The sequence below is a fragment of the Comamonas sp. CAH-2 genome (assembly GCF_009668305.1).
In the GTDB taxonomy this organism is placed as follows: domain Bacteria; phylum Pseudomonadota; class Gammaproteobacteria; order Burkholderiales; family Burkholderiaceae_C; genus Comamonas; species Comamonas aquatica.
On sequence record NZ_VSWF01000011.1, the window covers coordinates 57,102 to 102,356 of the forward strand.

The 45,255-nt window shown below is 66.5% G+C and carries 42 protein-coding genes and 1 other RNA gene (1 of these 43 cut by a window edge); 8 read left to right on the forward strand and 35 right to left on the reverse strand.

Features of this window, described 5'->3' with window-relative positions; genetic code table 11:
* The 4 genes in view from FYM52_RS08850 to mtgA are tightly spaced (at most 52 nt apart) and all read left to right on the forward strand, a layout consistent with a single transcriptional unit that may run on beyond the window.
* Positions 1 to 1,739, forward strand: the 3' portion of a protein-coding gene (locus FYM52_RS08850) for a ribonuclease catalytic domain-containing protein (RefSeq protein ID WP_154163811.1). It extends 337 nt beyond the left edge of the window; 1,739 of the gene's 2,076 nt are visible here — the last part of the coding sequence; its start codon lies off the left edge, out of view; the stop codon is at positions 1,737 to 1,739.
* Positions 1,736 to 2,596, forward strand: coding sequence for an energy transducer TonB (locus FYM52_RS08855; protein WP_162524682.1), 861 nt, complete (start codon positions 1,736 to 1,738; stop codon positions 2,594 to 2,596). The genes FYM52_RS08850 and FYM52_RS08855 overlap by 4 nt, the downstream gene beginning before the upstream one ends.
* A gap of 52 nt (positions 2,597 to 2,648) precedes the next feature.
* Positions 2,649 to 3,515, forward strand: a complete 867-nt coding sequence (gene aroE / locus FYM52_RS08860; protein ID WP_154163813.1) for a shikimate dehydrogenase — start codon at positions 2,649 to 2,651, stop codon at positions 3,513 to 3,515.
* Positions 3,512 to 4,237: a monofunctional biosynthetic peptidoglycan transglycosylase gene (gene mtgA, locus FYM52_RS08865; protein ID WP_043378946.1), complete on the forward strand. Its 726-nt coding sequence runs from the start codon at positions 3,512 to 3,514 to the stop codon at positions 4,235 to 4,237. Before aroE ends, mtgA begins: the two co-directional genes overlap by 4 nt.
* 98 nt (positions 4,238 to 4,335) lie before the next feature.
* On the opposite strand, the gene FYM52_RS08870 is transcribed toward mtgA, so the two are convergent.
* Together FYM52_RS08870 and FYM52_RS19050 are read right to left on the reverse strand one after the other, a co-directional pair.
* On the reverse strand, positions 4,336 to 4,983 hold the full coding sequence (locus tag FYM52_RS08870) for a hypothetical protein (RefSeq protein ID WP_154163814.1): 648 nt from the start codon (positions 4,981 to 4,983) through the stop codon (positions 4,336 to 4,338).
* A 3-nt stretch (positions 4,984 to 4,986) separates the two neighbouring features.
* The gene (locus FYM52_RS19050) at positions 4,987 to 5,115 is read right to left on the reverse strand and encodes a hypothetical protein (protein WP_255446785.1); all 129 of its coding nucleotides are present in this window, start codon (positions 5,113 to 5,115) and stop codon (positions 4,987 to 4,989) included.
* A 145-nt stretch (positions 5,116 to 5,260) separates the two neighbouring features.
* On the opposite strand from FYM52_RS19050, the gene ruvC reads away from it, so the two are divergent.
* Complete coding sequence (gene ruvC / locus FYM52_RS08875) at positions 5,261 to 5,818, forward strand: crossover junction endodeoxyribonuclease RuvC (RefSeq protein WP_043378941.1); 558 nt, start codon at positions 5,261 to 5,263, stop codon at positions 5,816 to 5,818.
* A 190-nt stretch (positions 5,819 to 6,008) separates the two neighbouring features.
* Here ruvC and FYM52_RS08880 read toward each other — a convergent pair whose 3' ends face one another.
* The 29 genes from FYM52_RS08880 to FYM52_RS09020 form a co-directional block, all read right to left on the reverse strand.
* The gene (locus FYM52_RS08880) at positions 6,009 to 6,449 is read right to left on the reverse strand and encodes an RcnB family protein (RefSeq protein ID WP_154163815.1); all 441 of its coding nucleotides are present in this window, start codon (positions 6,447 to 6,449) and stop codon (positions 6,009 to 6,011) included.
* 185 nt (positions 6,450 to 6,634) lie between these two features.
* Positions 6,635 to 6,817, reverse strand: coding sequence for a hypothetical protein (locus FYM52_RS08885; RefSeq protein WP_042411411.1), 183 nt, complete (start codon positions 6,815 to 6,817; stop codon positions 6,635 to 6,637).
* 33 nt (positions 6,818 to 6,850) lie between these two features.
* Positions 6,851 to 7,774, reverse strand: a complete 924-nt coding sequence (gene lpxC, locus FYM52_RS08890; protein ID WP_042411414.1) for a UDP-3-O-acyl-N-acetylglucosamine deacetylase — start codon at positions 7,772 to 7,774, stop codon at positions 6,851 to 6,853.
* A 169-nt stretch (positions 7,775 to 7,943) separates the two neighbouring features.
* Positions 7,944 to 9,197: a cell division protein FtsZ gene (gene ftsZ, locus FYM52_RS08895; protein ID WP_154163816.1), complete on the reverse strand. Its 1,254-nt coding sequence runs from the start codon at positions 9,195 to 9,197 to the stop codon at positions 7,944 to 7,946.
* Positions 9,198 to 9,318: 121 nt separating this feature from the next.
* Complete coding sequence (gene ftsA / locus FYM52_RS08900; RefSeq protein WP_042411421.1) at positions 9,319 to 10,548, reverse strand: cell division protein FtsA; 1,230 nt, start codon at positions 10,546 to 10,548, stop codon at positions 9,319 to 9,321.
* A 1-nt stretch (position 10,549) separates the two neighbouring features.
* On the reverse strand, positions 10,550 to 11,404 hold the full coding sequence (locus tag FYM52_RS08905) for a cell division protein FtsQ/DivIB (RefSeq protein WP_051519332.1): 855 nt from the start codon (positions 11,402 to 11,404) through the stop codon (positions 10,550 to 10,552).
* Positions 11,404 to 12,384: a D-alanine--D-alanine ligase gene (locus FYM52_RS08910; protein WP_043378929.1), complete on the reverse strand. Its 981-nt coding sequence runs from the start codon at positions 12,382 to 12,384 to the stop codon at positions 11,404 to 11,406. Before FYM52_RS08910 ends, FYM52_RS08905 begins: the two co-directional genes overlap by 1 nt.
* The gene (gene murC / locus FYM52_RS08915) at positions 12,381 to 13,814 is read right to left on the reverse strand and encodes a UDP-N-acetylmuramate--L-alanine ligase (protein ID WP_154163817.1); all 1,434 of its coding nucleotides are present in this window, start codon (positions 13,812 to 13,814) and stop codon (positions 12,381 to 12,383) included. The genes FYM52_RS08910 and murC overlap by 4 nt, the downstream gene beginning before the upstream one ends.
* Complete coding sequence (gene murG / locus FYM52_RS08920; protein WP_154163818.1) at positions 13,811 to 14,875, reverse strand: undecaprenyldiphospho-muramoylpentapeptide beta-N-acetylglucosaminyltransferase; 1,065 nt, start codon at positions 14,873 to 14,875, stop codon at positions 13,811 to 13,813. Before murG ends, murC begins: the two co-directional genes overlap by 4 nt.
* Positions 14,875 to 16,140, reverse strand: a complete 1,266-nt coding sequence (ftsW, locus tag FYM52_RS08925; protein WP_042411436.1) for a putative lipid II flippase FtsW — start codon at positions 16,138 to 16,140, stop codon at positions 14,875 to 14,877. Before ftsW ends, murG begins: the two co-directional genes overlap by 1 nt.
* Positions 16,137 to 18,038 (reverse strand): UDP-N-acetylmuramoyl-L-alanine--D-glutamate ligase, encoded by a 1,902-nt coding sequence (gene murD / locus FYM52_RS08930; RefSeq protein WP_154163819.1) that lies wholly within the window; start codon positions 18,036 to 18,038, stop codon positions 16,137 to 16,139. The genes ftsW and murD overlap by 4 nt, the downstream gene beginning before the upstream one ends.
* 5 nt (positions 18,039 to 18,043) lie before the next feature.
* Positions 18,044 to 19,222 (reverse strand): phospho-N-acetylmuramoyl-pentapeptide-transferase, encoded by a 1,179-nt coding sequence (gene mraY / locus FYM52_RS08935; protein ID WP_042411443.1) that lies wholly within the window; start codon positions 19,220 to 19,222, stop codon positions 18,044 to 18,046.
* On the reverse strand, positions 19,213 to 20,610 hold the full coding sequence (gene murF, locus FYM52_RS08940; protein WP_154163820.1) for a UDP-N-acetylmuramoyl-tripeptide--D-alanyl-D-alanine ligase: 1,398 nt from the start codon (positions 20,608 to 20,610) through the stop codon (positions 19,213 to 19,215). Before murF ends, mraY begins: the two co-directional genes overlap by 10 nt.
* Positions 20,607 to 22,106: a UDP-N-acetylmuramoyl-L-alanyl-D-glutamate--2,6-diaminopimelate ligase gene (locus FYM52_RS08945; RefSeq protein ID WP_162524683.1), complete on the reverse strand. Its 1,500-nt coding sequence runs from the start codon at positions 22,104 to 22,106 to the stop codon at positions 20,607 to 20,609. Before FYM52_RS08945 ends, murF begins: the two co-directional genes overlap by 4 nt.
* Positions 22,103 to 23,845, reverse strand: coding sequence for a penicillin-binding protein 2 (locus tag FYM52_RS08950; protein WP_042411449.1), 1,743 nt, complete (start codon positions 23,843 to 23,845; stop codon positions 22,103 to 22,105). The genes FYM52_RS08945 and FYM52_RS08950 overlap by 4 nt, the downstream gene beginning before the upstream one ends.
* Entirely contained in the window at positions 23,842 to 24,123 is a 282-nt protein-coding gene (gene ftsL, locus FYM52_RS08955; protein ID WP_042411451.1) for a cell division protein FtsL, read from the reverse strand. Before ftsL ends, FYM52_RS08950 begins: the two co-directional genes overlap by 4 nt.
* Positions 24,124 to 24,160: 37 nt before the next feature.
* Positions 24,161 to 25,087, reverse strand: coding sequence for a 16S rRNA (cytosine(1402)-N(4))-methyltransferase RsmH (rsmH, locus tag FYM52_RS08960; protein WP_154163821.1), 927 nt, complete (start codon positions 25,085 to 25,087; stop codon positions 24,161 to 24,163).
* Between the two features lie 12 nt (positions 25,088 to 25,099).
* Complete coding sequence (gene mraZ, locus FYM52_RS08965) at positions 25,100 to 25,528, reverse strand: division/cell wall cluster transcriptional repressor MraZ (protein WP_042411458.1); 429 nt, start codon at positions 25,526 to 25,528, stop codon at positions 25,100 to 25,102.
* A 60-nt stretch (positions 25,529 to 25,588) separates the two neighbouring features.
* Positions 25,589 to 25,732: a hypothetical protein gene (locus FYM52_RS08970; RefSeq protein WP_154163822.1), complete on the reverse strand. Its 144-nt coding sequence runs from the start codon at positions 25,730 to 25,732 to the stop codon at positions 25,589 to 25,591.
* 115 nt (positions 25,733 to 25,847) lie between these two features.
* On the reverse strand, positions 25,848 to 27,167 hold the full coding sequence (hslU, locus tag FYM52_RS08975) for an ATP-dependent protease ATPase subunit HslU (protein WP_154163823.1): 1,320 nt from the start codon (positions 27,165 to 27,167) through the stop codon (positions 25,848 to 25,850).
* Between the two features lie 132 nt (positions 27,168 to 27,299).
* On the reverse strand, positions 27,300 to 27,845 hold the full coding sequence (gene hslV / locus FYM52_RS08980; RefSeq protein ID WP_042411461.1) for an ATP-dependent protease subunit HslV: 546 nt from the start codon (positions 27,843 to 27,845) through the stop codon (positions 27,300 to 27,302).
* Between the two features lie 69 nt (positions 27,846 to 27,914).
* Entirely contained in the window at positions 27,915 to 29,603 is a 1,689-nt protein-coding gene (locus FYM52_RS08985; protein ID WP_162524684.1) for an STAS domain-containing protein, read from the reverse strand.
* 42 nt (positions 29,604 to 29,645) lie between these two features.
* The gene (dksA, locus tag FYM52_RS08990) at positions 29,646 to 30,362 is read right to left on the reverse strand and encodes an RNA polymerase-binding protein DksA (RefSeq protein ID WP_234687746.1); all 717 of its coding nucleotides are present in this window, start codon (positions 30,360 to 30,362) and stop codon (positions 29,646 to 29,648) included.
* A gap of 186 nt (positions 30,363 to 30,548) precedes the next feature.
* The gene (locus tag FYM52_RS08995; RefSeq protein ID WP_042411464.1) at positions 30,549 to 31,661 is read right to left on the reverse strand and encodes a GTP-binding protein; all 1,113 of its coding nucleotides are present in this window, start codon (positions 31,659 to 31,661) and stop codon (positions 30,549 to 30,551) included.
* 219 nt (positions 31,662 to 31,880) lie between these two features.
* Positions 31,881 to 34,283 (reverse strand): EAL domain-containing protein, encoded by a 2,403-nt coding sequence (locus tag FYM52_RS09000; protein WP_154163825.1) that lies wholly within the window; start codon positions 34,281 to 34,283, stop codon positions 31,881 to 31,883.
* 176 nt (positions 34,284 to 34,459) lie between these two features.
* Positions 34,460 to 35,401: a tyrosine recombinase XerC gene (locus tag FYM52_RS09005; protein ID WP_154163826.1), complete on the reverse strand. Its 942-nt coding sequence runs from the start codon at positions 35,399 to 35,401 to the stop codon at positions 34,460 to 34,462.
* 9 nt (positions 35,402 to 35,410) lie between these two features.
* Positions 35,411 to 36,115 (reverse strand): DUF484 family protein, encoded by a 705-nt coding sequence (locus FYM52_RS09010; RefSeq protein ID WP_154163827.1) that lies wholly within the window; start codon positions 36,113 to 36,115, stop codon positions 35,411 to 35,413.
* Positions 36,112 to 36,990 (reverse strand): diaminopimelate epimerase, encoded by an 879-nt coding sequence (gene dapF / locus FYM52_RS09015; RefSeq protein ID WP_154163828.1) that lies wholly within the window; start codon positions 36,988 to 36,990, stop codon positions 36,112 to 36,114. The genes FYM52_RS09010 and dapF overlap by 4 nt, the downstream gene beginning before the upstream one ends.
* A 201-nt stretch (positions 36,991 to 37,191) precedes the next feature.
* Entirely contained in the window at positions 37,192 to 37,782 is a 591-nt protein-coding gene (locus FYM52_RS09020) for a YSC84-related protein (protein ID WP_043380388.1), read from the reverse strand.
* Between the two features lie 278 nt (positions 37,783 to 38,060).
* On the opposite strand from FYM52_RS09020, the gene FYM52_RS09025 reads away from it, so the two are divergent.
* A complete protein-coding gene (locus tag FYM52_RS09025) occupies positions 38,061 to 38,450 on the forward strand; it encodes a DoxX family protein (protein ID WP_154163829.1) in 390 nt (129 codons plus the stop codon).
* A 65-nt stretch (positions 38,451 to 38,515) separates the two neighbouring features.
* Here the strand turns inward: FYM52_RS09025 and FYM52_RS09030 are convergent, their stop codons facing one another.
* The 4 genes from FYM52_RS09030 to FYM52_RS09045 all read right to left on the reverse strand — a co-directional run bounded on the left by FYM52_RS09030 (position 38,516) and on the right by FYM52_RS09045 (position 41,633).
* Positions 38,516 to 39,274: an RNA pseudouridine synthase gene (locus FYM52_RS09030; RefSeq protein ID WP_154163830.1), complete on the reverse strand. Its 759-nt coding sequence runs from the start codon at positions 39,272 to 39,274 to the stop codon at positions 38,516 to 38,518.
* Positions 39,261 to 40,940 carry an MBL fold metallo-hydrolase gene (locus FYM52_RS09035; protein ID WP_154163831.1) on the reverse strand — a complete coding sequence of 560 codons (1,680 nt, stop codon included), beginning with the start codon at positions 40,938 to 40,940 and terminating at the stop codon, positions 39,261 to 39,263. Before FYM52_RS09035 ends, FYM52_RS09030 begins: the two co-directional genes overlap by 14 nt.
* Before the next feature lie 150 nt (positions 40,941 to 41,090).
* Positions 41,091 to 41,428: RNase P RNA component class A (rnpB, locus tag FYM52_RS09040), an RNA gene on the reverse strand.
* Positions 41,429 to 41,462: 34 nt separating this feature from the next.
* Positions 41,463 to 41,633, reverse strand: a complete 171-nt coding sequence (locus FYM52_RS09045) for a hypothetical protein (protein ID WP_154163832.1) — start codon at positions 41,631 to 41,633, stop codon at positions 41,463 to 41,465.
* Between the two features lie 185 nt (positions 41,634 to 41,818).
* On the opposite strand from FYM52_RS09045, the gene cysK reads away from it, so the two are divergent.
* Complete coding sequence (cysK, locus tag FYM52_RS09050) at positions 41,819 to 42,739, forward strand: cysteine synthase A (protein ID WP_042411483.1); 921 nt, start codon at positions 41,819 to 41,821, stop codon at positions 42,737 to 42,739.
* A gap of 231 nt (positions 42,740 to 42,970) precedes the next feature.
* Complete coding sequence (locus FYM52_RS09055) at positions 42,971 to 44,815, forward strand: ABC transporter ATP-binding protein (RefSeq protein WP_154163833.1); 1,845 nt, start codon at positions 42,971 to 42,973, stop codon at positions 44,813 to 44,815.
* Positions 44,816 to 45,255 lie beyond the last annotated feature (440 nt).

Genomic DNA, 45,255 nt, shown 5'->3' on the forward strand with positions numbered 1-45,255 from the left:
GCGCCGGCAAGGGCCGCTTCAAGAAGGCGCCGGCCGAAATCCTGCAGCAGGCCCTGGCCGCCATCGAAAAGAAAAAGCAGCTGCAGGCGCAGATCGACGCCTGGGCGCAGGAGCTGGTCGCCGGCACCTGCCCGCCCGCCATCCGCGAGCAGCTGTACAAGATCCTGTTCAAGCCCGACAAGAACGCGCCCGAGTACAAGGCCGTGGTCGAGGCCAGCCGCAGCGCGCAGAAAGCCCCGCTGGAGCTGCTGCAGAACGCCGGCGCCATCGACTCGGCCTACCAGTTCCATTGGAAGCGTTTCCTGTTCGAGAACTTCCCCAAGGGCACGGCCTTCCCCGCCGTCACCGCCCCCCAGCCCCCGGCCGACCTGCCACTGGCCACGGTGCAGGCCTATTCCATCGACGACTCCATGACCACGGAAATCGACGATGCCCTGTCCGTGCAAGGCCTGGGCACCGGCACCGTCACCGTGGGCATCCACATTGCCGCGCCCGGCCTGGCGATCACGCCCGGCTCCGACCTAGACAAGCTGGGCCGCGCCCGCCTGTCCACCGTCTACATGCCCGGCTACAAGATCACCATGCTGCCCGACGAGGTGGTGCAGATATACACCCTGGACGAAGGCCGCGCCAACCCCGCCGTGTCGCTGTACGTGACCTATGACGAGGCCACGCTGGAGGTCAAGGACAAGGTCACCAAGCTGGAACGCGTGCCCGTGGCGGTCAACTTCCGCCACGACAAGCTGGACCACATCGTCACCGAAGCCTGGCTGCAAGACCCCAGCATTCAGGTCGAAAACACGCCCCAGCCCTTGCTTGACAAGCGCGAAGAGCTATCGTTCCTGCACCGCCTGGCCCAGCACCTGAAGGCCGGCCGCGAACAGGTGCGCGGCAAGCCCGAAAACTTCTCGCGCCCCGACTACACCTTTCGCCTGGACGGCAACGGCGACAACGAACCCCAGGGCCACGAAACCGTCAGCATCACCGTACGCAAGCGCGGCGCGCCGCTGGACCTGATCGTGGCCGAGGCCGCCATCGTGGCCAACAGCACCTGGGGCCTGATGCTGGCCGAATACGGCGTGCCCGGCATCTACCGCAGCCAGGCCAGCCTGGCCCCGGGCGTCAAGGTGCGCATGTCCACCAAGGCCCTGCCGCACGCCGGCATCGGCGTGAAAGCCTATTCCTGGGCCACCTCGCCGCTGCGCCGCTACACCGATCTGGTCAACCAGTGGCAGATCATTGCCTGCGCCCGCCACGGCGCCACGGCAGCCCTGGCCGCGCCGTTCAAGCCCAAGGATGCCGAGCTGTTCGGCATCATCAGCAGCTTCGATGGTGCCTACAGCGCCTACAACGGCTACCAGGCCAGCATGGAGCGCTTCTGGACGCTGAAGTACCTGGAGCAGAACGCCATCACCGAGCTGGACGGCGCCGTGATCAAGGACAACGGCCCCAACGGCGTGCTGGTGCGTGCCGACAGCCTGCCGCTGGTCATCAGTGTGGCCGGCGCCCAGGCCCTGCCGCGCGGCGCCCGCGTGCGCGTGAAGCTGGGCGAGATCGACGAGATCACCCTGGACATCCACGGCACCGTGACCGAGCGACTGGACGACCCGCAAGATCCCAGCGATGATGCGCCCCTGGACGACAGCGCCGACGACGAAGAGGACGTGGCCGGCCCCATCGCAATTGCGGTGGACGTCAACGAGTCCGACAGCCCCAGCGCCGATAATTCCAACCCGTGAAACTGCCCGCCGCGCTCCGCTCCATGTCCACCCTCAGCCTGACGCTGGGGGTGTCGATCGCCATTCACGCAGCCCTGCTGACGGTGCGCTTTGTCGCCCCCGAGCAGTTCAACCGGGTGTTCCAGGACACGCCGCTGGAAGTGATCCTGGTGAACGCGCAGACGCAGGAGCGGCCGGAAAAGGCCCAGGCCATCGCCCAGGCGGCCCTGGCCGGCGGCGGCGATGCTGCCCGGGGCCGGGCCACCAGCCCGCTGCCCTACTCGGCCCTGACCGCCATCGGCGACGACTTCGAGGAGCGCCAGAAGAAGCTGGACGCCATGCAGGAGCAGCAGGCCGTGATGCTGACCCAGCTGCGCAAGCAGCTGTCGTCGATGCCGCAGTTCGACCCGCGCGAGCAGTCCCAGCAGCAGGACCGCGAGCAGCAGGAGCAAAAGCGCAAGCAGCTGATCAAGCTGCTGGCAGAGATCGAAAAGCGCATCAACGAAGAGAACGCCCGCCCCAAGAAACGCTACATCAGCCCCGCCACGCGCGAGGAGGTGTATGCCGTCTACTACGACGGCCTGCGCCGCAAGGTGGAAGACAAGGGCACGGAGAACTTCCCCGAACACAAGGGCAAGAAGCTGTATGGCGAGCTGGTCATGGTGCTGACCGTGAACCACGACGGCCGCGTGCTGGACACCGAGATCGTGCAGGGCTCGGGCATCCCGCAGCTGGACACCCGGGCCCAGGCGATTGCGCGCGCCGCGGGGCCGTTCGGCCACTTCGGCCCGGCCATGCGCGCCAAGGCCGACCAGATTGCCGTGGTCTCGCGCTTCAAGTTCACGCGCGAGCAGACGCTGGAAACCAATGTCCGCTGACGGTGCCCGCGCGCCCGTCCACCCCCTGTCCGTTTTTTTGCCGTTGCACTGAATGACCACCACCGATGTGTACTGCGTTGTGGGCCACCCCGTGGCGCACAGCCGCTCGCCCTGGATCCACACGCGCTTTGCCCAGCTGACCGGCCAGGCCCTGCGCTATGAGCGCCGCCTGGCGCCCCTGGAGGGCTTTGCCGCCGACCTGCAGGCCTTCATCCAAGCCGGCGGACGGGGCTGCAACATCACCGTGCCCTTCAAGCTGGACGCCGCCCAGGCCGCGCACAGCCACAGCCCGCGCGTGGCCCTGGCCGGCGCCGCCAACACCCTGGTGATCGCGGCCGATGGCCACATCCACGCCGACAACACCGACGGCCTGGGCCTGGTGGCCGACATCACGCGCAATGCCGGCATCCCCATCACCGGGCGTGATGTGCTGCTGCTGGGCGCGGGCGGCGCGGCCGCTGGGGTACTGGGCCCGCTGCTGGAGCAAAAGCCCCGCCGCCTCGTCGTGGTCAACCGCACGCATGCCAAAGCCCAAACGCTGGTCCAGCAGCACGCGGCCATTGCCACACTACATAAAGTAGAGCTGGTAGCACTTGAAAGACAAGTGCTTGAGACCGATTTGACCCAAAATTTCGACATCATCATCAATGCCACAGCCAGCAGCTTGGCCGGGGATGATGTGCCCGCGCCCGCCAGCGTGCTGCATGCACGCAGTCTGGCCTACGACATGATGTACGGCCCCGCCGCTCAGAATTTTCTGAATTGGGCCAGCAGCCACGGTGCACTCGCACGCGACGGCCTGGGCATGCTGGTGGAGCAGGCCGCCGAATCGTTTGCGCTGTGGCGCGGCGTGCGCCCGCCTTCGGCCCAGGTGCTGGACGAGCTGCGCAACGTCCTCGCGCGCGAAGCCGCGGCATGAAGGCGCTGGGCCGCTGGCTGGCCGTGCTGCTGTGCGCAGCCCTGGCGCTGCAGCTGTTCTTCATCGCCCGGATTGCGCTGGCCGCCTGGTGGGACCCGCAGTCCACCAGCTTCCAGCGCTCGGAGATGTGGCGCATCTGGCAGCAGTCGGCCCAGCAGCGCCACTGGCAGCAGCAGTGGGTGGATTACCCGCGCATCTCGCCCCACCTCAAGCGCGCCGTGCTGACCGCCGAGGACGATGGCTTTGTCGACCACGACGGCGTGCAGTGGGACGCCATCGAACGCGCCTGGGAGCGCAACCAGCAAGCGCTGGAGCGTGCCCAGCGCAGCCAGCGCCTGCGCGCCAAGCCGGTGCCGATCTACGGCGGCTCCACCATCACCCAGCAACTGGCCAAGAACCTGCTGCTGTCGGGCGAGCGCAGCTTCTTGCGCAAGGGCCAGGAGCTGGTGCTGGCGCATGCGCTGGAGCTGTTCCTGAGCAAGGAACGCATCCTGGAGATCTACCTGAACAACGTGGAATGGGGCCAGGGCATTTTTGGCGCCGAAGCCGCCGCGCGCCACTACTTCCGCAAGAGCGCCCAGCAGCTCAGCGCGGCCGAAAGTGCCCGCCTGGCCGTGATGCTGCCGCGCCCCCGCTATTACGAGCAGAACCCGCAATCGCGCTACCTGCAGTCGCGCACCAGCGCCATCCTGCGCCGCATGGCGGCCACGCCGCTGCCCTAGCGCTGCGCCACAAGCACGCCCTCGTCCAACCGCCGGCCACCGCTGCCCGCCAGCACCACCACGCGGCCACCCACCGGCATCAGGGCGGCCAACGGCGCTCAGCCGCCCATCTCGCCATACAGCAACAGCACCTGCAGCGCAGTCAGCGTTTCTTCGTGCAGTGCCGTCAGGGCAGCCACCCGAACCGGGTCCAGGATGGGCCGGCCCTGCCCATCCACCGCAAAAGGCCGGCCCAGAATCTCGGCCATGTCGATGGTGTAGTAGGACCGGTCGCCATACGGGCGCTTGCCGTCGATGGCAGGCATGGGCCACAGCGGCGCGGCCTCGGCGCTCTCGGCCAGCCATTCCTGCAAGGCCTCGCCCTCCACCTCGCGCCACATGGCCGCACGCAGCAGGACCAGGTGCTCGGGCCGCAGCTGGAACTGGCCGTGCTGCACACCGGGCAGCCAGGCGGCCATGTCGGCCGGCACGGCATAGCGCCCCGGCGCTAGGCGGGCCTGGGTCACAAACGGCCGCACCCAGCGGGCCACTTCGACCAGCCGCTGCGTGGCCAGGGTGGCGTCGTCGGTGGCCAGCAATTGCTGGGCGCGCTGCACGGCAGGAGTCTCACCGCGCAGGGGCTGGCCGGGGTCGACCCCGGGCGCACCGGATTCGACCGGCAGACACCACACCCGCAGCGCGCGCACCAGTTGCAGATGCTGCGGGGTGAACACCGGCAGGGGGGCCGCGCGGAACACCTGCTGCACCACCTAGGCATGGCGCGGTGGGGAGGCCGTGGCCAACACCACGATGCGCCAGCCCACCAGCACCAGCACGGCCGCCCCCAGGCCCAGCAGCAGGCGCAGCAACACACGCAACAGGCGGCGAAGGACAGGCACAGGCATCGACAAACACGGCAAGGGACACACAAGGGGCGCAGTGTACCCAGGGCAGGGCCAGTTCCACGGCGGCCGTGCGGGCATGCGGCACAATCGCAGGCAGGCGCAGCCTGCGCCGCCCTCCCCCTTGTTCCCAGCACTTTCCATGCGAATCCTTGGCATTGACCCCGGCCTGCAGACCACCGGCTTTGGCGTGATCGAACGCGACGGCCACCAGCTGCGCTATGTGGCCAGCGGCACCATCCGCACCACGCGCACCGAAGGCGTGGCGCTGGGCAATCTGCCGGGGCGCCTGAAGATCCTGTTCGAGGGGGTGAGCGAGGTGGTGGCGCGCTACCAGCCCGACACGGCGGCCATCGAGATCGTGTTTGTCAACGTGAACCCGCAGTCCACCCTGCTGCTGGGCCAGGCGCGCGGTGCGGCGCTGACCGCCCTGGTGACCCGGGACCTGCCCGTGGCCGAGTACACGGCGCTGCAGATGAAGAAGGCCATTACCGGCCACGGCCGGGCGGCCAAGGGGCAGATCCAGGAGATGGTCAAGCGCATGCTGCAGCTGCCCGGCCTGCCCGGCACCGATGCGGCCGACGCCCTGGGTCTGGCCATCACCCATGCCCACGCTGGCGCCATGCTGGACAAGCTGGCCCAGGACTCCGGCCTGCAGCGCCGGCAGCACGCCATGCTCAAGGCCGGCCGCGCCTACTGAACCGCTGTCGCCCGGCTCTGCCAAACGGCTACACGCCAAAACTGCCTGCAGCGCTTATCCCGTCAGCGCAGAGTGCTCTGCTTTTGATGCAATCGGTCATGACCCGCTGCTGGGCACAGCAGGCCATGGCAAAGGGCCATCACGGTGGGACGCCCGATGCGCAGCGGTGTGTCCCAGCGCCAAGCGCCCCTCAATACATGCTGTGGATGATGAGCTGCGAGATCACACCGGTCGCAATCGCCACCAGCATGTAGTCACCGCCGTAGCGCACCCAGTGGTAGCCGCGGGGCGGCTGGTGCAGGCGGTGGCCACGCCAGTCGTGCACCACGTAGCGCGTGGCACGGTACTGCGGTGGCAGGCGCGTGCCCTTGACCCAGTTGTGCTGCGGGCCCGCGCCGCGGTAGTAGCGGTGGCCGGGAGGCGGTGGCCGGTGGCCGGGGTGCGCCTGCGGACCATGGGGCCCGCGGTCGCGGTGCCAGCCGGTAGAAGACCCGGGCTTGTGGCGGTGCTGCTGAGCGTAGGGTGCGTCATGGTGGCGGCCGCCGTGCGGCTGGGCCTGGGCCACGGCGCTCACCCCCAGGGTCAGGGCCACGGCGGTGGCGATCGAAGCAGTGAAACGTTGCAGTTGCATGGTGCGTCCTTTCCGAGGCAGAAAGCAAGCAGCCGGAGCGGCTGCCACGACGCCATCATGCGAGAAAAAACGGGCCGCCCAGGCCGATGCAGCCCAGCTTTACGGAACTTTGCCCCTGCCCCGCACCGCTTTGCACAGGCTTTACAGATGCAAGCAAGTGCACACCTCTGCACGGAGCCATGCGCTCAGATCAGCAGGAAGCGCGACAGACCGAGCACGGCAAAAAAGGCCAGCCCGGCGATCACGGCCCACTTCAGAATCACCAGCCCCCAGCGGCGATAGTGCGGCCGACCCGTGCCCAGGTAGAAGACAAAGCACAGGGCCGAGGTGATCAACAAAGCAAAAAGCAGCCAGCGAAAAATCAGCATGGCTGCTTTATACCGTGATTCCCGGGGCGGGACTTACCAGGCCAGGGCGGTCTGGGCAAATCCGGCGGGGGCCTTGCGTTCGTTGTCGAAGGTGACGAATTCCCAGTTGGCGGCATCGGCCAGCACGGCACGGATCAGCTGGTTGTTCATGCCATGGCCCGAGCGGAAGGCACTGTAGGCGCCCAGGATGGGATGGCCGATGACGTACAGGTCGCCGATCGCGTCCAGGATCTTGTGCTTGACGAACTCGTCGTCGTAGCGCAGCCCGTCGCTGTTGAGCACCTTGTAGTCGTCCATGACGATGGCGTTGTCCAGCCCACCGCCCAGCGCCAAGCCGTTGGTGCGCAGCATTTCCACGTCTTTGGTAAAGCCAAAAGTGCGGGCGCGCGCAATGTCGCGCATGTAGTTGCCTTCACCCATGTCGAACTCGAACGACTGGCCGGTGGAGTCCACGGCGGGGTGCGAGAAATCGATATCGAACTTCAGCTTGAAGCCGTGGTAGGGATCAAAGCGCGCCCATTTGAGGTTTTTGCCTTCCCCTTCACGCACCTCCACGGTCTGCTTGATGCGGATGAACTTCTTGGGGGCGTTCTGCAGTTCGATGCCCGCGCTTTGCAGCAGGAACATGAACGAGGACGAGGAACCATCCAGGATGGGCACTTCCTCGGCCGTGATGTCGATGTACAGGTTGTCGATGCCCAGGCCGCACAGGGCGGACATCAGGTGCTCGATGGTGTGCACCTTGGCGCTGCCCACCCCGATGGTGGAGGCCATGCGCGTGTCCACCACCGCCTGGGCCGTGATGGGAATGTCGACCGGCTCCGGCAGGTCCACCCGGCGGAACACGATGCCCGTATCCGGCTGCGCAGGGCGCAACGTCATCTCGACACGCTGGCCGCTGTGCAGCCCCATGCCGACGGCACGGGTGAGGGTCTTGATGGTACGTTGCTGGAGCATGGGGCAATTTTAGCGGCGGAGGGCATTTTTCCGCCCCGCCAAGGACATGGAAATTTCTATAACGCCGATTGACGCCTGCCGTTGACCTCGGTGTGTTGGCCAACGTTACAAGCATAAAAAAACCGGGTTCAAGAACCCGGTTTGGGGACCGCGCTGGCTCGCTGTCGGATCAGTCTGCTTGCTTGCGCAGGAAGGCAGGGATTTCCAGATCGTCCATGCCCCCCGAGGACAAGGCATCCACACGGGCTGCGGCCTGGGTACGGTTGGTGCGCCAGACGCTGGGCACGCTCACATCGGCATAGCCACCGCCCACGCTGGCGGCACCACCCATGGCAGGCGCTGTGGCAGCGCCCATGCTCACGCCGCCCATGGAGGCCGTGGGAGCACCGGCGTAGGCGAAATCGCCGTCCGTGCCGGTGCGCAGGCCACCCTGGACCACGGACATGGCCTGGCGGCGGGCCGCAGGACGCGACAGGCCGGTGGCCACCACGGTCACGCGGATGTCGTCACCCAGCGAGTCGTCGTAGGCGGCGCCATAGATCACGTGCGCATCGGGCGAGGCGTAGGCGTTGATGGTGGACATGGCCAGGCGCGATTCGGCCAGCTTCAGGCTGCCTTTGGCGGCCGTCACCAGCACCAACACACCCTTGGCGCCGGACAGGTCAATGCCTTCCAGCAGCGGGCAGGCCACGGCCTGCTCGGCCGCGATGCGTGCACGGTCGGGACCGGAAGCGCGGGCCGTGCCCATCATGGCCTTGCCAGGCTCGCCCATCACGGTGCGCACGTCTTCGAAGTCGACGTTCACATGGCCGTACTCGTTGATGATTTCGGCGATACCACCCACGGCGTTCTTGAGCACGTCGTTGGCCTGCGCAAAGGCTTCTTCCTGGGTGATGTCATCGCCCAGCACTTCCAGCAGCTTTTCGTTCAGCACCACGATCAGCGAGTCGACATTGGCTTCCAGCTCGGTCAGACCGCCGTCGGCGTTCTGCATGCGGCGACCGCCCTCCCAGTCAAACGGCTTGGTCACCACGCCCACGGTCAGAATGCCCATCTCCTTGGCCACGCGCGCGATCACGGGTGCAGCACCGGTGCCAGTACCGCCGCCCATGCCGGCCGTGATGAACAGCATGTGCGCCCCTTCGATCGCAGCACGGATGTCTTCCACGGCGGCTTCTGCGGCTTCACGGCCCTTGTCGGGCTTGCTGCCAGCACCCAGGCCACTCAAGCCCAACTGGATGGTGCGGTGCGCGTTGCTGCGGATCAATGCTTGCGCATCGGTGTTGGCGCTGACGAATTCAACGCCTTGCACATTGCAAGCAATCATGTGCTCAACGGCGTTGCTGCCGCCGCCGCCCACACCGATCACCTTGATCTGCGTGCCTTGATTGAATGTTTCGGCTTCGATCATTTCGATGGTCATGTTGGTGCTCCTGGAGATTTTTGAAATGGGTTCAGTGGTGCTGTATAGGGGGCTTCTCTTCGTCGTCGGTATCGAAAATCCGTGGGAGGCCCGGTAATGCGCATACGTCGAGAGCACATAGTTAGAAGTTTCCCACAATGAAGTCTTTAAATCGACCAAAAGCGGTCTTCATGGACCCACTCTTTTGTGCCACCTTGAAACCGCGCAATCTTGCTTGTCGCGCTTCTTCCAGCAGCCCCATCACCGTCGCGGAGCGCGGCTGCGCCACCATGTCGGCCAATGCACTGGAATACTTGGGCACGCCGCGGCGCACGGGCTTGAGGAAAATGTCCTCGCCCAGCTCCACCATGCCCGGCATCACGGCACTGCCACCGGTGAGCACGATGCCGGAGGACAACACTTCCTCATAGCCGGACTCGCGGATGACCTGCTGTACCAAAGAGAAGATTTCTTCCACACGGGGTTCAATCACACCGGCCAGCGCCTGCTTGCTGATCATGCGGGGGCCGCGATCGCCCAGGCCAGGCACTTCCACCTGGCTGTCGGGATCGGCCAGCATCTGCTTGGCATAGCCGCTTTCCACCTTGATGTCTTCGGCATCCTTGGTGGGGGTGCGCAGCGCCATGGCGATGTCGCTGGTGATCAGGTCGCCGGCGATCGGAATCACGGCGGTATGGCGGATCGCACCGCCGGTGAAGATGGCGACGTCGGTGGTGCCGGCGCCGATGTCGACCAGGGCCACGCCCAGGTCGCGCTCATCGTCGGTCAGCACGGCCTGGCTGGCCGCCAGCGGGTTGAGCAGCAGCTGCTCCACCTCCAGGCCACAGCGACGCACGCACTTGATGATGTTTTCCGCCGCGCTTTGCGCGCCGGTCACGATGTGCACCTTGGCCTCCAGGCGGATGCCGCTCATGCCCACGGGTTCCTTGACGTCCTGGCCGTCGATCACGAACTCCTGGGGCTCCACCAGCAACAGGCGCTGGTCCGAGGAGATGCTCACCGCCTTGGCGGTTTCGATCACACGCGCCACATCGGTGGGCGTGACTTCCTTGTCCTTGATGGCCACCATGCCGCTCTGGTTCAAGCCGCGGATGTGGCTGCCGGTGATGCCGGTGTAGACACGCTGGATCTTGCAGTCGGCCATCAGCTCGGCCTCTTTGAGGGCCTGCTGGATGCTCTGGACCGTGGCTTCGATGTTTACCACCACGCCACGCTTGAGGCCGTTGCTCGGCGCCACGCCCAGCCCTGCCAGCTTGAGCTCGCCATTGGGCATGACCTCGGCGACCACGGCCATCACCTTGGCAGTGCCAATGTCCAAACCGACGACGACGTCTTTGTACTCTCTTGCCATATCAGTGCCTGCCCTCAGTAGGTCGTGTTTTTTTGCTATCTTTTTGTTGCTGTGCTGCTTGGCGTCTGGCCATTTCCAATGCCTTTTCTCGCGACACGGTGGTCACGCCACGCAAGCGCAGGGCGTAGCCATCGGGGTAGCGCAGATCTGCGTACTCCAAGGCCTCGGTCGTGCGCTGGTATTGCTGGGTAATTTGCGGCAGCGTCCGCACAAAACGCTGCGTGCGCTGCAAGACTTCTTCCGGCTTGCCGCTGCCCAGCTCGATGCTGGCGCCGTTGTCGAGCTGTACCAGCCAGCTGCCGCGGTCACGCCAGGTCAGCGCATCCACAGGCGCCCCAATGGCGGTGAAGACGGGGTCCAGGGCGTAGTACATGCGCAGCACCTCGACGGCCGAGCCCTCGGGGCCAGAAAGGCGAGGCAAGCCTTCACGCTCCACCTCGCCCACATTCGCCTCGAACACCTCACCCATGGTGTTGACCATCGCGGTCCCGGTCTCCGGCCCCCAGTACGCCTGGGGTTCGTGCTCGTGCAGGATGACGCGCAAGCTGTTCGGATACTCGCGCCGCACCTCGGCCTGGCGCACCCAGGGCACCTGTTCGAAGGCTTCGCGCGCGTCCTTCAGATCGATCGTGAAGAAATTGCCGGTCAGGTGCGGGGCCACATTCGCTCGCAGGGTCACAGCATTGTTGTGCAGCATCTCCCCTTCGACCACGATGCGCGCAATCGAGAAGGCCGGATGGCGCACCGCCCACCAGCTCACCACCGCCAGCATGAGGATGGCCACCCCACCGAACATGGCCGTTGCGGTCACGTTCATGAGTTTGACATCCAAAGGGGCTGGCATGGAGTAGCTCATCAGGCCGCACGCTCCTCTGACGACGTGCTGTCCAGCGAGGCCGAAGCCAGGATGGTCAGGCACAGTTGCTCATAGCTCATGCCGCGCGCACGCGCGGCCATGGGCACCAGCGAATGGCTGGTCATGCCGGGCGAGGTGTTGATCTCCAGCAGGAAGGGCTGGCGATCGCTCTGACGGATCATCACGTCGGCACGGCCCCAGCCGCGGCAGCCCAGGGTGCGGAAAGCCTTTTCCACGATCTGCTGGATGCGCGCTTCCTCGTCCGCCGGCAGGCCGCTGGGGCAGTGGTACTGCGTGACGTCGGTGAAGTACTTGTTCTGGTAGTCGTAGTTGCCGTCGGGCGCCACGATGCGGATCACGGGCAAGGCCGCAGCCGCTGCGCCTTCGCCCAGGACGGCGCAGGTGGTTTCCTCACCGGCGATGAACTGTTCGCACAGCACTTCGTCGTCGTACTTGGCGGCCAGGGCATAGGCTGCGGCGCACTGGCTGGCGTCCGTCACCTTGGTCAGGCCCATGCTGGAGCCATCGCGGGCGGGCTTGACGATCATGGGGGCGCCCAGGGCCGCCAGGGCTGCGGTGGTTGCCTCGGGGCTTGCCACCATGCGCCAGTCCGGCGTGGGCAGGCCTTCGAAGCGCCAGATGCGCTTGGTCATGATCTTGTCCATGGCCATGCTGGACGCCATCACGCCGGAGCCGGTGTACGGAATGCCCAGCAGCTCCAGCGCACCCTGCACCGTGCCGTCTTCACCGAAACGGCCATGCAAGGCGATGAAGCAGCGCGCAAAGCCTTGGGCTTTCAGCGCGCCCAGCTCCTGCTCGGCGGGATCGAAGGCGTGGGCATCCACCCCCTGGGCACGCAGGGCGTCGAGCACGCCCTGCCCCGACATCAGGGACACCTCGCGCTCGGACGAACGGCCGCCCATCAGCACGGCCACTTTGCCCAGGGCACGCGGATCGATTTTCTTCATGGAATTGCTCATAGCGCAGATCCTTTCTGCGCTTGCAGCTCTTTTTTCTCTAGCATTTCAACCAATTGCGCGGGGACCGCGCCAATCGACCCTGCGCCCATGCACAGCACCACATCCCCAGGCTGCGCATTGTCCGCAATTGCCTGGGGCAAATCCGCAATTGTCTCAATAAAAATGGGCTCCACACGCCCTGCAACGCGCACGGCACGTGCCAGCGCGCGCCCATCCGCGGCCACGATGGGGGCTTCGCCGGCGGCATAGACCTCATTGAGCAGCACCGCATCGGCGGCGCCCAGGACTTTGACGAAGTCTTCGAAGCAGTCGCGCGTGCGGGTGTAGCGGTGGGGCTGGAAGGCCAGCACCAGACGGCGCCCAGGGAAAGCCCCCCGCGCAGCGGCCAAGGTGGCGGCCATTTCCACGGGGTGGTGTCCGTAGTCGTCGATCACGGTGAACGTACCGCCCTGTGCGCAAGGCAGATCGCCATAGCGCTGAAAACGGCGACCAACGCCCTTGAAACCCTCCAGGGCGCGCAGCAAGGCGGCATCGGGCAGCTCCAGCTCCATGGCCACGGCCACGGCCGCCAGTGCGTTGAGCACGTTGTGCTCACCCGCCAAACTCAGGGTCACATCCAGCTCGGGATAGGTCTGGCCGTTCTGGCGCAGCACCTTGAAGCGCATCTGGCCATGCTCGGCGCGCACATCCACGGCCCGCACCTGCACATCGGGGGCGAAACCATAGGTGGTCACAGGCCGCGCCAGCGCGGGCAGGATGTCGCGCACCGCCGGGCTTTCGGCACAGACAATGGCACGCCCGTAAAACGGCATGCGGTGCAGGAAATCGACAAAGGCCTGCTTCAGCTTGCCGAAGTCGTGGCCATAGGTTTCCATGTGGTCGGCATCGATGTTCGTGACCACCGCCATCACCGGCAGCAGGTTCAAGAACGAGGCATCCGACTCGTCGGCCTCGACCACGATGTAGTCACCCTGGCCCAGCTTGGCATTCGCACCGGCGCTGTTGAGCTTGCCACCGATGACGAACGTGGGGTCCAGCCCGGCCTCGGCCAGCACACTGGTCACAAGGCTGGTGGTGGTGGTCTTGCCATGGGCGCCAGCGATCGCGATGCCCTGCTTGAAACGCATCAGCTCGGCCAGCATCAGGGCCCGGGGCACCACGGGAATCTTGCGCGCACGCGCTTCCAGCACCTCGGGGTTGTTGGCCTGCACGGCGGTAGAGGTCACGACCACATCGGCGGCCTGCACCTGGGACGCGGCATGGCCCACAAACGTCTGGATCCCCAGCGCCTGTAGGTGCTGCAGGGTGGCGCTTGGCGCCAGATCGGAGCCGGAGACGGTATAGCCGAGGTTGTGCAAAACCTCGGCGATCCCGCTCATGCCGGAGCCACCCAGACCCACGAAGTGGATGTTTTGAATGGCGTGTTTCATGCGGCGAGCTCCTCGCACGCAGCGACCACCTCGCGGGTGGCATGAATCTTCTGCATCGTTTTCGCTTTAAGGGCAACGTTCAAGAGTGTTGAACGCTGCATATTCTGTAGCATTTCTGCCAGTTTTTGTGCATTCAATGCAGGTTGTGGCATTAACCATCCACCCCCGGCATCCACCATGAAGTGCGCGTTCGTGGTCTGGTGGTCATCGACCGCGTGCGGGAAGGGCACATAAATCGCCGCCACACCAACGGCCGCCAGCTCGGTCACGGTGCTCGCACCGGCGCGGCAGATGACCAGGTCCGCGTCGGCAAAGGCCTGCGCCGTGTCTTCGATGAAGGGCGTCAGCTCGGCCTGCACCCCGGCGGCCGCATAGTTGGCACGCAGGGCATCGATCTGTTTGGCGCCGCTCTGGTGCACCACCTGCGGGCGTGCCTCGACCGGCAGCAGGGCCACGGCCTGGGGCACGATGTCGTTCAAGGCCTTGGCACCCAGGCTGCCGCCCACCACCAGCACCTTGAGTGGGCCGCTGCGGCCGGCAAAGCGCTCGGCCGGCTCCGGCTGCTGCAGGAAGGCCTGGCGCAAGGGGTTGCCCACCCACTGCGCCTTGGGCAGCGCATTCGGAAATGCTGCAAACACCTTGTCGGCGACGCTGGCCAGCACCTTGTTGGCCATGCCGGCCACGGAGTTCTGCTCGTGCAGGATCAACGGCTTGCCCGCCAGCACGGCCATCATGCCGCCGGGGAAGCTGATGTAGCCCCCAAGGCCGATCACCACGTCCGGCTTGACGCGGCGCACCACCGACAGCGCCTGCGCGAAGGCCTTGAGCAGGCGCAGCGGCAGCAGGGCCAGGGTGAGCAGGCCCTTGCCGCGCACTCCTGCAAAATCAATCGTCTCCAGCAGGAACCCCTGGGGCGGCACCAGCCGCTCTTCCATGCTGCCGGGCGCCCCCAGCCAGTGCACACGCCAGCCTTGCTCGCGCAGCGCGTGGGCCACGGCCAAGCCCGGGAAGATATGCCCCCCGGTGCCGCCTGCCATGACCAAAGCCACTTTCTCTTGCATCACTTCCTCACCTTTGGACTGATGAGCTTGTTCTCATAGTCAATCCGCAATACCACCGCCACCGCGACCAGGTTCATCAACACCGCCGAGCCACCGAAGCTCATCAGCGGCAACGTCAGCCCCTTGGTGGGCAAGGCCCCCAGGTTCACGCCCATGTTGATGAAGGCCTGAAAGCCAAACCACAGCGCCACCCCCTGGGCCACCAGACCGGAAAACACCTTGTCGTGGAAGATCGCCTCCCGGCCGATTTCGATGATGCGGCGGGTCAGCCAGACAAAGGCAACGATCAGGATCAGGATGCCGATGAAGCCGAACTCCTCGCCAATCACGGACAGCAGGAAGTCGGTGTGCGCCTCGGGCAGCCAGTGCAGCTTCTCCACACTGCGGCCCAGGCCCACGCCGAACAGCTCGCCCCGTCCGATGGCGATCAGGGCGTGCGAGAGCTGGTAGCCCTTGCCCAGCGCATGGTCCACCGAGAACGGGTCCAAGTAGGCAAAGATGCGCTCGCGCCGCCAGGGCGAGAAGGCGATCATCAGCACAAAGGCCCCGACCACCAGCGCCGCCATCAGAAAGAACATGCGCGCATTCACGCCGCCCAGGAACAGGATGCCCATCGAGATCACTACGATCACGAGGAAGGCCCCCATGTCGGGCTCGGCCAACAACAGCACGCCCACGACGAACACGGCCGCGGCCATGGGCAGCACGGCGCGGAAGAAGCGCTCCTTCACGTCCATGCGGCGCACCATGTAGTCGGCGGCATAGACCAGCACGGCGAACTTGGCCAGCTCCGAAGGCTGGAAATTCATCACCCCCAGCGGCAGCCAGCGCCGCGCGCCATTCACGACAAGGCCCACGCCGGGCACCAGCACCATCACCAGCAGCAGCAGGGCCAGCAGGAACATGGGCACGGCCAGCCGCTCCCAAGTTTTCATCGACACCTGGAAGGCCAGCAGCGCCGCCACAAAGCCCACGCCCAGGCTCATCGCATGCCGCAACAGGAAGTGGTAGTGCTCGATCTTGCCGAAGCGCGGGTTGTCCGGCATGGCGATCGAGGCCGAGTACACCATCACCAGCCCCCAGGCCAGCAAGGCAATCACCACCCAGATCAGGGCCTGGTCCAGCCCCAGGGCCGTGGGCGGCAGAGCCCGGGTGTTGCGGTACTCCGTGCCCCCCACGCGCACGGGCAGCACGTCGACAGGCTTGTCGGCCGCGCCGGCCAGCCAGCCTTGCAGGCGTTCGCGCACATGGGTCAGGGCGTTCATGCGTCGTACCCTCCGAGGATCTGTCCGGCCTCATCGGCCAGCTCCTGCACCGCCGCCACAAACACCTGGGCGCGGTGGGCATAGTCACGGAACATGTCCATGCTGGCGCAGGCGGGCGACATCAGCACGGCATCGCCCTCCCGGGCCTGGGCACTGGCCAGTTGCACGGCCTGCGCCATGTCGGCGGCCTCCAGCAGGGGCACGCCTTCGCCCTGCAGGGCTTGCTTGATCAACGGGGCATCGCGCCCGATCAGCACCACGGCGCGCACATAGCGCGCCACCGGGGCGGCCAGCGGGGTGAAATCCTGCCCCTTGCCCAGCCCGCCCAGGATCAGCACGATGCGCCGATCGGCCCCCAGGCCGGTCAAGGCAGCGACGGTGGCCCCCACGTTCGTGCCCTTGCTGTCGTCAAAATATTCCACGCCCTGCACGATGCCGATCGGCTCCACGCGGTGGGGCTCGCCACGGTATTCGCGCAGTCCGTACAGCATGGGGCCCAGCGCGGCACCGGCCGCCTGGGCCAGCGCCAGCGCGGCCAGGGCGTTGGTGGCGTTGTGGCGGCCGCGGATGCGCAGGGCATCGGCGGGCAGCAGTCGCTGCAGGTGCAGCTCTTCCTGCGGGTCGCGCGCGCGGCGACCCGCCTGGTCCACTTCCAGCGCGCGCACCAGCCAGGCCATGCCGGCCACCATCTCGATGCCATAGTCACCGGGGTTGCGCGGCAGATCGGCGCCAAAGCTGATGTGGGCGCGCTGCTGCGGCTTCTGCAGCTTGACCTTGACCGGCGCAGGCAGCATGTCCATGACGGTGCGGTCCTCGCGGTTCAGCACCATCAGGCCGTGCTCGCCGAAGATACGGGCCTTGGCGGCGGCATAGGCGTCCATGCTGCCGTGCCAGTCCAGGTGGTCCTGCGTGACGTTGAGCACCACGGCGGCGGTCGGCTCGAAGCCCTGCACACCATCGAGCTGGAAGCTGGACAGCTCCAGCACCCAGACCTGGGGCAGGTCCTGCGCGTCGATGCGCGCGCTCAGGGTGTCCAGCAAGGTGGGACCGATGTTGCCGGCCACCCCCACGCTCAGGCCGGCATGCTCCAGCAGCTTGCCGGTCAGCGAGGTCACCGTGGTCTTGCCATTGGTGCCGGTGATGGCCAGCAGCTTGGGCTGGTAGCCATGCGCCTGGGCCATGCCCTGCAGGGCCGCGGCGAACAAATCCAGTTCGCCACCGACAGGCAGGCCGATCGCACGCGCGGCGTCCGCCACGGGCGCGATCACGTCCGGCGCCAGGCCGGGGGAACGGTACACGGCGTTCAGGCTCTGACCGTCCACCAGGGCACTGGTCAACGGACCGCCCACAAACCGCGCCTGCGGCAGCTCGCTGTGCAACAGCGCCAGCTGGGGCGGGGCTTCGCGGGTGTCGGCCACGGTGACTTCGGCCCCGGCACGCACGCACCAGCGCGCCATGGACATACCCGAGGCGCCCAGGCCCAGGATCAGCACGCGCCGGCCCTGCAGGTGCTGCGCCTGGTCCTGCGGCCATTGCGCAGGCACGGGGGGCAGCGCCACCGCAGGGGCGGCATCCACGGGCACGGCCACGGCGGTGACGTCGGCATCGGCCGCATCCGACATGCTGGGGTCGGTGAAAATCTGCGCCACAAAGGCAGCCGCGTCCTTGGCGGCGCTCAGGCTGCTGACGTCGGGCACGGGTTCCGCCCAGGCAGGTAGCGCCTCTTTTTCAGGAGCAGCTGGCGCTTGCGATTCGGCCACTTCAGACACTTTTGCATCGCCATCCAAGGATGCATGCGCGCTGACTGCTCCTGAATTTTCCAGCTGTACCGCAGCGTCGACCGGCGCCACCGCAGTGTCGGGGTGGGGCTGGGCCGGTGTGAGGTCTTGGGTGTGCATGGAGCCTACCTCAGCTTCAGCGTGGACAGGCCGATCAGGCACAGCAGCATGGTGATGATCCAGAAGCGGATCACGACCTGCGTTTCCTTCCAGCCGCTCTTTTCAAAGTGGTGGTGCAGCGGCGCCATCTTCAGCAGACGACGGCCTTCGCCATAGCGCTTCTTGGTGTATTTGAACCACACCACCTGCAACATCACCGACAGGGCCTCGGCCACGAAGATGCCGCCCATGATGGCCAGCACGATCTCCTGGCGCACGATCACGGCGATGGTGCCCAGGGCGCCGCCCAGGGCCAGCGCGCCCACGTCGCCCATGAAGATCTGCGCGGGGTGGGCGTTGAACCACAGGAAGGCCAAACCGGCACCGGCCATGGCGCCGCAGAAGATCATCAGCTCGCCCGTGCCGGGGATGCTGGGGAAGTGCAGGTACTTGGCGTAGCTGACGTTGCCGGTCACATAGGCAAAGATGCCCAGCGCCGTACCAACCATGATCACCGGCATGATGGCCAGGCCATCCAGGCCATCGGTCAGGTTGACGGCATTGCTGGCGCCAACGATGACCAGGTAGGTCAGTATGACGAAGCCCAACACGCCCAGCGGGTAGCTGACTTCCTTGAAGAACGGCACCTGCAGCCCGGCCTGCGGCGGCAGGTCCATGGAGAAGCCCGACTGCACCCAGGTCACGAACAGCTCGAAAGCGCGGCTGTTGGTGTTTTCGGAAATGCTGAACACCAGGGCCACGGCGGCAATCAGGCCGATCACCGACTGCCAGAAATACTTCTCGCGCGAGCGCATGCCCTCGGGGTCCTTGTTGACCACCTTGCGCCAGTCATCGACCCAGCCGATGGCGCCAAAGCCCATGGTCACCACCAGCACGATCCAGACGAAGCGGTTGCTCAGGTCAAACCACAGCAGGGTGGACGCGGCGATGGCGAACAGGATCAGTACCCCGCCCATGGTGGGCGTGCCGTTCTTCACCAGGTGGGTCTGCATGGCATAGCCGCGCACGGGCTGGCCCACCTTCAGCGCGGTCAGCATGCGGATGGCCTTGGGGCCGATCCACAGACCGATCACCAGGGCGGTCAGCGCCGCCATCACGGCGCGGAAGGTGATGTACTGCACCACGCGCAGGAAACCGAAATCGGGCGACAAGGTCTGCAGCCACTCAGCCAAGATCAGCAGCATGCTGCGCCCTCCCCGCAAGCGCTTTCCAGGGCCTGCACCACGTGTTCCATCTTCATACTTCTCGAACCCTTGACCAGCACGCTGCCGGTCTCCCCCATGCGGGCCTGCACCGCTGCCACCAGCGCTGCCATCTCTTCAAAATGCGTAGCACCCTGCCCAAACGCAGCCACGGCGTGCTGCATTTGTGGCCCCAATGCCAGGAAAGTTTCAATGCCGGCCTGCCGGGCACTGGCGCCGACTTCCGCGTGGAAGGCCGGGCCCTGGTCGCCCACCTCGCCCATGTCCCCCAGCACCAGCAGGCGTGGCGCGGGCAGCTCGGCCAGCACGGCAATTGCGGCCTGGACGGAGTCGGGGTTGGCGTTGTAGGTGTCGTCCACCACGTCCACGCGCCGGCCCGCGCACACCACCGCGGTGGAGCGCGAACGGCCCTTGACCGGCTGGAAGGCGCTCAGCCCCTGGGCAATCGCCGCCAGGGGCACGCCCGCCGCCAGAGCACAGGCCGCAGCCGCCAGCGCATTGCGCACGTTGTGGCGGCCGGCGATGTGCAGCGCGCAGTCAAAGCGGCCGTGCGGGGTCTGCACCTGCACCTGCCACGCGCTGTCGGCCCAGGTGGCCTGCAGGCTGCGCACGTCGGCGTCCTCGCCCCCGAAAGTCAGCACCGGGCGCTGGCCCGCCAGGGCGCGCCACAGCGGAGTGAAAGCCTCGTCGGACGGGAACACGGCCACGCCATCGGCGGGCAGGTAGGCCAGCACGCTGCCGTTTTCCTCGGCCACGGCCTGCACGGTGTGCATGAATTCCTGGTGCTCGCGCTGGGCGTTGTTGACCAGGGCCACCGTGGGCTGGGCGATGCGCGCCAGCTCGGCAATCTCGCCGGGATGGTTCATACCCAGCTCCACCACGCCCAGTTGGTGCACGGCACTGAGGCGGAACAGGGTCAGCGGCACGCCAATCGCGTTGTTGAAGTTGCCCTGGGTCGCAAACGCCGCATCGCCGGCCTGGGCCTTCAGGATGCTGGCGATCATCTGCGTCACCGTGGTCTTGCCATTGCTGCCGGTGACGGCAATCAAGGGCAGGCCAAACATGCTGCGCCAGCCGGCCGCCAGGGCCCCCAGGGCCTGGGTGGTGTCCGGCACCTCGATGCCGGGCAGGCCCAGCGCCTCCAGGCCACCGTGCGCGATCGCCGCGGCGGCCAGGCCCTGCGCCCGCACCTGGGGCAGAAAGTCATGTGCATCCATGCGCTCACCCTGGAGCGCCACAAACAGATCGCCCGCCTGCAAGCTGCGGCTGTCCGTGTGCACACGCAGCAGGGGCGTGGCACCATCGCCCACCAGCCGCGCCTGCGGCTGGAAGGCCTGGATCCACTGCCATGCCTGTTGCAAAGTCATCATTGCTGCATTCCCTCTCGCCGGAGCAAGGCGGCACGCGCCTTGTCCATGTCGGAAAACGGGTGCTTCACACCCTGGATTTCCTGGTAGTCCTCATGGCCCTTGCCCGCCAGCAGCACCACATCCTGGGTGCTGGCCTGGGCAATGGCCTGTTCAATCGCCTGCGTGCGGTCCACCACCACCTGCACGCCATCCAGCCGCATGCCGGCCGTGATCTGCTGCACGATGGTCTGGGGGTCTTCGCCACGCGGGTTGTCGCTGGTCACCCACACCACGTCGGCCTGGCGCTGCGCAGCCTGGCCCATCAGGGGGCGCTTGCTGCTGTCGCGGTTGCCGCCACAGCCAAACACGCAGTGCAGCCGGCCGCCCCGCGCGCGCGCCACGGGCTGCAGGCCCTGCAAGGCTTGCTCCAGCGCATCGGGGGTGTGGGCATAGTCCACCACCACCAGGGGCAGATCAGCCTGGGCTATCTGCTGCATACGCCCAGGCACCGGTGCCAGCCCCTGGCACAAGGCCACGGCATCCGGCAGCGTCCAGCCCCAGCTGCGCAGCACAGCCAGCACGCCCAGCATGTTGCTGACGTTGTACTGGCCGATCATCTGGGTGGTCATGGTCACGGACTGCCCGTCTTCCTGTACCTCGAAGCACAGCCCCTGCAGTCCATGGCGCACGTCCGTGGCCCGCAAGCGTGCCGGGGCATTCACCGCCACGGTCCACAGATCCAGGCCTGCGCGCCCCTGCAGCTGCTGCGCCAGCAACTGCCCATGGGCATCGTCGACGTTGAGCACAGCCACCTGCAGGCCTGCCCAGGCAAACAGCTTGGCCTTGGCTTGCCAATAAGCCGCCATGCTGCCGTGGTAGTCCAGGTGGTCCTGCGTGAAATTGGTGAACACCGCGGTGTGGATGTGCGTGCCAGCCAGGCGGTGCTCCTCGATGCCGATGGACGAAGCTTCGATCGCGCACGCGGCCAGGCCCTGCTGCACGTAATCGGCAAACGCATACTGCAAGCAGACAGGATCGGGCGTGGTCATGCCTGTGCTGACCACCTGGGGCGGCACGCCGATGCCCAGCGTGCCCACCATGGCACAGCCCTGGCGCCCTTGCAGCTGGAACCCGGCCAGCGCATGCGCCAGCCACCAGGCCGTGGAAGTCTTGCCATTGGTGCCGGTGACGGCGACCACCCGCAACTGCTGCGAAGGGTGCTGGCACCATTGCGCCGCCAGCTCGGCCGTGGCGGCCTTCAAGCCGCGGTAGCTGGCCACCGCGCCGGGCAGGCTGAAGGCCTCGACGCCGTCGTGCTCGACCAGGCACGCGACCGCACCGCGCGCGATGGCCGAAGCCACATGCTGGCGCCCGTCGGTCACGCCACCGGGCCAGGCGATGAAGCCATCCCCGGGTTGCACCTGGCGGCTGTCGGTGCGCAGTTGGCCGGTGACTCGGGCGCGCAGCCAGGCCAGGGCCTGGGGCAGATCATGCAAAAACTCAGGGGCGCGACTCACAGCGATTCCTCCACGGGGTTGGCGACGATTTGCGGCTGTACCGCCATGTCGGGAGCCACCCCCAAGAGACGCAAGCTCTGCTGCACCACCGTGCTGAAGACGGGCGCCGCCACCGTGCCCCCGTAATAGGTGCCGTTGCTGGGCTCATCCACCATCACTGCCACAATCACGCGCGGATCTTCAATCGGCGCCATACCGGTAAACCAAGCGCGGTATTTTCCTTGTGCATAGCTTTTGCCCACTTGCTTGCGGGCGGTACCTGACTTGCCACCCACGGAATACCCGACCGTCTGCGCGCGCTGCCCCGTCCCGCCCGGGCCGGTGGCCAGGGCCAGCATCTTGCGCACCTGCTCGGCGGTCTTCTCGGAAAACACCGGCACGCCCACAGGGGGCCTGTCCAGTTTCAGCATGGTGGCGGGGATCACCTTGCCGCCGTTCGAGAACACGGTGTAGGAACGCGACATCTGCAGCAAGCTGGCCGACAGGCCATAGCCGTAGGACATGGTGGCCTGTTCCACCGGGCGCCAGGTCTTGTAGGGGCGCAGACGGCCACTGGCCGCGCCGGGGAAGGCAATCTGCGGCTTCTGGCCGAAGCCCACGGCCGAGAACGTCTCCCACATTTCCTGCGCAGTGAGCTGCTGGGAGATCTTGGTCGTGCCCACGTTGCTGGACTTCTGGATCACCCCTTCGACCGTCAGCACCCCGTAGTTGTGCGTGTCGGAAATGGTGGAGCCGGTCACATTGATACGGCCGGGCGTGGTGTCCACGATCGTCGAGGGCTTGAACTTGCCACTCTCCAGGGCGATGCCGACGGTAATCGGCTTCATGGTCGATCCCGGCTCGAACACGTCGGTGATGGCGCGGTTGCGCAGCTGCTCCCCGGTCAGGTGCTTGCGGTTCGACGGGTTGAAGCTGGGGTAGTTGGCCAGGGCCAGCAGTTCGCCGGTCTTGGCATCCATGACCACCACAGTACCGCCCACGGCCTTGTGGGCCAGCACCTGCTCCTTGAGCTTCTGGTAGGCAAAGAACTGGATCTTGCTGTCGACCGACAGCTGGATGTCGCGGCCATCGATCGGAGGCACCTCTTCGCCCACGCCATCGACGACCCGCCCCAGGCGGTCCTTGATCACACGGCGCGAGCCGGGCTTGCCCGCCAGGTCCTTTTCGAAGGCCAGCTCCATGCCTTCCTGGCCCTTGTCCTCGACGTTCGTGAAGCCCACGATGTGGGCCGCCGCCTCGCCTTCGGGGTATTGGCGCTTGTATTCGCGGGTCTGGTAGATGCCCTTGATGCCCAGGGCCTTGATCTGCAGACCCACATCCCAGTCCAGCTGGCGCTTGACCCAGACAAAGCTCTTGTCCTCGGCCAGCTTCTTCTTCAACTGGTCCAAGGGCATGTCCATCAGCTTGGCCAGCTTGGGCAGCTTGGCCAGGTCTTCCGGGGTGTTCTTCTCCACGTCCTCGGGGATCGACCAGATGCTGGCCGCTGGCACGCTGGAGGCCAAGATCAGTCCATTGCGGTCCAGGATGCGCCCGCGGTTGGCCGACAGCTCCAGGGTCCGGGCAAAGCGGACCTCACCTTGGCGCTGGAAGAAGTCGTTGTCGATCACCTGCACCCAGGCCGCACGCGCGGCCAGGCCCGTGAAGGCAAGCACGATGCAGCCCATCACGAACTTGCTGCGCCAGGCCGGCGTCTTGCTGGCCAGCAAAGGGCTGGAGGTGTAGGCCAGACTGCGTCTCACCGGGCACCTCCGGCCGGCTGTTCATCGCGCACATAGTGCGTGATGGCGGGCGATGCGCCCTGCAAACCCTGGGCCACGGCCAGGGACTCGATGCGCGAAGGCGAGGACTGCGCGCGCAGTTCCACCTGCAGGCGCTGGTACTCGGTCTCCAGGTTGCGGGCCTCGTTCGTCGCGCGGTGCAGCTCGGTGAACAGGCGGCGCGACTCGTACTGGGTCTCAACCAGGTACAGGCCGCTGAGCAGCACCGCCACCAGCAGCAAGAGGTTCAGGCGCAGCATGCTGCCCCCTGGATGCTGGGCCACTGTGGGCGGGTGGTCATGCTGGCACCTCGGTGCGTTCGGCCACGCGCATCACCGCACTGCGCGAGCGCGGATTGGCGTCCACCTCGGCCTTGCCAGGCTTGATGCGCTCCAGCGCCTTCAGGTGCATGGGCTTGGGTGCGGCAAACGGGGTGCGGCGGTCGTAGACCTCCTTGGCGTGTTCGGCAATGAACTGCTTGACGATGCGGTCTTCCAGCGAATGGAAGCTGATCACCGCCAGACGGCCACCCGGCTTGAGCACGCGCAGACTGGCCTGCAGCGCTTCTTCGAGCTCCACCAATTCGGCATTGATAAAAATCCGCAGGGCCTGGAAAGTGCGCGTGGCGGGGTTCTGTCCATCACGGCTTTTCACAATCTTGCCCACCAGATTCGACAGCTCCGTGGTGGTCTGCAGTGGGCCATGCGCTTCGCGGTGCGCCACGATGGCCTTGGCAATCGGGAACGCCATGCGCTCCTCACCATAGTCGCGGATCACATCGGTGATCTGCTGCACCTCGGCGTCGGCCAGCCACTCGGCCACACTCTGACCGCGCGTGGTGTCCATGCGCATGTCCAGCGGCCCCTCAAAGCGGAAGCTGAAGCCGCGGTCGGCCTGGTCGATCTGGGGCGAGCTCACACCCAGGTCCATCAGGATGCCATCGGCACTCGCCGGCGGCAGTTCGCCGATGTGGCGAAACCCTTCGTGCCGGATAGAAAAACGGGCGTCTTCGATACGCCCGGCTTCTGCAATCGCCAATGGGTCCTTGTCGAAGGCTATCAGCCGCCCCTGCGGGCTCAGCCGGGAGAGAATCAATCGCGAATGGCCGCCACGGCCAAAGGTTCCGTCCACATACATGCCATCGGCCGCGGACGGATCATCGCCCAGCAAGGCATCGACGGCCTCGTGGAGCAAAACTGTGATGTGTTGGAGGGGCTGGTTCAACGCTCGCCCTTTTCAGAAAGCAAAGTCTTGGAATACATCGGGCATGGGCGCCTGCATGGCTTGCGCCTCATGGGCTTCATAAGTGGCTTTATCCCAAAGCTCGAAGTGATTGCCCATGCCGAGCAGGATCACCTCTCTCTCAAGACCGACCGCCTGGCGCAGCTCTGGCGAGACCAGCACACGCCCGGTGCCATCCATGTCCACATCCATGGCGTTGCCCAGGAAGATGCGCTTCCACCACTGGGCCGACATCGGCAACTGGCCGATGCGGTCGCGGAACAGCAGCCACTCGGGACGGGGAAACAGCATCAGACAGCCATGGGGGTGCTTGGTGATGGTGAGCTGGCCTTGGGCCTGCGTGACCAGGGCGTCACGATGCCGGGTCGGCACTGAAAGCCGCCCCTTCGCATCGAGAGTCAGCGAAGACGCCCCTTGAAACACGATGGATCACCCCGTTTGCTTGGACCTTGAGCGCCCGCATGTGGGCGGTTAAGGGAATTCTCACCACTTAATTGCACTTTTTTGCACTGTAGCAGCAATTTGATCCGGCGCCACCCGGAAAAGCACATGCTTTTGCAATGAAATCAATGACTTAGAAATTGCAAACTTGTGAAAACTCGCAAAAAACCCATTGGATTCAATCACTTAGCCACTCATCGAAAAGCAGCACTCGTCCTACGCACCATTTACGTTCTTTATCAAAACAAATCCCCCCAGGCGCCATGGCAGCGCGCGGGGGGATGGGGAGGCTGTTTTTTAGTTACAGGATGTATCTGGACAGATCTTCGTCCTGGCTCAGCATCTGCAGGCGCGCGTCGACGTACGCGGCATCGATGGTGACCGTCTGGCCTGCCAGCTTGACGGCATCGAAGCTGACTTCGTCCAGCAGGCGCTCCATCACCGTGGACAGGCGGCGGGCCCCGATGTTCTCGGTGCGCTCGTTGACCGTGAAGGCCGTGTGGGCCAGGCGGGTGATGCCATCGGCGGTGAAGGCCAGGGTGACGCCTTCTGTCTCCAGCAGTGCCTGGTACTGCTTGACCAGGGACGCGTGGGTCTGCGTCAGGATGGCCTCGAAGTCCTGCACCGACAGAGAATCGAGTTCGACCCGGATCGGGAAGCGCCCCTGCAGTTCGGGAATCAGGTCGCTGGGGCGCGACAAGTGGAAGGCCCCGGAAGCGATGAACAGGATGTGGTCGGTCTTGACCATGCCGTACTTGGTGGACACGGTCGTGCCCTCCACCAGGGGCAGCAGGTCGCGTTGCACGCCCTGGCGCGAGACATCGGAGCCGCTGGTTTCCTGGCGCGTGGCCACCTTGTCGATCTCGTCGATGAAGACGATGCCGTTCTGCTCCAGGTTGGCCAGCGCGCGCGACTTGGTCTCTTCCTCGTTGACAAGCTTGGCCGCCTCCTCGTCGATCAGTTGCTTGAACGCCTCCTTGATCTTGAGCTTGCGCGTCTTGCGCTTCTCCTGGCCCATCTGGCTGAACAGGCCGCGCAGCTGCTCGGCCATCTCCTCCATGCCCTGGGGGCCCATGATCTCCAGTTGGGGCTTGCCCTCGGCCAGATCGATTTCGATCTCCTTGTCGTCCAGTTGGCCCTCGCGCAGCTTCTTGCGGAAGATCTGGCGCGTGCTGTTGTCGGCAGGCACGGCGTCGTGGGTGCGCGCCTGCGGCAGCAGCACATCGAGGATGCGCTCCTCGGCCGCATCTTCGGCGCGCATGCGCAGCTTCTTCACCTCGCCCTCGCGCGCCTGCTTGACGGCGATCTCGGCCAGGTCACGGATGATGGAGTCCACATCCTTTCCCACGTAGCCGACCTCGGTGAACTTGGTGGCTTCGACCTTGATGAAGGGCGCATCGGCCAGGCGCGCCAGGCGGCGCGCGATCTCGGTCTTGCCCACGCCCGTGGGGCCGATCATCAGGATGTTCTTGGGGGTGATTTCCTGGCGCAGGCCATCGGCGACCTGCTGGCGGCGCCAGCGGTTGCGCAGCGCGATGGCCACGGCGCGCTTGGCACCGGCCTGTCCCACGATGTGCTTGTCCAGCTCTGAGACGATTTCCTGGGGGGTCATGGAGGACATGGTCAAAATATCCATCAAATCCGGCTTTGACGCTTATGCAGCAAGCGCCAATAGCTATCAATTATTCAAAATCGCAGTCCAACTGTGTGCGGTCGAACCATGGCAGGCACACACCGGGCCAGCGGGCCGCGCTCACAGCGTCTCGATGGTGTGGTTCATGTTGGTGTAAATGCACAGCTCGCCGGCGATTTCCAGGGACTTCTTCACGATGTGCTCGGCCGACAGCTCGGTGTTGTTCAGCAGCGCCTTGGCCGCCGAATGGGCGTAGGCGCCGCCCGACCCGATCGCCACGATGCCCTGCTCGGGCTCCAGCACATCGCCGTTGCCGGTGATGATCAGCGAGGCCGTGTGATCGGCCACGGCCAGCATGGCTTCCAGCTTGCGCAGCACGCGGTCGGTGCGCCACTCCTTGGTCAGCTCGATAGCGGCGCGCGTCAAGTGGCCCTGGTGCTTTTCCAGCTTGGCCTCGAAACGCTCGAACAGCGTGAAGGCGTCGGCCGTGGCGCCAGCAAACCCGGCCAGCACTTTGCCGTGGTAGAGCTTGCGCACCTTGCGCGCCGTGCCCTTGACCACGATGTGGCCCAGGGTGACCTGGCCGTCGCCGCCGATCGCGACCTGGATGCCTTCGGGCGTCTGCCGACGCACGCTGATGATGGTGGTGCCGTGATACTGTTCCATAGCGATTGCAAATGGGGCCGGCACGCGGCTTTGCAAGCGCGCCGCTGCCACTTTTTACACATCCACCGATCAGGCGGCGACGGCCTGCACAGTGGCGTGCTCGTGGATACCGATGATGTGAAAAAACTCCGCCACCAGCTGGTGCAGCTGCGTGAAGCGCAGCTCATGGCCGTGGTTCTGCATCTCGGCCGCCCAGTTCAGCACGCTGCCAGCGGCCACAAAGTCCAGGCGGATGAGGTTGGCGCAGGAAATCTCCAGCACCTGCCCGCGGCGCGCCTGGGCACCCAAGGCATCCAGCCAGGGCTGGGCATCGCCTTCGATCACACCGGCCAGGCCCTGCCCCACCGGCATGGCCCCAGGGGTTTCACCTTCCTGCGGCAGCACCGCCCCCGCCTGCACCGACTGCAGGGAGGCCTCGTGCAGCACCGAGACATCGGCCTCGCCCTCTTCCTGGACGATGCAGTGGCACGCCGGCTCCACCCAGGACGGAGGCGACACCTCGTAGGTCACGCAATAGTCCAGCGCCACCTGCTCGTAGGCATCCATGCGGTGCACCAGGCGCAGCACCGCCATGCGCAGCAGCCACCAGGCTGCCGGACGGTGTGACTCGCCCACGGGGGTCTGTTGGTCCAGCAATTGCAGCAACTTGCCGGCATCGGACAGCACGAACTGGCCCTCGCTGTCGGCCCAGGCCGTGCACAGCCGGGTCAGCGGCAGCAGCGCGGCGTCGTCGATAGCCACCAGCCGCAGCCAGGACATGCACCAGGGCTGGGGCGCATCCTCCTGGGACGCGCGCAGGGCCGTGACCGCGCCCACCGTGAGCAACGCAGGGCTGGACCACAGGAACTGGCGCTTGCCGGGGTCCTTGCGCACCGCCCCCGCCAGGGCCGTCTGGCCCAGCCGGGCCGGCAGGGAGGACCACAGCGGCGCCGAACGACCAAAGTGCTCGGCATAGTCGATCGCCAGGGGCTCGAAGGTGTCCTCGTCCCCGGTGGCGCGGCACCAGTCGAGCATGGCATGCCACAGCCGGCACACCTTGTCCTCGTCCCGGGGCGTGGCACTGAGCGACTGCACCAGTTGCTCCAGCAAGCGGGTGCGGGCGCCTTCCAGGTCGCCATGGGCAAACAGGATGGCGGCTTCTTCCAGGTCCGGGTGGGGCTGGAACGCCCGCACCACGGTTGGGGGCACCACCACGGGGGCCGCGACCGCTGCTGTGGCAACCACGGGGGCCGCGGTGGGTATGGCTGGCGGTTCGGCCGGGACGGGGGTCGCCGCCTCCACGCTGGAGGCGGCCGGTTGCACCACACTGTCTTCGCCCAGCACCGGCAGGCGGCTCCAGCTGCGGGCCGGGCCACGCCGGCCGGCGGCATGCGGGGCCGCGGCCGCACCGGCCGCGGGCGGCTGGCGCCACCACTGGCCGGACATCTGGGCCTCGATCTCGTCGATTTTCTGCAGGGTGGCCGTGCTGCGCGTCTCCTGGCCCAGCAGCGAGGACAGGACCTCGGCCTCGCGCTCGGCCTCGGCATCGTGCACCTGGCCGATGGCCTGGCTGCGCTGGCGCAACTGCCGCAGCTGGGCAAACTCCTGCTGGCGGATGGCGTCGTTGCGGCGCTTGCGCGCCATGACCTCCTGCAGCGCCTCACGGGCCGTCAGACTATCGGGGTCGGGCGGAGCGTCAGCCTCCGTGGCGGAGGTTCCGCGCACGATGTGCATGACCTTACGAAAGAAACCGCCGGATTTGCCGCTGTCTGGTTGCATGGTGCTGCGCATGAAAAACCGTGCACTGGGCACGGTCCTGAATCAATCTCCGAACATCTTCTGCTTGAGTTCGCGCCGCTGTTGCGCTTCGAGCGACAGCGTGGCGGTCGGGCGGGCCAGCAGGCGGGGGACGCCGATGGGCTCGCCGGTCTCATCGCAGTAACCATAGTCGCCGGCGTCGATCCGGGCAATGGCCTGTTCGATCTTTTTGAGCAGCTTGCGCTCACGGTCGCGTGTGCGCAACTCCAGGGCGTGCTCTTCCTCGATCGTGGCGCGGTCGGCGGGATCGGGCACGACCACGGTGTCTTCGCGCAGGTTTTCTGCGGTTTCGCCGGCGTTCTGGTGCATGTCCTGCTTCAGCTTGACCAGCTTGGCGCGGAAATAGGCCAGCTGCACATCGTTCATGTACTCGTCATCGGACATGGCCACGATTTCAGCGTCGGTCAGTTCTTCGAGAGACTTGGTCTTCCAGTTGTTGGCGAGCTTGGGGTCGCGCTTGGTCACGATGGAAGTGGGCGCAGAAGTAGTCGTTGGCATGGTCTTGTTGGAAGCGGCCTTGGTGACTGCAGCAGGGGCTGCTGCAGTGGCCTTGGTTGGTTCATGGGTCACAGTGCGGGATGGGCTGCCCGCGGCGGTCTTGGCAGCAGCGGTGCTGGACTTGGCGGCCGTTTTCTTGGCCGCCGGCTTGTCCTTCTGCTCAGCGGTGGTGGCAGCCACTTTGGTGGTGGCTTTTTTCTTGCTCGTCTCGACTGCTGTCACTTCCTGTCTCCTCACAGTACTGGCACGGCCCCGTTGACGCCCCCTAGTGGCTGGAAGCTCCCGGGTTCTTCATTAGGGGCGCGATTGTATCGGTCAGATACTGCCATGCCCCTAAAGTTGCACATAACGCACAGACTTGTCTGGTTTAGCCCTGCCCTGCGCAGGGCAATGAGGGCCCGCGCGGGCCTAGACCAGGCACTGATCCAGGCCTTGGCGCAGGATGTCTTGCGGCAGGTCAATGCCGATGAAGACCATCTTGCTCTGTCGTTTTTCATCCGCGGCCCACTCGGGGCCCAGGTCGCTGCCCATCAGCTGGTGCACGCCCTGGAAGATCACCTTGCGGGTGGTGCCGCTCATGTGCAACACGCCTTTATAGCGCAGCATCTTGGGACCGTAGATGTTCACGATGGCGCCCAGGAAGTCCTCCAGCTTGGCTGGGTCGAAGGCCTTGTCCGCACGGTAGACGAAGCTCTTCACATCGTCGTCGTGGTGATGGTGGTGCGGGTGGTGGCAGTGCTCGCCATGCGCGTGGTCGTGGCCGCAGTCAGGGCCGTGGTCATGGTGGTCGTGCGCATGCCCGTGCTCGCAGTGGCCATGGTCGTGGTCGCAATGGCTGTGGTCGTGCGCATGGTCGTGGTCGTCTTCCTTGAGGAAGTCGGGATCGATGTCCAGCTTGGCGTTCAGGTTGAAGCCGCGCAGGTCGAACACCTCGTTCAGCGCCACATCGCCAAAGTGCACGGCCTTGATCGGCGCGCGGGGGTTCATGTGCTTGAGGCGGTGGATCAGCGCCTGCTTGTCGTCCTCGGTCACCAGGTCGGTCTTGGACAGGAAGATCTGGTCGGCAAAGCCCACCTGGCGGCGTGCCTCCTGGCGGTCGTCAAGCTGCTGGTTGGCGTGCTTGGCATCGACCAGGGTCAGGATGGAGTCGATCAGGTAGGTTTCCGCGATCTCGTCGTCCATGAAGAAGGTCTGGGCCACGGGGCCGGGATCGGCCAGGCCGGTGGTCTCGATCACGATGCGGTCAAAGTCCACCAGGCCCTGGCGGCGCTTGGCGGCCAGCAGCTGCAGCGCTTCGCGCAGGTCTTCGCGGATGGTGCAGCAGATGCAGCCGTTGCTCATCTGCAGGATCTGTTCCTTGGATTCGGTGCGCAGGATGTCGGTGTCGATGTTTTCTTCACCGAACTCGTTTTCGATCACGGCGATCTTCATGCCATGCGACTCGCTGAGCACGCGCTTGAGCAGCGTGGTTTTGCCCGAACCCAAAAAACCGGTGAGGATGCTGACGGGAATGAGTGCCATGGAAATACAACCTTGTCGCAATGCGCGCGCAACCGCGGCTGCGCTGCGCGGAAAGAGAAATCAAACCAGGGTGCCCAGACAGGGTGCCGGGCGCCGGAGGCGGAAAGTGTAGCCATGCCGCGAAGCACGTGGCGGCACCAGGGGCGTGTGCATTCTGAAGGTTTTTGGCAGTAGGCCCAGGCACAGCCAGCGCTGTCAGCTATGAATATTCATAGATCTTCACGCCGCCACCCGGTTTTCCAGCAGGCTGGCCATGGACGCCAGGTTCAAATCCCCCACCAGCACGCCAGTGAAGCGCCCCTGCGGCCCGTGGATGGGTACGGCAATCGTCAGGCAGAAGTCCTCGGTGGCGCTGGACAGGTAGATGGGTGAGACAAAGGGCTGGCCGCTGTCGCGCACATGCACGAAGTAGGACTGGCTGCCGCGCTGGGCGCCGGCGCCGCCACCGCGGATGCGGCCATACATGGCCGGGTTGATCCAGTTGGCGCAGATCTGCTGGCCGTCGGCGTCCAGCTCGAACAGCACCTCGAAGAAGGGGTAGGCCTTGAACACATGGTCCAGCGCATGCGCATCCAGCCCGCGCGGCTCCTGCAGCAGGCGCTGCAGGATGTCCAGCACCTGCACCTCCCAGCCGGACATGCTGGGGCTGCTGCTCTCGGGCTGGACCACCCGGGGGTGGGCCGCCTCCACCACGATGACGTTGCCGCCCGAGGTCTTGCCCACCTTCTTGAGCTTGGCGGCGCGCGCCGAAGCCTCCACGCTGTCCTGGGGCATGCCGGTGCTGCCGTTGACGCAGGACACGGACATGCTGGCCACGGGGTGGGCCTCGCCATCCTCGGTGACGAAATAGCCGCGCTGCAGGTCCTCGGTGTCGTACAGGTGCCGCGCCAGGGCATGGAACTGCGCCATGGCGCGCTGCAGCTGCGGAATCAGCAGGGCCACGGGGCGGTCGAACAGCACGATGAAGTCATCGCCGCCGATGTGGCCCAGGATGCAGTCCGGGCTGCTGGCGAACACGTGGCGCAGGATTTCGGCCAGCGTGCGGATCATGGCGTCGCCGCGCACAAAACCATAGCGGTCGTTGAAGGCCTTGAAATGGTCCAGATCGATGTAGACCAGCTCCAGCATGCCGTGCTTTCGCGCAATCCGCAGGTCGATGGCCTGGCGCAGCGTGGGCCCGGTCGGCAGCTGCGACAGCGGGTGCAGGCTGGCGCCGTGCTCTTGGCGCGCCAGCAGATGGGAGACCAGCATCATCGGCTCCAGCGTGCCGATGTAGCAGCCGCGCTCATCGACCACCGCCCAGGGGGCGGCATCCATGCGCTCCAGGTACAGCCGCCGGGACAGAGCCGTCAGCCCGATGTTGTAGGGCAGCATGCGCTGCAGCGGCTGTGCACCCTGGGCCACGGTGCGCAGCCCCGGCGACAGCGCCCTGCCGCGGTGCAAAACGCCCACGGGATGCCCAAAATCGGTCAACATGCACCAAGGCAGGTCGGGCGTGTCGCGGAACGCCTGGCGCACCAGCGTCAACGGGGTCTGGATGTCGAAGGACGGCGGGGTTTCGATCACGTCGGTGATGGAAAACCGGTCCAGGCGCGGCATGGCGACCGACTTGTCGGTCTTGGGCAGGGCCAGGCTGCCCCGCAACGGTGCATAGGCCGGCTTGGCAAACAGAAAACCCTGGACCAGGTGGATACCCAGCGAGCGGCAGAAAGCCACATCCTCCTGGCGCTCCAGGCCCTCGGCGACCACGATGGAGCCCAGGCGCTCGGCCATGGAGACCAGGGCCTCCAGCAGCACCGAGCGCACCCGGCTGCCGCGCGCCTGGTGCACCAGGCCCCGGTCCACCTTGATGAAGTCCGAGCGCACCATGGCCAGCACCGACAGGCAGTTGAAGCCGGCGCCCATGTCGTCCAGCGCAATCCGCAGCCCCTGGGAGCGCAGCGCGTCGCAGCGCTGGGCCAGGCCGGCGGGGTCGACCTGCTCGCTCTCGACCACCTCGATCACCACTTCGTGGTGCGGTATATCCAGGTCGTGCAGCCACTGCAGGAACTGGCTGGCCCAGGCCGGCTGCAGCAGGGTGGACGGCAGCACGTTCAGGAACAGGATGGCGCCGGGCTCCAGGTCGGCCACCTTGCGCTGCAGCGCCTTGTACTGCAGCGCCACATCCAGCGCGTCCAGCCGGCCCAGGTGGCGCGCCAGGGTGAAGGTTTCGTAGCCCGACAGCAGCTCGCCCTCGGGCGTGCGCAGCCGGCACAGGGCCTCGTGGGCATAGATGCGGCCGCTGTCGGCCAGATCGACGATGGGCTGGAAGTGGACCTCCACGTACTTGTCCATGCCCGCCTGCAGCCAGGGGTAGCGCAGCCGCGTCAGCAGCACCATGAAGGGCACGGCGTTGTCCAGCAGCAGGGCCGGGGACTGCTGGTCTGCCACGCGCACCACCGCCACCAGGGTCAGGGCCAGCACCTCGGCCTCGGTCTCCTGCGCCAGCTGGTCCATCACGCCCTGCAGCGCATCCGGGTGCGGCAGGCGGAACACCCAGACATTGCGCCCCATGCGCATGCCGTGCAGTCGGGACCAGACCCGGGGAATGTGGTGACCTTCGTATTTCAGGAGCAGTTCCATGACGCCATGCCGCAGATTTGTATAAATCTGTAAAAAGCAAAATTTGCACCACCTGTCGCTGGAAAAAATGTGAGCACACTGCGCTGATGGCAATGGATGATCCAGCGCAAAAGCACCTGAAAGTCATGAAGAATCAGCGCTGACAGCTCCTGTTCAAGGAGCATCCCCTCCGCACCTCAAGGCGATTTCTTGCGTGCCCGCGGGTGGGCCTGCTCATAGGCCTGGGCCAGGTGCTGGAAGTCCAGCCGCGTATAGACCTGGGTGGTGGTGATGTTGGCGTGGCCCAGCAGCTCCTGCACGGCGCGCAAATCACCGCTGGACTGCAGCACATGGCTGGCAAACGAATGGCGCAGCACGTGCGGATGCACGGCGGCCGCCAGCCCGGCCTGCTGGCTGCGCTGGCGCAGGCGCAGCCAGATGGTCTGCGGCGTGATGCGCGCGCCGCGCACGCCCAGGAACAGGGCCGGCGCATTCCAGCCGGCCGCAAAGCGCGTGGGACGGATCGCCAGCCAGCGCTGCACGGCGGCACGCGCCGGCGCCCCCACGGGCACGCTGCGGCGCTTGCCGCCCTTGCCGGTCACATGCACCAGGCCGGCCTGCAGGTCCAGCCAGCCCAGGCCGTCACCGGCCTGCACATCCAGGTTCGCCAGCTCGCTGACGCGCAGGCCGCTGCTGTACAGCAGCTCGGTCATGGCCGCGTCACGCGCTTCTTCCCAGGGATCGGCTTCCGGGCTGCGGTAGTCCGCCAGCTGCACGGCGGCGTCCACCCCCAGCGCCTTGGGCAGGGGCTTGGGCGTTTTCGGCGCGCGGATGCCCTCGACGGGGTTGCGCTCCACCCAGCCCTGCCAGGCCGCCCAGCGAAAAAAGCCGCGCCAGCACGACAGCCACAGCGCAATGCTGCGGCCATGCCGGCCCTTGGCGTGCAGGCTGGCCACGAAGCGGCGGATGTGCTGGGGCTGCAGCGCCAGCACCGCGGGCCCGGCCTCGGCCGCCAGGGCCTGCAGTTGCTGCAGGCCTTCGGTGTACAGGGCCACGGTGCGCGCGGCCAGCCGCCGCTCGCTGGCCACATGCTGCAAGTAGGCCTGCAGCTGCGGCGCGAGCGCGGCGGTGTTGGCCATGCGGGGGACTCAGTTGCCCGCGGGCATGACGCGCAGGCGCCCCAGGGCGGCGCTGGCCTGTTCGGCGATGCGCGAGAGGAATTCCGTGCCCATGGTGGCATCGAAACGCAGCGGATCGGTCGAGCCCAGCACCAGCAGGCCGAAGGCGGACGACTGGCTGTCGTTGGGGCCTTCGCGCAGCGTCAGCAGCGCCAGGGACTGCACCGCGTCGGGCTTGGGCAGCCAGGCGGTGGGCTCAAAGCCCAGGTTGGGGCCGCAGAACGGCATGGTCAGCGAGGTGGCGAAGGCCTTGGCGTCCTCGCTGACGCCCATGGTGAACATCGAGCCCAGGTAGGGACCGGCCACGCCCCAGACGCGGATACCCACCTGGGGCACGTCGAACTCCTTCTGGATGCCTTCGGCGATCGCGTGCGGCAGCTGGCGCACGTCGGACACCGCCGCCAGGGCACAGCTCCAGCGGTGGATCTTGTGCGCGATGGCCGAGTTCTCGCTGCTGTTGCGCACCATCTCCATGATGCGCTGCTCCAGCCCCTTGATCTTGTCGCGCAGCATCTCCGCCTGGCGCTCCTGCAGGCTCACGGCACGCTGGCCATGACCGCTGCTGAGCTGCACGCTGGCCAGCATTTCGGCATGGCGCTCAAAAAACTCGGGGTGCTGCAGCAAATAGTCGGCAATGCTGGCTTCATTCATGGCGGGTGTATCGATGCTGTTCATAGTTCGTCAGGAAGATGGATCTGGCCTTCAAACACGGTGGTGGCGGGGCCGGTCATCAGCACGGCATCCTGCGCGCCGCCGGCCCATTCGATGGTCAGCAGGCCGCCGCGAGTATGCACGTCCACGCGGTGATCCAGTTCACCCAGAAGGATACCGGCAACCACCGCCGCGCACGCCCCGGTGCCGCAGGCCAGCGTCTCGCCGGCCCCACGCTCGAACACGCGCAGCTTGACCGCCGTGCGCGACAGCACCTGCATGAAGCCGGCGTTGACACGCTGCGGAAATCGCACATGGGTTTCGACCTGCGGGCCGACCGTGGCCACCGGGGCGGTGTCCACGTCCGGCACCAGCTGCACAGCGTGGGGGTTGCCCATGGACACGGCCACCACCTGCACCTGGGACACCGGGGCCGGTGCCTGCAGGGCCAGCGGCCACACCAGGGCCTGGCCCTGGCGCTGCTCGGGCAGCCCGCTGGCATCGAACGGCACGCGCGCCGGCTCCAGCACGGGGGCACCCATGTTGACCGTGACGCGGCCATCGGCGGCCAGCGCCGGCGCGATCACACCAGCCAGGGTCTGCACCCGGATCACGGTCTTGGGGGTCAGGCCCTTGTCGTGCACGAAACGCGCAAAGCAGCGGGCACCGTTGCCGCATTGCTCCACCTCGCCGCCATCGGCGTTGTGGATCACGTATTCAAAATCCACCCCTTCGGTGGGCGCGGGGCGTACGGTCAGGATCTGGTCGGCCCCGACGCCGAAATGGCGGTCCGCCAGGAAGCGGTAATGGGCCGGCGTCAGCCCCAGGCGGCCCTGGGTTTCGTCGAGCACGACAAAGTCGTTGCCAGCGCCTTGCATTTTGGTGAAGCGGATGTGCATAGCAGTGCAGCGGTTGAGCAATGGTTTCAGCGCGGTCCGCGCGCACCTCGCCCACGGGGGACGCGCTGGACCCAAACCCCGGCATCCTACCCCCCAAAACCCGGCCCTGCAGGCACCCTGCCGGACAAAGCACGGCCCGCCCCCCGGTTCGGCATAAAAAAAGACCGGCAGGGCCGGTCTTGGGGGTGCCAGGCGGGATGCTTACATGCTGATCTTGCTGATCTTGCTGCCGTTGACCGACACGCCGGCTTCCAGCCCGGCGTTGTTCAGCACGTAACTGCTGACCGGTGCGTTGGCCGTGGTGGTGTCGATGCCGCCGTTGGCGCCGGCCTTGCCCACGGCCACATTGGCGTCAGCCCCGACGGACCAGCCATCGCTGCTCAGGAACTTGTTGTAGGCATCCTGGGCGCTGAACACGTAGATGACGGCCTTGGACTGGCCCCCCGCCTGCCAGCCAATCGAGGCCGCCGTGGTGCTGTAGTAGCCGCGCGTGGTGCCGTTGGAGCGCAGCACGCACTTGCCGTGCTCGGCACCGATCACGAAGCTGCCGCCGATCACGGCCGGGCACACCAACACGCCGCGCGACTTGGCCACCAGCTCGCGGGTGCCAGGCATGGCGCTGTACAGGCGGTTGAGCGCCGCCGTGGCCTGGGACTCCAGCTCGGCACGGCTGGAGGGCGCAGCCCCCTTGCCCTGGGTGTTGCCCGTGGTCGTACAGCCCACCATCGCCACGGTAGCCGCAGCCATGCCGGAAGCCAGCACCAGGGAACGCACAGAAAAAGACTTTTGCATAGGAAACCCCTCGACAGTGAAAACGTTGTGGAAACCTGCCCATCCCCCTTGCGGTATCCGTCTGGCCGACGTCCTGGGTGGTGGGCGGTGACAAGCATCGTAGGCGCTGCGCAACCGGCTGGCACGCACCCTGTCCAGTTCCCGCCGCTGGCCTACAGCCAGCCGGCAGCCTGTCTGCCATCGGTGCCGGAATGCGCGCACAAGTGCAGCAAGAAAGCCGTTTTTTCCCTGTTTTCCCGCAGACCATCCCCGCACCGCATGCTTTAGGCTGGGCAGCCATGAGCTTCTGGAAACATTTTCACCATCCCCTGGCCGCCATGGTGCTGTTGCGCGTCACCCTGGCTGTGCTCCTGCTGTTCCACGGCTGGGCCAAGATCACCGGCGGCATTGCCGGCATTGAAGCCCTGGTGGTCAAGGCCGGGCTGCCCGCCTTCCTTGCCTATGGCGTGTTCATCGGCGAAGTCATCGCCCCGCTGCTGCTGCTGGTTGGCCTGTGCGTGGTGCCGGCCGCGCTGCTGATCGCCGTCAACATGCTGGTGGCCCTGGTGCTGGTGCATGGCCCGCACTGGCTGCAGATCAGCAAGAGCGGCGGCTGGGCACTGGAGTTGCAGGCCTTCTTCCTGATCACCGCCCTGGTCGTGGCCATGAGCCACAGCCGCAGCAAATAACCCGCCAGGCACAAAAAAGCGCGCCCGGGGCGCGCGAGGGTGCGGGGTCTGTGTGCCGACCCGAATCAGAAACGCTCCCAGGGCATGGCATAGCGCCACTGCCCTTCGGCCAGCTTGGCCATGGAGATGCGCCCCATGCGCAGGCGCTTGAGGCCCAGCAGCTTCAAACCCACGCCGGCACACATGGCCTCAATCTCCTCGGGGTAGATGCCCTTGAGCGCAAAGCGCAGGTGGTGATCGCTTTGCCAGCTGACCTTGGTGCGCGGCAGGCGCTTGCCGGGGATGGCCGAGCCGTTGCACAGGCGCTCCAGCCCTTCGGCATCGAGCTGGCCCTGCACCTGGGCGATGCACTCCTGCTCCAGGTACAGCACGTCCTCGGTCAGCTTGCGCGCCACGCGCCGGTCCTGGGTGAAGACGGTCAAGCCGCTGGCGGGCACGGGCAGCGGCTCCAGGCACTCCAGGTGCTGGAAATGCTTGTGCAGCAGGCGGATGGGCGCCGGGGTATCACCCTGGTTCCAGCGCTCCGGCACCAGCAGGTCCAGTGCGCTGCGCGGGCCGCCTGCCTGCACCGAATAACCGGCGGGCTTGTGCAGCAGCAGGGTGACCGGGGGCACCGGTTCGGGCTTGGCTCCGGCGGTGACGGTCAGGACCTGCGCCGGGCCCACGCGGGCGCCGGCTTGCTCAACGGTCTGGCCGTCCACCTGCACGGCGCCAGCCTCGATGTACAGCTCTGCCTCGCTGCGCGAGCACTGCATTTGCTCCGCCAGTCGCTTGGACAGGCGCACGGTGTTGTCGTTGTTGTGGGGAAATTCAGTCGGTGACATGCAGCAAGCCTAAAGCACGAATGCGTTCCACGTGCGCCATCAGGCTTCTTTCGGCCAGCTTCCACAGCGTCGAGGGCGTGTCGGCATAGGCCTGGGCCACCCAGTCCTGGACCGAGCCCTCGGGCTGCTGGCGCATGGCGGCCAGCACCTTGGCCTCGCGCGCCAAGCGGTGGGCCTTGAGCCGGGCGATCACGCCCTGCGCATCACCCAGCACATAGCCATGGGCCGGCAGCACGAACTCCACGCCCTGCGCAGCGCACAGCGCGGCCAGCTTGTCCAGGCTGTCGAGGTAGTCGCGCATATTGCCGTCGGGAATGTCGATGACCGGCGTGGTGCCGTTCAGGATGTGGTCGCCGCTGAACAGCAGGGCGTCCTCCTCCAGCAGCAGGCACAGGTGGTTGGCCGCATGGCCCGGCGTGTGCACGGCGCGCAGCGTGTGGCGGATGTTGGAAGTCTTTTCGGCCTCCAGCCCAAGCGGGGCGAGCGTGATGCGCTCTCCATCTTGCAGCGCCACATCGGGCACGAACTGGCTGTTGGCACGCGCCGTCGGGGCCGAGGGCAGGCCATGGATCATGGGCTTGTCCCGCCCCTGCTGCACGCACAGCGCCTGCAGCAGGAAGGCGCCCGGGGAGTGGTCGGCGTGCGAGTGCGTGCAGACGATGTGGCGCACATCGCCCCCGGCGGCCTCCCACAGGCGCTGCACGTGGTCGGCATCGGCCGGGCCGGGATCGATGGCGATGAAGCCCGTGGCCGCCTCGCCGACCAGGTAGCTGTTGGTGCCCGGGCCGGTCATCACATTCGCGTTGGGAGCCGTCAGGCGCCACAGGTTCTTGCGCAGCGGCACGGCGCGCTCGCTCTGCCAGTCCAGCGGGTGCAGGATCTGCCCATCGGGGCAGACCATGGCCAGCTCACCGAACGGGGCTTCGTCTTCCATGCAGCGGTGCTGCTCGCCACGCAGCAGGCCGGAGCGCGGCGCGCTGGCCCACAGCGGCCCGGCGGCCACGGCGTCCAGCACCGCCTGCACGCTGGGGTAGCGCGCCAGACGCGCCAGGGTACGCAGCGTGGGAAAGATCATGGGCATCTGCCCGGCGGCATGGCGGTCCAGGGCCTGCTGCGGCTGGATCCAGACCGGCTCGAACTGCTCGGCCTCGTCGGCCACCGGGGTCTGCCCGGCGGGCATGCGCGCCACGAAGAAGGGAACGGCAAAGCGCTTGGGCAGGTTGCGGTCGGCCGTCCAGTGCGCCAGCTGCCAGACGCCGCGCACGTCCAGGCGCAGGCCGCGCTGCGCCAGCTGCGGCCACAGCGGGGCGTGGCGGTCCAGGGCATCGACATCGGCCTGGGTGGCGGGCCGTCCGTCGGCGTGTACGGCCAGCAGCAGGCCCATCTCCTCCAGGCTTTCACGCAGGGCGGCGATGGCGGCGGTCAGCGCCCCGGGGGCCATGCCATCGCGGTGCGCCACCTGGGCGTGGGCCTGGGCGTCCTGGGCCTCGATGCCGCCGCCCGGAAAGACGTAGGCACCGGGCACGAAGCTGGCCTTGTCGGAGCGGCGCGTCATCAGCACCTCCCAGCCCCCTTCGGGGCGGTCGCGCAGCAGCAGCAGGGTGGAAGCCTCCAGGGGCGTGACCGGCACGCGCTGGGGGTGGAGCAGTTGTTCGGGTCGCAGCATGGCGCCCATTATTGATGCGGACGCGGGCTGCGCGCTGTCGCCCGTGGGCACAACGCCAGGACCTTGTGCGGGTCTGCCGAAGGGCGGCACGGAGCCCCCAAAAAAGCACAGGGCCCGGTCGATGACCGGGCCCTGTGGGGTGTCTGCAAAGTGTGAAGTCCGCCGATAAGCCGGATTCTGTGCATGGGCTTGCGCCCATGTGACTGCCATTACTCTGGGCCGGGGGTCGCCCCACCGGCTCGATGCTACCTACCCGCACACTCCGGGGGCCCCGTCAACGTGTGCCTACTTGGTATTGCTGCGCGTAGAGATTGCCCGTTTCACCCGGGCCGGTTTACCTTGCGGTACGCCTGCCCGACTACGTCTCTGTTGCTCTGATCCTCACCTCACGGTGGACAGCCGTTAGCTGCTACGCCGCCCTATGCAGTCCGGACGTTCCTCCAGTGCCGTGTTTCCACGCTTGCACCAGCGGCAGTCTGGCGAACTTCACGGGTGCCATTATCGTCCATGGGCCCGGCGTTTTCAGGTGCTCGCCGAAATCACCCGGATGTCGTAGACGATCACCCCCATCAGGCCCAGCACCGCCAGCTGCATCAGCAGGATGCCCCAGCGGTTTTCACGGTAGGAAAAGCCCACCATCAGCGACACACAGACCACCGTCATGGCCACCATGTTGATGTGCAAAAGTGACATGGACAACGCCCTCCTTCTTTTTGGTGCTGCAAAAAGTATGCGCCATGGCCCCACAAAATCGAAGTGCGGCGCAAAGGCCGCCTGAAACACTGCGCTTATCCAGACCGGCATATGCATATCGCCGGAGGTATGAACAAGTGCGCCAGAATGTGCAGCCTGTGCCCTCATCCACCCAAGGAGATGCCATGAAATTCGACAACGTCCTGCAGACCATCGGCAACACCCCCATCATCCGCATGCACCGCGTGTTCGGCGCCGGCGCCAACGTCTGGATCAAGTCGGAGCGCGGCAACCCGGGCGGCTCCATCAAAGACCGCATCGCCCTGTCCATGGTCGAGGATGCGGAAAAGTCCGGCGCGCTCAAGCCCGGTGGCGTGATCATCGAGCCCACCAGCGGCAACACCGGCGTGGGCCTGGCCCTGGTCGCCGCCGTCAAGGGCTACAAGCTGATCCTGGTGATGCCCGAGAGCATGTCCATCGAGCGCCGCCGCCTGATGCTGGCCTACGGTGCCAGCTTCGACCTGACGCCCAAGGAAAAGGGCATGAAGGGCGCCATCGCCCGCGCCCAGGAACTGGCCGCGCAGACGCCCGGCGCCTGGATCCCGCAGCAGTTTGAAAACCCCGCCAACGTGGCCGTGCACGCCGCCACCACGGCCCAGGAAATCCTGGCCGACTTCCCCGAAGGCCTGGACGTGCTGATCACCGGCGTGGGCACCGGCGGCCACCTGAGCGGCGTGGCCCAGGTGCTCAAGGCCAAGTTCCCGCACCTGAAGGTGTTTGCCGTGGAGCCCGCGGCCTCGCCCGTGATCTCCGGCGGCAACCCCGCGCCCCACCCCATCCAGGGCATTGGCGCAGGCTTTGTGCCCAAGAACCTGGACACCAGCCTGCTGGACGGCGTGATCCAGGTCGAGGCCGAGCCGGCCCGCGAATACGGCCGCCGTGCCGCCCGCGAAGAAGGGCTGCTGGTCGGTATCTCCTCCGGCGCCACGCTGGCGGCGATTGCCCAGAAGCTGCCCGAGCTGCCCGCCGGCGCCAAGGTGCTGGGCTTTGCCTACGACACGGGCGAGCGCTACCTGTCGGTCGAAGGCTACCTGCCCACGGCCTGAAGCCCCCCTCGCGCAGCGGCCCGCAGCACGGCCGCCGCCCCCGACCACCACACCGGCGTGTGGTGGTTTATTTTATAGCTGCTGGCGCACACCCCTGGACCAAACCCCAGGCTTTCGCGCTGAATCGCTGGCTGGACAAGCGCCATCTGCTCTTACTTTTATTTTTCATTCTCCTTGCCCTGCCGAGGGCATGCCTGCCGCCTACCATCGAAGGCACAAGGAGAAGTCATCTTGTTCGGATATTTTGAAAAACGGGTGCCGCCCTATCCGGCGGAAGATCCCCAACTGCCCCCTGCGGGCTTCATCGCTTTTCTGTGGGCCTGCACGCGCGGCATGCGCGGCTGGATCGTGCTGCTGACGCTGACCAGCGCGGCCCTGTCCATCTACGAAGCCTTTCTGTTTGCCGTCATGAGCCAGGTGGTCGACTGGCTCAGCGCCACGCCCATGGCCGATTTCTGGCAGCAGCAGCGCGGCAGCCTGCTGGGCATTGCCGCCATCTTGCTGGGCAGCATCGGCCTGCTGGCACTGCACACCATGGTCATGCACCAGGTGCTGGCCATCAACTTCCCGATGCGGCTGCGCTGGGTCTTCCACCGGCTGATGCTGGGGCAGAGCATGTCCTTCTACGCCGACGAATTCGCCGGCCGCATCACCACCAAGATCATGCAGACCGCGCTGGCGGTGCGCGAGGTGGTATTCATCGTCGTCGACGTGCTGGTCGGCGTGGCCGTGTACTTCCTCAGCATCCTGCTGCTGGCCGGCAGCTTCGACGCCTGGCTGCTGCTGCCCTTCGGCCTGTGGCTGCTGAGCTATGCCGGCGCCTGCTGGTACTTCGTGCCGCGCCTGGGCCAGATCGGCAAGCAGCAGGCCGATGCGCGCTCGCTGATGACCGGCCGCGTCACCGACGCCTACACCAACATCGCCACCGTCAAGCTGTTCGCCCACACGCGCCGCGAGGCCGAGTACGCGCGCAGCGCCATGGACGACTTCAAGCGCACCGGCTATGCGCAGATGCGCCTGGTCAGCCTGTTCGAGCTGACCAACCACATCATGATCACACTGCTGATCCTGAGCAGCGCCAGCATGGCGCTGTGGCTGTGGGCCCAGGACCAGGCCGGTGCCGGCGTGGTCGCCGCGGTGATCGCCATGGCGCTGCGCATCGCCGGCTACTCGCACTGGGTGATGTGGCAGATGACGGGCCTGTTCGAGAACGTGGGCACCATCCAGGACGGCATCACCACCCTGACCAAGCCGCGTACCATCACCGATGTGCCCCACGCCCAGCCGCTGCGCGTCACCCAGGGCGCCATCGCCTTCGAGGACGTGCACTTTGCCTACAAGGACGGCGGCAAGCAGGTCATCGACGGGCTGAACCTGCACATCCGCCCCGGCGAGCGCATCGGCCTGATCGGCCGCTCCGGCGCCGGCAAGTCCACGCTGGTGAACCTGCTGCTGCGCTTCCACGAGGCGCAGTCGGGGCGCATCACCATCGACGGCCAGGACATCACCCAGGTCACGCAGGACAGCCTGCGCGGCGCCATCGGCATGGTGACGCAGGACACCTCGCTGCTGCACCGCTCCATGCGCGACAACATCCTCTATGGCCGACCTGACGCCAGCGAGGCCGAGATGCGCGCCGCCGCCGAACGTGCCGAAGCGGCCGAGTTCATCGACACCCTGACCGACCGCCATGGCCGCAGCGGCTACGACGCCCAGGTGGGCGAGCGCGGCGTCAAGTTGTCCGGCGGCCAGCGCCAGCGCGTGGCGATTGCACGCGTCATGCTCAAGGACGCGCCCATCCTGCTGCTGGACGAGGCCACCAGCGCGCTGGACAGCGAGGTCGAGGCCGCCATCCAGCACAGCCTGGACAAGCTGATGCATGGCAAGACCGTGATTGCCATCGCCCACCGCCTGTCGACCATCGCCGCCATGGACCGCCTGATCGTCATGGACCAGGGCCGCATCGTGGAAGCCGGCACGCACCAGCAACTGCTGCAGCTGGGCGGCATCTACGCCAAGCTGTGGACCCACCAGAGCGGTGGCTTCCTGAGCGAGCTGGCCGAAGGCGAGGTCTGAGCCACTGCACTGCCCCGCCGCCCAGCCCGGGACGCGGGGTGGCGCCCGCAAGGATTGCGCGCGCGCACCAGTGGTGCGACAGGGGGCACAACGGCATCGCCAGGCCCCCGGCCCAGGGGGCATACAGGCCCCCACCAGGCACCCCCGGGCAGACCGTGGCGGGGCGCAGACGCTGCGGCCGCCAACCCTTGATCCAGCACAAATCCCGCACACATTCGGCCCCGCAGGGCCGATGAACGGCAGCGTGTCTAGACCCGGTCTACCTAGCATGTGAGGCCGTTTGGCGCCACCCACCAACATCAGACTGGGGGCACCGGCCCGCACTCACCCCAAGGGACACCACATGCACGCCACCATCGAACGCCCCCCGGCTCCGGCCGTACGCCGCGTTCCCGCCCCCGCTGCGGCGCCGTCGGCCCGCACCCCACGCCCCGCTGCCG

Excerpts from the sequence above, each read along its gene's own strand:
- aroE (WP_154163813.1), top strand. The coding sequence starts at position 2,649 with ATGACCACCACCGATGTGTACTGCGTTGTGGGCCACCCCGTGGCGCAC.
- mtgA (WP_043378946.1), top strand. The coding sequence starts at position 3,512 with ATGAAGGCGCTGGGCCGCTGGCTGGCCGTGCTGCTGTGCGCAGCCCTG.
- ruvC (WP_043378941.1), top strand. The coding sequence starts at position 5,261 with ATGCGAATCCTTGGCATTGACCCCGGCCTGCAGACCACCGGCTTTGGC.
- FYM52_RS08880 (WP_154163815.1), bottom strand. The coding sequence starts at position 6,449 with ATGCAACTGCAACGTTTCACTGCTTCGATCGCCACCGCCGTGGCCCTG.
- FYM52_RS08885 (WP_042411411.1), bottom strand. The coding sequence starts at position 6,817 with ATGCTGATTTTTCGCTGGCTGCTTTTTGCTTTGTTGATCACCTCGGCC.
- lpxC (WP_042411414.1), bottom strand. The coding sequence starts at position 7,774 with ATGCTCCAGCAACGTACCATCAAGACCCTCACCCGTGCCGTCGGCATG.
- ftsZ (WP_154163816.1), bottom strand. The coding sequence starts at position 9,197 with ATGACCATCGAAATGATCGAAGCCGAAACATTCAATCAAGGCACGCAG.
- ftsA (WP_042411421.1), bottom strand. The coding sequence starts at position 10,548 with ATGGCAAGAGAGTACAAAGACGTCGTCGTCGGTTTGGACATTGGCACT.
- FYM52_RS08905 (WP_051519332.1), bottom strand. The coding sequence starts at position 11,404 with ATGAGCTACTCCATGCCAGCCCCTTTGGATGTCAAACTCATGAACGTG.
- FYM52_RS08910 (WP_043378929.1), bottom strand. The coding sequence starts at position 12,384 with ATGAGCAATTCCATGAAGAAAATCGATCCGCGTGCCCTGGGCAAAGTG.
- murC (WP_154163817.1), bottom strand. The coding sequence starts at position 13,814 with ATGAAACACGCCATTCAAAACATCCACTTCGTGGGTCTGGGTGGCTCC.
- murG (WP_154163818.1), bottom strand. The coding sequence starts at position 14,875 with ATGCAAGAGAAAGTGGCTTTGGTCATGGCAGGCGGCACCGGGGGGCAT.
- ftsW (WP_042411436.1), bottom strand. The coding sequence starts at position 16,140 with ATGAACGCCCTGACCCATGTGCGCGAACGCCTGCAAGGCTGGCTGGCC.
- murD (WP_154163819.1), bottom strand. The coding sequence starts at position 18,038 with ATGCACACCCAAGACCTCACACCGGCCCAGCCCCACCCCGACACTGCG.
- mraY (WP_042411443.1), bottom strand. The coding sequence starts at position 19,222 with ATGCTGCTGATCTTGGCTGAGTGGCTGCAGACCTTGTCGCCCGATTTC.
- murF (WP_154163820.1), bottom strand. The coding sequence starts at position 20,610 with ATGATGACTTTGCAACAGGCATGGCAGTGGATCCAGGCCTTCCAGCCG.
- ftsL (WP_042411451.1), bottom strand. The coding sequence starts at position 24,123 with ATGCTGCGCCTGAACCTCTTGCTGCTGGTGGCGGTGCTGCTCAGCGGC.
- hslU (WP_154163823.1), bottom strand. The coding sequence starts at position 27,167 with ATGTCCTCCATGACCCCCCAGGAAATCGTCTCAGAGCTGGACAAGCAC.
- hslV (WP_042411461.1), bottom strand. The coding sequence starts at position 27,845 with ATGGAACAGTATCACGGCACCACCATCATCAGCGTGCGTCGGCAGACG.
- FYM52_RS08985 (WP_162524684.1), bottom strand. The coding sequence starts at position 29,603 with ATGCAACCAGACAGCGGCAAATCCGGCGGTTTCTTTCGTAAGGTCATG.
- FYM52_RS08995 (WP_042411464.1), bottom strand. The coding sequence starts at position 31,661 with ATGGCACTCATTCCCGTCAGCATCCTCACCGGTTTTTTGGGTTCGGGC.
- FYM52_RS09000 (WP_154163825.1), bottom strand. The coding sequence starts at position 34,283 with ATGGAACTGCTCCTGAAATACGAAGGTCACCACATTCCCCGGGTCTGG.
- FYM52_RS09005 (WP_154163826.1), bottom strand. The coding sequence starts at position 35,401 with ATGGCCAACACCGCCGCGCTCGCGCCGCAGCTGCAGGCCTACTTGCAG.
- FYM52_RS09010 (WP_154163827.1), bottom strand. The coding sequence starts at position 36,115 with ATGAACAGCATCGATACACCCGCCATGAATGAAGCCAGCATTGCCGAC.
- dapF (WP_154163828.1), bottom strand. The coding sequence starts at position 36,990 with ATGCACATCCGCTTCACCAAAATGCAAGGCGCTGGCAACGACTTTGTC.
- FYM52_RS09020 (WP_043380388.1), bottom strand. The coding sequence starts at position 37,782 with ATGCAAAAGTCTTTTTCTGTGCGTTCCCTGGTGCTGGCTTCCGGCATG.
- FYM52_RS09025 (WP_154163829.1), top strand. The coding sequence starts at position 38,061 with ATGAGCTTCTGGAAACATTTTCACCATCCCCTGGCCGCCATGGTGCTG.
- FYM52_RS09030 (WP_154163830.1), bottom strand. The coding sequence starts at position 39,274 with ATGTCACCGACTGAATTTCCCCACAACAACGACAACACCGTGCGCCTG.
- FYM52_RS09035 (WP_154163831.1), bottom strand. The coding sequence starts at position 40,940 with ATGCTGCGACCCGAACAACTGCTCCACCCCCAGCGCGTGCCGGTCACG.
- FYM52_RS09045 (WP_154163832.1), bottom strand. The coding sequence starts at position 41,633 with ATGTCACTTTTGCACATCAACATGGTGGCCATGACGGTGGTCTGTGTG.
- cysK (WP_042411483.1), top strand. The coding sequence starts at position 41,819 with ATGAAATTCGACAACGTCCTGCAGACCATCGGCAACACCCCCATCATC.